Annotated in this window: 49 protein-coding genes (1 of these 49 running past the window's edge); 27 read left to right on the plus strand and 22 right to left on the minus strand. The window is 63.7% G+C overall.

The annotated features are described in order from the left end of the window. On the plus strand, positions 1-184 hold a 184-nt coding region (locus HY836_RS14385), incomplete at its 5' end, for a hypothetical protein (RefSeq protein WP_290677071.1). 118 nt (positions 185-302) lie between these two features. Beyond that, on the plus strand, positions 303-1,265 hold the full coding sequence (locus HY836_RS14390) for a hypothetical protein (RefSeq protein WP_290677074.1): 963 nt from the start codon (positions 303-305) through the stop codon (positions 1,263-1,265). Positions 1,266-1,290: 25 nt separating this feature from the next. Here HY836_RS14390 and HY836_RS14395 read toward each other — a convergent pair whose 3' ends face one another. Continuing rightward, positions 1,291-2,106: an SDR family oxidoreductase gene (locus tag HY836_RS14395; protein ID WP_290677077.1), complete on the minus strand. Its 816-nt coding sequence runs from the start codon at positions 2,104-2,106 to the stop codon at positions 1,291-1,293. A gap of 24 nt (positions 2,107-2,130) precedes the next feature. Here HY836_RS14395 and HY836_RS14400 point away from each other — a divergent pair, with 24 nt between their 5' ends. Both HY836_RS14400 and HY836_RS14405 read left to right on the plus strand, forming a co-directional pair. Next, positions 2,131-2,559: a YchJ family metal-binding protein gene (locus HY836_RS14400; RefSeq protein WP_290677080.1), complete on the plus strand. Its 429-nt coding sequence runs from the start codon at positions 2,131-2,133 to the stop codon at positions 2,557-2,559. Positions 2,560-2,706: 147 nt separating this feature from the next. Beyond that, the gene (locus HY836_RS14405; RefSeq protein ID WP_290677083.1) at positions 2,707-3,738 is read left to right on the plus strand and encodes a sterol desaturase family protein; all 1,032 of its coding nucleotides are present in this window, start codon (positions 2,707-2,709) and stop codon (positions 3,736-3,738) included. Here HY836_RS14405 and HY836_RS14410 read toward each other — a convergent pair. Beyond that, a complete protein-coding gene (locus HY836_RS14410) occupies positions 3,710-3,961 on the minus strand; it encodes a YkgJ family cysteine cluster protein (protein ID WP_290677085.1) in 252 nt (83 codons plus the stop codon). The two genes, HY836_RS14405 and HY836_RS14410, sit on opposite strands and share 29 nt — an antisense overlap. Before the next feature lie 441 nt (positions 3,962-4,402). On the opposite strand from HY836_RS14410, the gene mnmG reads away from it, so the two are divergent. The 5 genes from mnmG to HY836_RS14435 all read left to right on the plus strand — a co-directional run bounded on the left by mnmG (position 4,403) and on the right by HY836_RS14435 (position 10,727). Further along, positions 4,403-6,481, plus strand: coding sequence for a tRNA uridine-5-carboxymethylaminomethyl(34) synthesis enzyme MnmG (gene mnmG, locus HY836_RS14415; protein WP_290677087.1), 2,079 nt, complete (start codon positions 4,403-4,405; stop codon positions 6,479-6,481). Between the two features lie 132 nt (positions 6,482-6,613). Continuing rightward, positions 6,614-7,423: a 16S rRNA (guanine(527)-N(7))-methyltransferase RsmG gene (gene rsmG / locus HY836_RS14420; RefSeq protein ID WP_290677089.1), complete on the plus strand. Its 810-nt coding sequence runs from the start codon at positions 6,614-6,616 to the stop codon at positions 7,421-7,423. 642 nt (positions 7,424-8,065) lie between these two features. Then, positions 8,066-9,121, plus strand: coding sequence for a hypothetical protein (locus HY836_RS14425; protein WP_290677092.1), 1,056 nt, complete (start codon positions 8,066-8,068; stop codon positions 9,119-9,121). A gap of 120 nt (positions 9,122-9,241) precedes the next feature. Then, entirely contained in the window at positions 9,242-10,015 is a 774-nt protein-coding gene (locus HY836_RS14430; RefSeq protein ID WP_290677095.1) for a ParA family protein, read from the plus strand. 205 nt (positions 10,016-10,220) lie between these two features. Continuing rightward, positions 10,221-10,727 carry a hypothetical protein gene (locus tag HY836_RS14435; protein ID WP_290677098.1) on the plus strand — a complete coding sequence of 169 codons (507 nt, stop codon included), beginning with the start codon at positions 10,221-10,223 and terminating at the stop codon, positions 10,725-10,727. Positions 10,728-10,744: 17 nt separating this feature from the next. On the opposite strand, the gene HY836_RS14440 is transcribed toward HY836_RS14435, so the two are convergent. Continuing rightward, positions 10,745-12,409: an ATP-binding protein gene (locus HY836_RS14440; protein WP_290677129.1), complete on the minus strand. Its 1,665-nt coding sequence runs from the start codon at positions 12,407-12,409 to the stop codon at positions 10,745-10,747. A gap of 153 nt (positions 12,410-12,562) precedes the next feature. Between HY836_RS14440 and HY836_RS14445 the strand changes: the two genes are divergently transcribed. Then, positions 12,563-13,720, plus strand: a complete 1,158-nt coding sequence (locus tag HY836_RS14445) for a PEP-CTERM sorting domain-containing protein (protein WP_290677132.1) — start codon at positions 12,563-12,565, stop codon at positions 13,718-13,720. A gap of 4 nt (positions 13,721-13,724) precedes the next feature. On the opposite strand, the gene HY836_RS14450 is transcribed toward HY836_RS14445, so the two are convergent. Further along, on the minus strand, positions 13,725-14,939 hold the full coding sequence (locus HY836_RS14450; protein ID WP_290677135.1) for a nucleotide disphospho-sugar-binding domain-containing protein: 1,215 nt from the start codon (positions 14,937-14,939) through the stop codon (positions 13,725-13,727). 79 nt (positions 14,940-15,018) lie between these two features. Between HY836_RS14450 and HY836_RS14455 the strand changes: the two genes are divergently transcribed. From HY836_RS14455 to HY836_RS14465, 3 genes are read left to right on the plus strand one after another with little or no spacing between them, the layout of a single operon-like run. Continuing rightward, the gene (locus tag HY836_RS14455) at positions 15,019-15,918 is read left to right on the plus strand and encodes a ParB/RepB/Spo0J family partition protein (protein ID WP_290677138.1); all 900 of its coding nucleotides are present in this window, start codon (positions 15,019-15,021) and stop codon (positions 15,916-15,918) included. Positions 15,919-15,958: 40 nt separating this feature from the next. After that, the gene (locus tag HY836_RS14460; protein ID WP_290677141.1) at positions 15,959-16,723 is read left to right on the plus strand and encodes a trans-aconitate 2-methyltransferase; all 765 of its coding nucleotides are present in this window, start codon (positions 15,959-15,961) and stop codon (positions 16,721-16,723) included. Between the two features lie 53 nt (positions 16,724-16,776). After that, positions 16,777-17,259 carry a flavin reductase family protein gene (locus HY836_RS14465; protein ID WP_290677145.1) on the plus strand — a complete coding sequence of 161 codons (483 nt, stop codon included), beginning with the start codon at positions 16,777-16,779 and terminating at the stop codon, positions 17,257-17,259. A 24-nt stretch (positions 17,260-17,283) separates the two neighbouring features. On the opposite strand, the gene HY836_RS14470 is transcribed toward HY836_RS14465, so the two are convergent. The 3 genes from HY836_RS14470 to HY836_RS14480 all read right to left on the minus strand — a co-directional run bounded on the left by HY836_RS14470 (position 17,284) and on the right by HY836_RS14480 (position 21,335). Beyond that, entirely contained in the window at positions 17,284-18,915 is a 1,632-nt protein-coding gene (locus HY836_RS14470; RefSeq protein WP_290677148.1) for a PAS domain-containing hybrid sensor histidine kinase/response regulator, read from the minus strand. A gap of 84 nt (positions 18,916-18,999) precedes the next feature. Further along, positions 19,000-20,151: a diguanylate cyclase gene (locus tag HY836_RS14475; RefSeq protein ID WP_290677150.1), complete on the minus strand. Its 1,152-nt coding sequence runs from the start codon at positions 20,149-20,151 to the stop codon at positions 19,000-19,002. Further along, positions 20,148-21,335 carry a diguanylate cyclase gene (locus tag HY836_RS14480; protein WP_290677153.1) on the minus strand — a complete coding sequence of 396 codons (1,188 nt, stop codon included), beginning with the start codon at positions 21,333-21,335 and terminating at the stop codon, positions 20,148-20,150. The genes HY836_RS14475 and HY836_RS14480 overlap by 4 nt, the downstream gene beginning before the upstream one ends. 167 nt (positions 21,336-21,502) lie before the next feature. Between HY836_RS14480 and HY836_RS14485 the strand changes: the two genes are divergently transcribed. The 3 genes from HY836_RS14485 to HY836_RS14495 all read left to right on the plus strand — a co-directional run bounded on the left by HY836_RS14485 (position 21,503) and on the right by HY836_RS14495 (position 23,342). Continuing rightward, entirely contained in the window at positions 21,503-22,066 is a 564-nt protein-coding gene (locus HY836_RS14485; RefSeq protein WP_290677156.1) for a cytochrome b, read from the plus strand. 106 nt (positions 22,067-22,172) lie between these two features. Beyond that, entirely contained in the window at positions 22,173-22,700 is a 528-nt protein-coding gene (locus HY836_RS14490) for a YceI family protein (protein WP_290677255.1), read from the plus strand. Positions 22,701-22,763: 63 nt separating this feature from the next. Beyond that, positions 22,764-23,342, plus strand: coding sequence for a YceI family protein (locus tag HY836_RS14495; protein WP_290677159.1), 579 nt, complete (start codon positions 22,764-22,766; stop codon positions 23,340-23,342). Positions 23,343-23,352: 10 nt separating this feature from the next. On the opposite strand, the gene HY836_RS14500 is transcribed toward HY836_RS14495, so the two are convergent. From HY836_RS14500 to HY836_RS14515, 4 genes are all read right to left on the minus strand, one after another. Next, positions 23,353-25,266, minus strand: a complete 1,914-nt coding sequence (locus HY836_RS14500) for an ATP-binding protein (protein ID WP_290677162.1) — start codon at positions 25,264-25,266, stop codon at positions 23,353-23,355. A gap of 110 nt (positions 25,267-25,376) precedes the next feature. Further along, positions 25,377-26,372, minus strand: a complete 996-nt coding sequence (locus HY836_RS14505) for a PEP-CTERM sorting domain-containing protein (protein WP_290677165.1) — start codon at positions 26,370-26,372, stop codon at positions 25,377-25,379. 108 nt (positions 26,373-26,480) lie between these two features. Next, positions 26,481-27,308 carry an HDOD domain-containing protein gene (locus HY836_RS14510; RefSeq protein ID WP_290677167.1) on the minus strand — a complete coding sequence of 276 codons (828 nt, stop codon included), beginning with the start codon at positions 27,306-27,308 and terminating at the stop codon, positions 26,481-26,483. Between the two features lie 132 nt (positions 27,309-27,440). After that, positions 27,441-28,529 carry an AraC family transcriptional regulator gene (locus tag HY836_RS14515; RefSeq protein WP_290677169.1) on the minus strand — a complete coding sequence of 363 codons (1,089 nt, stop codon included), beginning with the start codon at positions 28,527-28,529 and terminating at the stop codon, positions 27,441-27,443. 296 nt (positions 28,530-28,825) lie between these two features. Between HY836_RS14515 and HY836_RS14520 the strand changes: the two genes are divergently transcribed. Beyond that, positions 28,826-30,475: a PAS domain-containing sensor histidine kinase gene (locus HY836_RS14520; protein ID WP_290677172.1), complete on the plus strand. Its 1,650-nt coding sequence runs from the start codon at positions 28,826-28,828 to the stop codon at positions 30,473-30,475. 4 nt (positions 30,476-30,479) lie between these two features. Here HY836_RS14520 and HY836_RS14525 read toward each other — a convergent pair whose 3' ends face one another. The 8 genes from HY836_RS14525 to HY836_RS14560 all read right to left on the minus strand — a co-directional run bounded on the left by HY836_RS14525 (position 30,480) and on the right by HY836_RS14560 (position 38,383). After that, the gene (locus tag HY836_RS14525) at positions 30,480-31,463 is read right to left on the minus strand and encodes a tyrosine recombinase XerC (RefSeq protein WP_290677174.1); all 984 of its coding nucleotides are present in this window, start codon (positions 31,461-31,463) and stop codon (positions 30,480-30,482) included. Positions 31,464-31,560: 97 nt separating this feature from the next. Then, positions 31,561-32,088 (minus strand): hypothetical protein, encoded by a 528-nt coding sequence (locus HY836_RS14530; RefSeq protein WP_290677177.1) that lies wholly within the window; start codon positions 32,086-32,088, stop codon positions 31,561-31,563. Positions 32,089-32,155: 67 nt separating this feature from the next. Next, positions 32,156-32,836 carry a DUF484 family protein gene (locus HY836_RS14535; RefSeq protein WP_290677180.1) on the minus strand — a complete coding sequence of 227 codons (681 nt, stop codon included), beginning with the start codon at positions 32,834-32,836 and terminating at the stop codon, positions 32,156-32,158. Positions 32,837-32,856: 20 nt separating this feature from the next. After that, positions 32,857-33,720 (minus strand): diaminopimelate epimerase, encoded by an 864-nt coding sequence (gene dapF / locus HY836_RS14540; protein WP_290677182.1) that lies wholly within the window; start codon positions 33,718-33,720, stop codon positions 32,857-32,859. A gap of 50 nt (positions 33,721-33,770) precedes the next feature. Then, entirely contained in the window at positions 33,771-35,351 is a 1,581-nt protein-coding gene (locus tag HY836_RS14545) for a methyl-accepting chemotaxis protein (RefSeq protein ID WP_290677185.1), read from the minus strand. Positions 35,352-35,466: 115 nt separating this feature from the next. Continuing rightward, positions 35,467-36,381, minus strand: a complete 915-nt coding sequence (locus HY836_RS14550; RefSeq protein WP_290677188.1) for a lipid A biosynthesis acyltransferase — start codon at positions 36,379-36,381, stop codon at positions 35,467-35,469. Further along, a complete protein-coding gene (locus HY836_RS14555; protein ID WP_290677191.1) occupies positions 36,381-37,292 on the minus strand; it encodes a lysophospholipid acyltransferase family protein in 912 nt (303 codons plus the stop codon). The genes HY836_RS14550 and HY836_RS14555 overlap by 1 nt, the downstream gene beginning before the upstream one ends. Before the next feature lie 56 nt (positions 37,293-37,348). Then, positions 37,349-38,383: a cellulose binding domain-containing protein gene (locus HY836_RS14560; RefSeq protein ID WP_290677194.1), complete on the minus strand. Its 1,035-nt coding sequence runs from the start codon at positions 38,381-38,383 to the stop codon at positions 37,349-37,351. A gap of 468 nt (positions 38,384-38,851) precedes the next feature. On the opposite strand from HY836_RS14560, the gene metK reads away from it, so the two are divergent. From metK to HY836_RS14575, 3 genes are all read left to right on the plus strand, one after another. Then, complete coding sequence (gene metK, locus HY836_RS14565) at positions 38,852-40,039, plus strand: methionine adenosyltransferase (protein WP_290677196.1); 1,188 nt, start codon at positions 38,852-38,854, stop codon at positions 40,037-40,039. An 88-nt stretch (positions 40,040-40,127) separates the two neighbouring features. Next, complete coding sequence (locus tag HY836_RS14570; RefSeq protein ID WP_290677199.1) at positions 40,128-40,760, plus strand: DUF2238 domain-containing protein; 633 nt, start codon at positions 40,128-40,130, stop codon at positions 40,758-40,760. Positions 40,761-40,867: 107 nt separating this feature from the next. Then, positions 40,868-42,106, plus strand: a complete 1,239-nt coding sequence (locus HY836_RS14575) for an HD-GYP domain-containing protein (RefSeq protein ID WP_290677201.1) — start codon at positions 40,868-40,870, stop codon at positions 42,104-42,106. Positions 42,107-42,120: 14 nt separating this feature from the next. Here the strand turns inward: HY836_RS14575 and HY836_RS14580 are convergent, their stop codons facing one another. The 3 genes from HY836_RS14580 to HY836_RS14590 form a co-directional block, all read right to left on the minus strand. Continuing rightward, positions 42,121-43,830 (minus strand): immunoglobulin domain-containing protein, encoded by a 1,710-nt coding sequence (locus HY836_RS14580; protein ID WP_290677204.1) that lies wholly within the window; start codon positions 43,828-43,830, stop codon positions 42,121-42,123. 194 nt (positions 43,831-44,024) lie between these two features. Continuing rightward, positions 44,025-44,222, minus strand: a complete 198-nt coding sequence (locus HY836_RS14585; protein WP_290677207.1) for a hypothetical protein — start codon at positions 44,220-44,222, stop codon at positions 44,025-44,027. A gap of 109 nt (positions 44,223-44,331) precedes the next feature. Next, on the minus strand, positions 44,332-45,957 hold the full coding sequence (locus HY836_RS14590) for a peptide chain release factor 3 (RefSeq protein WP_290677210.1): 1,626 nt from the start codon (positions 45,955-45,957) through the stop codon (positions 44,332-44,334). A gap of 190 nt (positions 45,958-46,147) precedes the next feature. Here HY836_RS14590 and HY836_RS14595 point away from each other — a divergent pair, with 190 nt between their 5' ends. From HY836_RS14595 to tssB, 7 genes are all read left to right on the plus strand, one after another. Beyond that, entirely contained in the window at positions 46,148-46,813 is a 666-nt protein-coding gene (locus HY836_RS14595; RefSeq protein WP_290677213.1) for a response regulator transcription factor, read from the plus strand. Positions 46,814-46,829: 16 nt separating this feature from the next. Continuing rightward, positions 46,830-48,617: a hybrid sensor histidine kinase/response regulator gene (locus HY836_RS14600; protein WP_290677216.1), complete on the plus strand. Its 1,788-nt coding sequence runs from the start codon at positions 46,830-46,832 to the stop codon at positions 48,615-48,617. A gap of 128 nt (positions 48,618-48,745) precedes the next feature. Beyond that, entirely contained in the window at positions 48,746-50,881 is a 2,136-nt protein-coding gene (locus tag HY836_RS14605) for a CHAT domain-containing protein (RefSeq protein ID WP_290677219.1), read from the plus strand. Between the two features lies 1 nt (position 50,882). Next, complete coding sequence (locus HY836_RS14610; protein WP_290677222.1) at positions 50,883-52,601, plus strand: ShlB/FhaC/HecB family hemolysin secretion/activation protein; 1,719 nt, start codon at positions 50,883-50,885, stop codon at positions 52,599-52,601. Between the two features lie 16 nt (positions 52,602-52,617). After that, on the plus strand, positions 52,618-55,929 hold the full coding sequence (locus tag HY836_RS14615; RefSeq protein ID WP_290677225.1) for a hypothetical protein: 3,312 nt from the start codon (positions 52,618-52,620) through the stop codon (positions 55,927-55,929). Positions 55,930-56,094: 165 nt separating this feature from the next. Next, complete coding sequence (gene tssA / locus HY836_RS14620) at positions 56,095-57,132, plus strand: type VI secretion system protein TssA (protein ID WP_290677228.1); 1,038 nt, start codon at positions 56,095-56,097, stop codon at positions 57,130-57,132. A gap of 56 nt (positions 57,133-57,188) precedes the next feature. Further along, positions 57,189-57,671 carry the 5' portion of a type VI secretion system contractile sheath small subunit gene (gene tssB, locus HY836_RS14625; protein ID WP_290643660.1) on the plus strand. Its footprint extends 24 nt past the window's final position, so 483 of the gene's 507 nt are visible here — the first part of the coding sequence; it begins with the start codon at positions 57,189-57,191; its stop codon lies off the right edge, out of view.

The raw sequence follows: 57,671 nt of genomic DNA on the forward strand, positions 1-57,671 counted from the left end.
CGCTGTAGGCGAGATTGCCCACGTAAAGTTTGTTGCCCACGAGAGAGCCCCTTTCAAAGTAACCATGTGGAGCTTCAACCCATCAGGACCCATTCCAACGACGGTGCCGCTTCCAGACACAGACCAGAACATTATGGGTGATGCAGCCACATTCATCCAGCTATTTCAACCCTTATTTATCTAACCCTGTCAACCATCCGCATGCGGTGTTGCACTCTTTCCTCAAATTTCCCTAGGGGCTAGCCCCTATGATCACCGGACATAACGCGCCTTATGACATCTCGTTTTGAGCCCCCGACACCATGACGGCACCCTTCGATATTTCCACTTTCGAGCCTTCCGAGCGCTCGCTTCGGCCTCGTTTTGACTGGTGGCAGGCGCTGGTGAGGGTGCTCTCCAGTATCGAGGCGGTGCGAGATGGCCGCGCCATGTATGTCCTGCTGGCCGCTTTTTCGGGCGCGGGCCTGGCGCTGGCGTCTGCCCAGTCTTCCTTTGGGCGGGGCGAGATGAAGTGGGCGATCGGGCAGGGGGCCGCCGCTTTGTTCATTGCTTTTTATGGTTCGACCGCGGCCGGGCTGCTGTCGATGGACCGCGCCCTGGGGCGTCCCAGCCGGGACGTGGGCCAGGCGATTGAAGATGCCTTGGGTATCGGGCACCGTGTGTTGGTGACGTTGATCGTGATGGGATTGCTGGGCGCGGTTGTGGCTGCAGGGCTGCTGGGTTTGTACTGGCTGAGCGGTTTGCCCAGGATCGGCCCCTGGCTGTTTGTGCTGGTGGTGCCGGTGACGGTGCTCGTGATCGGCTTGGTGTTGATGGCCGCCGCCGTGGTCGTGGCACCGCTGACCGGGCCGACCGTATGGTCTGGCGCCTCATCTGTTGAAAGTGTGCGCTTGCTTCTCCATCTGATTCGCGAGCGGCTGCTGCAGGCGGGTGTGTTGATGGGCGGTTTGAGCCTGGCCACCGGCCTGGTCGGGGCGGCGTGCAGCGTGTTCGTGATGGTGGGTGGCCGGGTCATGGCCGAGGCTTGCATCTTTGTGCTGGGCGTGGACGTCAATCCGCAGGTGCTGATGGCCGGTTTGTTTGGCTATGGGCTGCACAGCATCAATGCAGCCGGCATCCCCAAGGAAGCCTATCCCTATATCTCGTCGGCCACAGTGGGCGGGGGCGTGGTGTTCGCACTGGCCCTGGTCATGCCGACCCTGGTTTACCTGCGCGGCGTGTGCGAGGTCTATCTGGCTTTGATGGCAGCGGACAAGGCCGAGTGAGGCCGGCGCCTTCAGGGGCCCTGGCTCAGAAGTGCGACAGGTAGCCGCCGTCCACCGCCAGGGTCTGGCCAGTTATATAGCTGGCGGCCTGGCTGGCCAGGAAAACAGCGGCTCCGGCGATTTCCTCGGGGCGACCCCAGCGGCCCAGTGAGGTGCGCCTGGCCAACCAGTCGGCCACGTCCTGGTTGCTGATCATCTCGGCGTTGGCTTCGGTGGCGAAATAGCCTGGCGCGACGGCGTTGACCGTGATGCCGCCTGGACCCAGTTCGGCCGCCAGTGCGCGTGTCGCGGCGTCCAGCCCGCCTTTGGCCACGGTGTAGGCCACGTCTCCGGCGCGCGAGATGGGGCCGGCAATCGAGGTGATGTTGATGATGCGGGCCCGGCCAGCTTCGGTGGCGCCCGTGGTTTGCATCAGTTGTGCGGCCTCTCGTGCCAGCGCCAGCGGGGCCACCAGGTTGATGTCCAGCAGGCGGCGGATGTCGTCAAGCGCGAAGTCATCGAGTGCCCGTCGATCGCGTTGCCCGACGTTGTTGACCAGGATGTCGAGCTGCCCGGCTTGCTGCTGCAGGTGCGCCAGCGCCGCTGCGCGGGCTTGATCGTTGGTCACGTCAAAGGGGAGGGCATGGGCTGCTGAGCGGGCCACATCCGCCGGTTCGCCGGCCGCGCTGACCGTGGCGCCAATGCGCTCGGCCGCATCTTGCAAAGCAGCTACGTCGCGGCCGTTGAGCCAGACCTGGGCACCAGCCAGTGCCATGGCCTGGGCGATCTCGAAACCCAGGCCACGGGTGGCGCCGGTGACCAGGGCGACCCGGCCATCCAGTCTGAAAGGGTGACTGCGCATGCTCATGTCATGATTGTGCCCCTCATGAAGAAGCGCACCTCCTCGTCATCCGTTTCTCCTTCTGTTGCCGGCCTGGTGGACGCCTGTCCCTGTGGCCTGCCTGCCACCTACGCCGCATGCTGTGGCCGCTATCACGCGGGGCCTTTGGCCTTGCAGGCCCCGGATCCACAAGCCTTGATGCGCTCCCGATACAGCGCCTTTGTGAAGGATGTGAGGGCTTACTTGCTGGAGACCTGGCATCCGTCCGAGCGGCCCGTCAGCATCGAGCCACCCGAGCCGGGTCTGAGCTGGTTGGGCCTGGATGTGAAGCGAGCGCAGATGCTGGGCGAAGATCGCGGCATCGTCGAGTTCGTGGCGCGCAGCAAGCTGGGCGGGCGGGCCCACCGCCTGCACGAGATCAGCGAGTTCGTGCGCGAGGGTGGGCGCTGGTTTTACCTGAGGGCGCAGGCTTGACCTGACGCAATCGCGCCGCACACAGTGGCGCGTGGGGCCCCCTCATGCAAGGGGTTGAACGTGGGGCGAAAGGGCTTCCCCGGGCGACAAAACTCGGGTGAAGCCCTATTGTTGACCCCATCGTCAATGCATGTAACGAAGTACATCATGTTGCCCGGACTCGAAAACCTCAATCCCATCCAGATCATGATGGGGCTCATGGGTGTCTCTGCTGTTGTGGTCACTGCCCTGGAGGGCCTGGCGATCAGCAAGCGCACCGACTGCGAACCTTATGACTGGCGGGCGTTCTGGACGACCGTGCGCATCAACCTTTTGCGTGTGCTGGTGGAGGCCATCCCGATGGGGGTGGTGATGGGGGCGGCGCTGCCTTTCGGGGCCTGGATGTACGAGCACCGTTTCTGGACGGTGCCCATGGACACCTGGTGGGGCTGGGTGGCCATGTTCTTTTGCACCGAGTTCTTCTATTACTGGCTGCACCGCGCGGGGCATCGCATCCGCTGGTACTGGGCGTCGCACGCGATTCACCACACCGGCAACCAGTACAACCTGGCGGCGGCTTTCCGCCAGTCGATCACGGGCAAGATCTCGGGTGGCTTCGTGTTCTTTGCGCCGCAGTGCCTGCTTGGCTTTTCGCCCGACGCGGTGCTGATGTCTTACGGCGTGAACCTGGTCTACCAGTTCTGGATCCACACCGACCTGATCGGCAAGATCCCCTTCATCGAAGGCATCTTCAACACGCCGTCGGCGCACCGCGTGCACCACGCCGCCAACGTCGAGTACCTGGATTGCAATTACGGCGGCACGATCCTGCTGTTCGATCGCCTGTTCGGCACCTATGTGCCCGAAAAGGACGGCGTGCCGATCCGCTACGGCCTGGTCAAGACCATGACCACCTACAGCGCGCTCAAGACCTGTCTGTTCGAGTGGGGCAACATCTTCAAGGATGTGGGGCGTGCACTGAAGGGCGGCCATCCGCTGCATGCGCTGGGCTATATGTTTGGCCCACCTGGCTGGGCGCCCAATGGCCAGGGGCTGACCACGGATCAACTTCGCGCGCAGATGAAGCGCCTGACGGGCTCGGCCACGGGCGCACCGCCAGTGGAATTGCTGGACAACTGGGCGGGCGTTCCGCCGCAGGACCAGCCGGCCGTCAACGAGTCGCCTGTTCCAGTTCGCTGATCCAGCGCATCGCCTGCTCGCGGCTGTCGCCGCACATCTCCTGGCTGGGCTGGAGCGAGCCGCATACGGCGGGGCGTTCCGGCTGGCCGAACAGGCGGCAGCGCAGGGCTTGATCCAGATGCGGGCAGGGCATGCCGGCCGGTTTGCCGTGAGGCAGTCCAGGCATGGGTGATGAGATGGAAGGGGCGGTGCAGCAGGCAGCGCAAGCGGGTCTGCAGTTCATGAGGCGTTCGAGTCAGGGTGCTCGATTGTCTCGCAACGTGGCTCACATTGGGGTGGCCAGGAATGTCCGCGCGTGATGCGCGGGCTTCGGCTCATGCTGTCGCACCGGGAAGAAGAAGCCCTGTTTTAGTTTTTGGGTGACGACAGCGAACCTTTTTAGTCTAAAAAGCTGACCGCGCCGACGCCATCCCTAATATCGAAGAGAAAGGGCGTTACCAGGCGTTTGGCGGTATCAATTCGCGCCCAAAGTGGGGTCTGCATGCTCAGGCCCTGCGGGTTTTCCGCGGGTGTGCGTCGGGTGCAGGGTGTCTTGCCCCTTCATGCGGGCGTTTCTCACAAGGCGCACAGGCCCATATCGGCACAGGGATCGGGGCTTTCAGTACAATGGAAGGTTGCCCAAAAATGAGGCAATTTCCCGAACATCAGCCCACGCAGCCAGCCCATGCTTTATCCCCAAGAATTTGATGTCATCGTGGTCGGTGGTGGCCATGCTGGAACCGAGGCCGCGCTGGCGGCTGCCCGCATGGGCTGCGCCACCTTGCTGCTGAGCCACAACATCGAGACGCTGGGGCAGATGAGCTGCAACCCGTCCATCGGTGGCATTGGCAAGGGCCATCTGGTCAAGGAAGTGGATGCGCTGGGCGGGGCCATGGCTGCCGCCACCGACGAAGGCGGCATCCAGTTTCGCATCCTCAATTCGAGCAAGGGCCCGGCTGTGCGTGCAACCCGTGCGCAGGCTGATCGGATACTGTACAAGGCCGCCATCCGCCAGCGTTTGGAGAACCAGCCCAATCTGTGGCTGTTCCAGCAGGCCGTGGACGACCTGATGGTCGAGGGTGATCGCGTGGTGGGTGCGGTGACCCAGGTGGGCATCCGCTTTCGCGCCCGCACCGTGGTGTTGACCGCCGGCACCTTCCTGGACGGCAAGATCCACGTGGGCCTGAACAATTACAGCGCAGGGCGGGCAGGGGATCCGCCAGCCGTGTCGCTGTCGGCGCGCCTGAAGGAGTTGAAGCTGCCGCAAGGTCGCCTCAAGACCGGCACACCTCCCCGCATCGATGGCCGTAGCATTGATTTCAGCAAGCTGAGCGAGCAACCCGGTGACGGTGTCGGGCTGGTCGGCAGCTGGGGCGAATCCGCCCCGACGGGCCCCGAGGTGCCGGTGTTCAGCTTCCTGGGTACGCCCGATCAGCACCCGCGCCAGCTGCCTTGCTGGATCACGCACACCAACCAGCAGACGCACGACATCATCCGGTCCGGCTTTGACCGCAGCCCGATGTTCACCGGCGTGATCGAAGGGGTGGGGCCACGCTATTGCCCGTCCATCGAAGACAAGATCAACCGCTTCGCTGACAAGGACTCGCACCAGATCTTCCTGGAACCCGAAGGCCTGACGACCAACGAGTTCTACCCCAACGGCATCAGCACCTCGCTGCCGTTCGATATCCAGCTCAATGCGCTGCGCACCATGCCTGGTCTGGAGAACGCCTACATCCTGCGGCCGGGCTATGCCATCGAGTACGACTACTTCGATCCGCGTGAGTTGAAGTCCACCTTCGAGACCAAGGCGATCCAGGGCTTGTTCTTTGCCGGGCAGATCAATGGCACCACCGGCTATGAAGAGGCAGCGGCACAAGGTTTGTTTGCTGGCTTGAATGCGGCCTTGCAGGCTCAGGGCCGAGATGCCTGGATGCCGCGCCGCGATCAGGCTTACCTGGGTGTGCTGGTGGACGACCTGATCACCAAGGGCGTGACCGAGCCTTACCGCATGTTCACCAGCCGGGCCGAGTTCCGCTTGCAGTTGCGTGAAGACAATGCCGACATGCGCCTGACCGAAATCGGCCGTGAACTGGGCCTGGTGGACGAGGTGCGTTGGGCTGCCTTCAACCGCAAGCGCGATGCTGTTTCACGTGAAACAGAGCGGCTGCGCTCGACCTGGGTTCGCCCGGCGACCTTGCCTGTTGCGGATGCAGAACGCCTGTTGGGCAAGACCCTGGAGCGTGAGTACAACCTGGCCGATCTCTTGCGTCGCCCCGGTGTGGACTACGACAAGGTGTGTGAGGTGGGCATGATCGCGGCTAAACGTCAGGCCTGCCTCCGTGCCGAAGCAGGCAAGACGGCGTCAACCGAGGGTGGTGTTTCACGTGAAACAAGCGCCATTGTCGACAGGGCAGGGATGCGAGCCGAGTTCGGTGTGGCCTTGGCCGAGGCCGTGATCGAGCAGGTCGAGATCAGCATCAAGTACGCCGGCTACATCGACAAGCAGAATGACGAGGTCGAGCGCGCGGCGCACTTCGAGAACCTCAAGCTGCCGGCCGAGCTGGATTACATGCAGGTGTCGGCCTTGAGTATCGAGGTGCGTCAGAAGCTGAGCAAGCACAGGCCAGAGACCTTGGGGCAGGCATCCCGTATTTCCGGCATCACGCCAGCGGCCATTTCGCTGCTGCTGATCCACCTGAAAAAAGGGCGCTTCAAGGGCTTCGCGGCCAACGACAATGCCGGCTCTGATGCGGCTGCTTGAGCGGTGAGTCCGGGGCGCCACCCCTGAGCGGCAGCGGGCCTGCGCGGTTTGGCTGGGCAATAAACAAGATGAATTCAAGGTGCTGACGCCTGATATCCGGTGCGCAGTGCAGACAGCTTTTCTGGAGTGGGGATGTCTTCTCAACACAAACGGGGTTCTCAGCGTGGCGGTGTCTCTTCAGGCACCATGGGCGCGAAGGCCGGTTTTGGCGACGCTCAAACGGCTGCGCCCAGGCCCAAGCCGGCGCCAGCCAGGCGCGTGGAAGCCTGGTCTACCGAGCAGTGGGCGTCGGCTTTGCCGCCGGTGCTGAGCAGCTTGAACCTGGTCCTGAGTTCCGAGCAGCAGCAAAAGCTGGCGGCCTATATGGTCTTGCTGGCGCACTGGAACAGCACCTTCAACCTCACCGCACTGCGCGATCCGCAGGACATGCTGACCCATCACCTCACGGATTGCCTGACGGTGCTGGCACCGCTGGGCCGCCATCTGGATCAGGTGTGTGCGGGCAGGGCGGCCGAAGCGGGGGCCATTCGCCTGCTGGATGTGGGCAGTGGTGGCGGCTTGCCAGGTGTGGTGCTGGCCATCTGTTGCCCGGATGTGCAGGTCACTTGTGTCGATACGGTTGGCAAAAAGGCTGCCTTCATCAAGCAGGTGGCGGCCGAGTTACGCTTGCCCAATCTGCGTGGTGAGCATGCGCGCGTGGAGCAACTCAAGGGCTCGTTCGACCTGATCACCTCCCGCGCCTTTGCGTCCTTGTTGGACTTCGTCTCGCTGACCCGCGCCATCCTGGCTGATGGGGCGGTGTGGATGGCCATGAAGGGCAAACACCCTGAGGATGAACTGGCGCAGTTGCCTGCAGATGTGGACGTGTTTCACGTGGAACAACTGCAGGTGCCTGGGCTGGATGCGGAACGCTGCCTGGTCTGGATGCGGACCAAGGGCTGAGGTCTTCGCGTCTCCTTTGGACGCGTGCGCCATGGTGAGGTGACCATGCATGCCGAGGGCGGCGCAACAGGGCGACGTCGGTGAGCGCCTGCTCCGCTCCTGACGCGGGGCGATACCGAGCGTGCTCACCATTTCCGCCTGAACACGAGCCTGACCATGCAGCGAGCCAGGACGCCGCGAATGGTCGCTTCTCAGTCGCTCACCGCCGCCACCCTGCGACACAGCGAGGCTCGCGCAGACCTACACATACCGAGCCCATGGCTGTTATTCGTGGCGCGCCCCATGTGTCCGGGACCTGGTGAATTGGGTGGGCGGATGAAGCGACCATTCGCGGTGTCCTGTGCGTGGCCAGCCTGGTCGGTGTTGAAGGGGTGACCTGTGCGTTGCGCGGTGGTGCCCCGCGTCAGGAGCGGAATCCGCCCACCCGGTTCACCAGGTCTTGCTCGGGCTCCGCATGCGCTTCGGCCGGACACGACCGATCAGACAAATGTCCGAAGCAGCAACCCCGAGCAAGGCCTCAAAACCACATTCATGCTGCGGCGCGTCAATCTTTTCCGCCATGTGGGGGATCCCCCGTCAACCACATGAGATGCTCAGTTGTTGTACATGGATTCGACATCGGGCACGACAGGAGACCCCCACATGCATGCTCACGTTTGGACAAAGATGGCACTGGCCTCGGCCCTGTTGGTAGTGGGCATGAGCGCACAGGCCCAGACGTCGAGCGGTGGTGTGGGCACCGCAGGGCAGGGGGCCGTCGGGCAACACACCCGACCCGCACCCGTCTCCGGCAAGGTGAGCAATGATCCCGCTGCCGTCGCCTTGCGGCCGGCCGCTCAGGCTCCGGCGCCGGTCACCTCCAAGGCCACCCAGGTTGCGCCACCAGCCAACCCCAATGAGCCCTTGTTCTCTGCCGCTGCCGAAATACCTGGTCATGCCACTGCGGCAACACCAACTGCTGCGCCCAAACCAGCAGAGTCGGCCACACAACGCCAGCCCCATAAGGACCGCACGGAAGGGGTGAAGAAGCGCAGCAAGACCACACCTCAGCCGCACGACAAGAAGGTGAGTGGCAAGCCACGTCAGACCGCCAAGGGCCCAGGTAAAGACGCGGCCAAGGACGAGGGTGCCAAAGGCAGTAAAGGCAGTAAAGGCACTAAAGGCAGCAAAAACGCCCACCAGGGCAAGAAGACGTCAAACAAACAGCCTGCCGCTTCCTCAACGGCGAAGGCTGCCCATGCGGCCAAAGCTGACGCTGGCAGGAAGGCGGTGAAGTCGTCGGGCCATCAAGCCAGCCAGCAGAAGAAGTCAGCCAAGGCCCATGACAAGACTGGTGACAAGGCTGCTGTCGCTCATGCCGCCACCGCCGGCAAGCGGGCATCCGGCAAGGCCGGATATCAGGCGGCGCCCAAGCTGGCTTCCAGTGCCGCGGCAGGCAAGGCAGGCAGCAAGGCCACCAAAAAGACGGCCGCCAGGACCGACCAAATGGGTAATCAAAAGGGCACTCAAATGGGCGCTCAAAAGGCCAAGCCCAAAGCCGATCAGAAGGCTCACCACGCCAAGGCAGCGCACGCTGCCCGCCACAAAACCTCGCACGCTCAGCAGGCTGTGGTGGCCAAATCGGCCGCAACCAAAGCTTCTGCGCCCTCCGCCAAAAAGGCCGCCAAGCACGCCCGCACCCACAAGGCTGCAGCGTGACCCAGGCGGGGCCGCTGTTTCACGTGAATCGCCTAGAACAGCAGCCTGCGCGCGACATGAATCCACGCGCATCGCTCGCCAGGCCTCGGCAGCAACACCGACTACAGAGATAATCAAGGCATGCCGCACATCTTCTGTATCGCGAACCAAAAGGGCGGGGTGGGCAAGACCACCACCACAGTCAACCTGGCAGCGGGCCTGGCCCTGATCGGCCAGCGCGTGCTGATCGTCGATCTGGACCCACAAGGCAACGCCACCATGGGTTCGGGTGTGGACAAGCGCACCCTGACGCAAACTGTGTATGACGTGCTGCTGGAAGATGCCACCATCGCCGAAGCCCGTGCGCGCAGCCCCAAGGGCGGCTACGACGTGCTGGGCGCCAACCGCGAACTGGCCGGCGCCGAAATCGAACTGGTGACGCTGGAGCGCCGTGATCGCCGCCTGAAAACCGCGATCGAAACCGCTGCCGCGGATTACGACTTCGTGCTCATCGACTGCCCGCCATCGCTGAGCCTGCTCACGCTCAACGGCCTGACCTGCGCCCACGGCGTGATCGTGCCGATGCAGTGCGAGTACTTCGCGCTGGAAGGCCTCACCGATCTGGTCAACACCGTCAAGCAGGTGCACGCCAATCTGAACCCGGAGCTGCAGTTGATCGGCCTGTTGCGCGTCATGTTCGACCCGCGCATCACGCTGCAGCAGCAGGTGAGCGAACAGCTCAAATCGCACTTCGGCGACAAGGTGTTCGATGCCGTGATCCCGCGCAATGTGCGCCTGGCCGAGGCGCCCAGCTATGGTGTGCCGGGCGTGGTGTTCGATCCGTCCAGCAAGGGTGCGCAGGCCTTCGTGGCGTTTGCCGAAGAGCTGGTCAAGCGGGTCAGGAAGATGGGCTGAGTCCGCCGGTTATTCAAGCCATATTTCGCTCAAGTGCGCCATAAACTTTCCGAACAATCAGGAGATTTGTTGGGAGAAAGCAATGTGGGGATGGTGTGATGCACGAGTGTGCCTGGTGATGCTGGGCGCGGTGTGCACTGGTGTGACATGGGCTCAGATCGGCTGCACGCCTTCGACGCCCTCTCGTTACGATACATCGACTGGGGTGAAGTCCAGCGCGTGTGGCGTCAACAGCCGGCATCGACTCGGCGCAGACGACGGCACACGTGGCCGCAACTACCAAGGCGGTAGTTCGTATTACGGTTCGGGTAGCAGTTATCGCTCGTCGAATGGTCGGGCCTCGGAGTTGCTCCCCTATCTCAGCCCGCGCTGTGCAGAGTTGAACGATGCCATCCGGACGGCGCCTGCTCGAGGTGTGCATGGTGACCTGTTGTACCAACTGCAAAACGAATACCGCGATAGATGCAGCGATGAGGACGCCATGGCCCGCAAGCGCTTGTACGAACAGCGATCCGCCGACCGACAGGCGCAAAGCGAAGCCCGCGAGGTGGGCCTGGCGCAAAGGCAATTGAGCGAGCGAGAGCAGGCGCAATGCGCCGAGTTGCTGCGCATTCTGGCTGGCAGACGCAAACGTCTGGCTGAGTTGACCCCTGGGGAACAGGGCGATTTGCAGCGCTCAGAATCGGCCTACAACCAGCGCTGCGGTCGATGAGGGCGGGGGCGGCACCTTCAGCTGCCTGAGAGGTGCTCTTCCAGGCAACGCAGCAGGGCCATCACGTCCAGCGGTTTGGTCAGATAGGCCTTGAAGCCATGGGCGCGTGCCGCATGGATGCGGTCGGGCATCGCATCGGCTGACAAGGCCACGCGGGGGATGTCGCGGGTGCGGTCGTCGGCATCCAGCGCCTGCGCCAGATCCAGCCCGGTCATGTCTCCCAGGTGCATGTCGATCAGCATCAGATCAGGGTGGCTGCGACGCGCCACGTCCAGTGCACGGGTGCCGTTCATGGCCACCAGCAGCCGCCAGTGCGGGCGCAGCTTGATCACCTGGTGCACCAGCGCCACGTTGACCTCGTTGTCTTCGGCATAAAGGATGGTGGCAGGGCGGGCGAACAGGTCGCCATCGGACAAGGGGATCTGGTCTGTGGGCTCGGGTTCGTGATCGGCGGCGGGCAACTGGATGCGCACGCAGGTGCCTTCGCCTTCCCGGCTGTGGATCTCGATGTGGCCGGCCATCAGCGACACCAGCTTGTGCACGATCACCAGGCCTATGCCGGTGCCTTCGATGCCGCTTTGCTCGACGCCCAGGCGGTTGAAAGGTTGAAACAGCTGCGCGCATTGATCGGGGTTCATGCCGATGCCGGTGTCCTGCACCTCGATCAGCACCTCGCTGCCAGCGCGGCGTGTACGCACCTGCACCAGGCCATGGGCGCGGTTGTACTTGATGGCGTTGCTCAGCAGGTTGACCAGAATCTGGCGCAGGCGCACCCGGTCTGCCATGGCATAAACGTGGCAACCCACGCCTTGCGTGTCGATGCGGATCTGGCTGTGGCGGGCTTGTGCGGCCACCATGTTGATGGCGTCGTCGGCGATCAGGTCGATGTCCTGCGCGGCAATGGTCAAGGGCAGGTCGCCCGCTTCGATGCGAGACAAGTCCAGCACATCGCCCAGCATGGACAGCAGGTGCTGCCCGGCTTTTTCGATGAGGTTGACACGGCGGCGGTGCTCGTCGCCGAACACGCTGCTGCGGTCCATCTGCAGCAACTGCGCAAAGCCGATGATGGCGTTGAGCGGGGTGCGCAATTCATGGCTCATGCGTGAGAGGAACTCGCTCTTGGCATGGTTGGCGCGCTCGGCCGTCTGGGCCGTGATCACGGCTTCAGCGTACAGCTTCTGCTCGGTCACGTCCTGCACATAGCCGTACCATGCCGTGCTGCCATCCGGACCTTCGCGGGCTGCGATCGATTGCCCGGCCATCCAGCGCAAGCCTTTCCTGGGCAGGATGGTGCGGTACTCGAAGTGCTGCAACTGGCCTTCTTCATCCGCGACTTCCCGGCTGAGCTGCATGACCAGGGGCAGGTCATCCGGGTGGATGCGTTCGTAGTGCGCCGACCAGTTCATGCCCGTGGCGTCGGCGTCCAGCTCATACAGCTCGGCAGCGCGTTCGCTGATGTAGTGCAACTGGGCTTCGCCACCGGGCGGCACGACAACCTTGAACAGCACGCCAGGGATGTGCTGGCTCAGGCCCTTGAGCAGGCCTTCCCGAGCACGCAGGCGCTTTTCCAGCTGTGCCTGGCGTTGCGTGAGGGCGGTGATTTCCGCCCGAGCACGATCCAGCTCTGCGCACAGGTCGGCGACAGTGTCGGCGGGAGCTGAAGAGTCTGCCGGATCGTTCATTGGGGGAGATATCGGATGACCATGAAGTGACTTGATTCGATTCCTGTCCCATATTCACGTGAAGGGCCACTTGCTTGCGGGGTGGTCGTGCGGAGAGGACTTTGTTAACTTGTGCCAGCGTGAATTTCTCACATTTCTTCGAAGGACCATCTCATGTCGACCCGCGCTGGCTTGCTCGCTCTTCACCCCCTGGCGGCTGCCGTTGGCATCGGCTTGTTCATGCTGGGCCAGGCTCATGCCGCCACCGAAGTGCGCGCCACGGCGTCCTACAGCCTGGGTGGATCGGCCGCGACGGTGCTGGATTCTGGCGTGTCCACCAATGCCGTGGACGTGCTGACTTTTCCCTATGACTACAACGGCAACTCGGCAGGTATCCACACCTACGGCAGTCCCAGCGGTGATTTTGGCAGCCGGTCTTCCGGTTCTGGCACGTATGACGTGACCGGCCTGTTCACGCTGACGCAGTCCATCACCAACACCTCGGCCGTTGCACAACGCGCCACCTTCAACTTCTACATCACGCCGGGTCTGCTGCAAAACGACATCCGTTCGGATCTCAGCAGCAACGGCTACTACGTGGCGGCTGGCATCAATTTCAACATTCTGCGCAATGGCGCATCCGTGTGGAACAGCCAGGCTTCGCTGCGTACCGATGCCAGCGGCACGTCCTACAGCCACAGCGGCGCGGACATCCTGATCCAGTCTGATGCCACCACCTATACGATCGCCGGCGGCGCCTATTCGGTGGACCTGGGTGTGATCAACGCAGGTCAATCCATCAACCTGCAGTACTCGCTGAGCACTTATGCCAACGGCAATGCGCCTGGTGCCGGTTATTTCACGGTGCCCGAGCACACGGTGAACGTGCCCGAACAGACCATCTTCCATCCCGAGCACTCGTACGAGCAATGGGTGTCTGACGGCTACGGCGGGTATGGTGGTTATGGCGGCTACGGTGGCTATGGCGAGTGTGGCTATGAGTGCGGCTACGGCGGCAATGGCCACTGGGAAACCGTGACGGTCCCGGCCTACACGGAGGTGATTCCTGCCCATACGGTGACCACGCCTGCCTATACGAGCTATGGCCAGAGCAGCGGCTCGCACGCGAGCTCCGGCGATCCCTTCGACGTCGATTGGGACGGCGCGCCGAGATCGGTCTATGACGTGACCGGCAATTTCGCCAAGCCACCTGCCAGTCCTTTTGAGGTGACCATGGCCCCTGTGCCCGAGCCTGAGGCCTATGCCATGGTAGTGGGTGGCCTGGCCGTGGTGGGCGCCCTGGCGCGCCGTCGCCGCAAGCCTCAGGCCTGATCACTCAGGCCGGTATCAGTGACTCGAAGGCGTCCACCAGTTCGGTGGTTTGCCCTTCGTGCGTGAAGCCCTGATAGCGCTGAGCCAGCGCTTGCGCAGCCTGCCGGTGAGCAGGCTGTTGCAGCATCTGCTTGAGCAAGGCCTGGTAGTCGGTCGGGCGAGGGCGTGCGGCCACATTGATGCCCGCACCAGCCTGCTCGACCCGCACGGCCATCAGGAACTGCTCGGCCTGCGTGGGCAGCATCAGCACGGGCACTCCCGCCAAAATGGCCTGCGCCAGCGTGGCTTCGCCCGCATGGCAGATGGCCAGTTGCGACTGCGGCAAAGCCTGCCCCAGATGCACGGGGCCCTTGGCATATCGAATGCGCGGCGAGCGCAAGGGCTCGGGCATGCCGGCTGCCACTTCCGGCAAATAGCACAGTGTGCGGCAGCCCATTTGATCCAGCGCCTGCAGCAAGGCCAGGTGATCCGGGTGGGTGCTGCGGATGTAGGCGAACACGGCCGGGCCATTACCCTCAGGCCATTGCGGCGCCAGACCACCTGATGGCAGGAAGGTGGGCCCCATATAGCGTTGGCCTGCGGGCAGGGCGCCACGGCCATAGTGGTCCAGCTCGGGCCAGGTGCAAAGCAGGGGCCGGTTGCCACGGAAGATGTCGGCCAGCTTGTTCAAGGCCGGCGCCTGATAGCTGTGCAGCACCTCGTTGACCGTGCCCAGTACCTGTTGATCGTAGTGTTCGACGCGGCCCGCGGCGATGGGCTCCCAGGTGCGAAACGGGGGCAGGGGGCTGGCATCAGGTGGCACGTAGAAACCGATGCCCACCGAGGCCACGGGGATGCCCAGCGTGCGTGCTGCGATGGTGGCCGTGGGGGCGTAATCGGCCACGATCACATCAGGCTGGCACATGTTCATCACGCCGCGCCAGCCTTCCACCAGCCCGGTCAGGGAGCTGGCCTTGAGGTAGCCGTTGGCCATCACGATTTCGCTCAGGCTGATCACCGGGTTGGGCACGCCCACGGTTTGATGCAGCCAGATGGGGGCTTGCAGGATGCGGGCACCTTGCGCATTCAGATCGCCCAACAAGGCGCGTGTGTGCACGATGTCGCGCAGCATCAGATCGACCTGATGGCCACGGCGCATCAATTCCTGCGCCAAGGGTTTGAAGCGCCCGGCGTGGCCCAGGCCACCGCCGAATTCCCAGCACAACAGAAAGCGGGCCATGTCTGCTTCGATCCCTTGTGAATCAGTCAATGTGAGCCTGCATTGTAGAAACACGCGCAAACAGCGGACAATCGCGCCCATGGTCACGAAAAAATCCAAAGGCCTGGGCATGGGCCTGGAGGCCTTGCTCGGCCCCAAAGTCAGCGATCAACCCAAGGCCTCGCCTGATGGCGCGCCCTCCGTATTGCGCCTCGATCTGATGCAGGCAGGCAAGTACCAGCCGCGCACGCGCATGGATGAAGGCTCGCTCTACGAGCTGGCCGAAAGCATCAAGGCGCAGGGCATCATGCAGCCCATCCTGGTGCGCCCCATCGGTGGTGGCCGCTACGAAATCATCGCCGGTGAACGCCGCTCGCGTGCCGCCAAGCTGGCTGGCCTGACGGAAGTGCCGGTGCTGGTCAAGGACGTGCCGGACGAAGCCGCGGCCGCGATGGCCCTGATCGAGAACATCCAGCGCGAAGACCTCAACCCGCTGGAAGAAGCACAAGGCCTGCAGCGCCTGACCAGCGAGTTCGGCCTCACGCACGAACAGGCAGCCCAGGCCGTGGGCCGCTCGCGCAGCGCCGCCTCCAACCTGCTGCGCCTGCTGAACCTGGCCGAGCCCGTGCAGGGCATGCTGATGGCCGGTGACATCGACATGGGGCATGCCCGTGCGTTGCTGCCGCTGGACAAGGCCGTGCAGATCACCACGGCCCACGAGATCGCCGCCAGGAAGCTCAACGTGCGCGAAGCCGAAAAGCTCGTGGCCAAGGTGCAGGGCGCCGGCCGCCAGACGCCGCTGCTGCGCGTGAAGTCCGAGAAGTCGCGCGATGTGGTGCGCCTGGAAGAGGAGCTGTCCGACATCCTGACCGCGCAGGTCGAGATCGTCGTCAAGCGCAAGACCAAGCGTGGCGAGCAAGGCGAGATCACCATCCAGTTCGGCAGCCTCGACGAGCTCAATGGCCTGATCGACAAATTGCGCGGCGGCGCGGCCGAATAAGCCCCTCGCAACCCAACGCACACACGGAGCGCCCACAGGCATGCGTACATGGCCTCTGCCGGCCTTGCTGACCTGGGCCCTGGCCTGGGCCCTGGCGCTGGCCTTGCGGGCCGCACAGGCCCCGCTATGGGCCTCGTTGATGCTGCCCACGGCCTTGGGTGTGTGTGCCACCTGGTTGCCCTTTGTGGCGTCCACCACCTGGCGGCGTGTGTTCGTGGCTGCGGGCTTTCCCATGAGCGTGATGGCGCTGGGGCAGGGCGCAGGCTTGCCGGGCTGGCTCTGGCTGGCGCCGCTGGCCTTGCTGCTGCTGGCCTACCCGGTGCACGCCTGGCGTGATGCGCCGGTGTTCCCTACGCCGCGTGGTGCCCTGGAGGACCTGCCTGCGCATGCGCCCCTGGCTGCCAGCGCTGCGGCTGACCACGCCGCGCCCAGGATCCTGGACGCCGGCTGCGGCATGGGCGATGCCCTGGTCGAACTGCACAAAGCCTATCCGCAAGCCCGCATCGAAGGCATCGAGTGGAGCTGGTTGTGGCGCATCGTGGCCGCGCTGCGTTGCCCCTGGGCCACCGTGCGCCAGGGCGACATGTGGGCCCAAAGCTGGGCTGATTTTGAGCTGGTTTACCTGTTCCAGCGGCCCGAGACCATGCCCCGCGCCATGGCCAAGGCCCGTGCCGAGATGCGCCCCGGGTGCTGGTTGGTGAGCCTGGAGTTCGAGGCCGTGGACGAGCGCGGCATCGCCTGGAAGCCGCATGCGCGCTTGAGTTTGCAGGGCTCACGCCCGATATGGGTGTATCGCATCGGCTGACGCGATCGGGTTTACCCGTCTACACTGTCCACCATTGAGTGAAAGCCCCTGTAATGACGTTTACGCCTGACGATTTCCGCGCCGCCTTGGGGCAATTTGCCACGGGGGTCACGATCGTCACCGCACGCGATGTCGAGGGCAACCTGGTTGGCCTGACGGCGAACTCCTTCAACTCGGTGTCGCTGTCCCCCCCCTTGGTGCTGTGGAGCCTGTCGCGGCATTCCACGTCCATGCCGGGCTTTCTGTCAGCCGGGCACTACGCCATCAACGTGCTGGCCGCCGATCAGCGCCTGCTGGCCGAACGTTTTGCCAAGAAAGGCATTGACCGTTTTGAAGGCACGCCCTGGCGGCCAGGCCTGACCGGCGCCCCCGTGATCGACGGTGCCGTGGCCGTCTTCGAGTGCACGCACCGCAGCCAGTACGACGAAGGTGATCACGTCATCTTTGTGGGCGAGGTCCAGCATTGCCGCCGCCGCGTGGGGGCAGGGCCGCTGGTGTTCCACGGGGGGCGCTTCTTCACCGACCTGCCGATCTGATGGTGCGCCTGGCGCAAGCCGGGCTCAATCGAGCGACGGTCCTTCGCACTGGTCCAGCAATTTGAGAAAGCGCGCCACATCCAGCGGCTTGGTCAGGTAGGCCACGAACCCGCGCTCTTTGGCTTCGCTGATCTGATCGGGCATGGCGTCGGCGGACAGGGCCACGCGTGGGATGCTGGCCGTGGCGGGCTGCGTGGCCAGCGCATCGGACACATCCAGGCCGCTCATGTCGCCCAGGTGCATGTCCAGCAGCAACAGATCAGGTGGGCAGGCTTGTGCCATGGTGATGGCCTGTTGGCCGCTGTAGGCCACGTCCAGGTGCCAGTGGGGGCGCATCCGCATGACCTGGCGCAGCAGCTCCACGTTGATCACGTTGTCCTCGGCATAGAGCACCGTGCGGTTGCGCAGCCCCAGTTCATCGAGACCGCCAAAACCGCTTCGGGGCGCTGCTTCCGCGCAGCGGGCATCCAGCGCCGGAGGCCGAGCCAGTGGCAGCCAGACCCGAAAGCTGGTGCCGGTACCCGGCGTGCTGCTCACCTCGATGTGCCCATCCATCAGGTCCAGCAGGCGCTTGACGATCACCAGTCCGATGCCGGTACCTTCGATTCCAGTGCGCTCGGCGCCCAGCCGATTGAAGGGTTCGAACAGGTGCGAGACCTGCTCCGGCGTCATGCCATGGCCGGTGTCGCTGACCGTGATGAGCACGCGGCCCTGCAGGGCCATGGCTTCGATCAGGGCCTGGCCGCCCGCACGGTTGTACTTGATCGCGTTGGACAGCAGGTTGACCAGCACCTGGCGCAGGCGCACCCGATCGGCCTTGACGAACACGCCGATATCCGGCGAGTTGTGATTCAGCGTCAAGCCCGCGTCGCGAGCCTGGTTGCTGATCAGCGCCAGTGCCTCCTCCAGCACGCTGCTGACGGACAAGGTCTCGATGGACATGGGCAGGCTGCCCGCTTCGATGCGCGACAGGTCGAGCACGTCGGTCATCATGGCCAGCAGATGCGCGCCTGCCTTCTCGATGTGTTCCACCTTCTGGCGCTGGGCCTCGTTGATCGGATTGCGCGGGTCCACGCGCAGCAGCTGTGCAAAACCCAGCATGGCATTGAGCGGGGTGCGCAGCTCGTGGCTCATGCGCGAGAGGAACTCGGTCTTGGCCTTGCTGGCGCGCTCGGCGGTGCGGGCTGCACCCAGCGCTTCCTGCATGCGCAGGCGTTCGCTGATGTCTTCGACCACCGAGACCATCTGTACCGGCCGCCCCTGTTCGTCCTTGAGCAGCACCACACTGAGCATGACGTGCACGACTTCGCCATCAGGTCGCACGTAGCGCTTTTCACGGGTCAGGCGATCTTGCTGACCGTTGAGCAAGGCTTCGGTCGTGGCCAGGTTGGCGGGGGCCTCATCGGGGTGCGAAATGTCCAGGAAGTGCAGCCCGATCAGGTTGTCCCGCTCGCGCCCGGTGATGTCGGCAAAGCGCTGGTTGACTTCGACGAAGCGGCCGTCCAGCGTCAAGCGGGCGATGCCGACCCCGGCGGCCTCGAAGATGGCGCGGTAATGTTGATCCCCGGAAGGTATCTCCGGGCTTGCGCCAGAGTGAGATGAGGCGGTGTGATCACGTGGCGAAGTGGGGCGGGAACCGGGGGCGAGGCTGGACATGGCAACAGCGGATATCGGACACCACCTGGGTTCCACTGCATTGAACCGGCGGTGGTGTGATGGCGGCTCAATGACCGCACTGTCTCACACTTGGTCGTCCTGAGCCAGCGATGCGCCTTTCGGATGACTTTGGTCCTTGTGGGGCCACACCAGCTCGACCCGGTCGCGCCCATTGGCCTTGGCGGCATACAGCCCATGATCGGCGCGCTCCAGGGTTTCGTGCAGGGGCTCACCAATGGGGTGTTCGGTCAAGCCTGCCGAGAAGGTGACGCGGATGCCGTTTCCGACCACCAGCTGACGCAAGGCCGTCTGAAAGCGCGCCAGTGACGCCTGCGCGCCCTGCAGACCCGGATCGGGTGCCGTCAGCATCAGCAGAAACTCTTCGCCACCCCAGCGTGCCAGTACGTCGGTCTGGCGCAACTCCTTGCCCACCGCGTCGGCGAAGGCCTTGAGCACCATGTCGCCGGTCTGGTGGCCGAAGTGGTCATTGACCTGCTTGAAATGATCCAGGTCGATCAGGGCCAGACAGAAGCCCTCGCCACTGCGGTGCTGGCGCTTTACCTGCTGCTCCATCAACTGCATCATGTGGCGGCGGTTGTACAGGCCGGTCAATTCATCCCGCGTGGCAACTTCATGCAGCATCGACAAGGCGTGCTGCAGTTCCTGCTTTTGTTCAACGAGCCTGGTGCGCAGTTTGGCCACGTGGGTGGCCACCGCAGACAGGACAGGCAGCGTGCTGCCCGCCAGGACGAACTTGATGATTTCGATGCGAGCGTCAATGCGCTCGGGCTCGCGCATGATCAGCCAGGCCATGGCCAGACCGAGGCATGACAGGGTGCTCACACCCAGGATACGTACCTGCCTGGGCGACAGCGTGATCATGCTGAACACCATCACCAGGGCAATCAACACCAACACGGCGTTGCGCATGGGGCCCACGATCACGTAGGCCATCAGGATGGAGGCCATGGCAAACATGCACTGCGGCAGGTCCATGCCAGGGCTGCCCAGGCGATTGGACATGCCGGTGCGCACGAGCAGATAAAAGATGGGGACGCCTGTCCACATGAAGATCACCAAGGGAATGGCAGCATGCGCTGCAACCAGGTTGGTGTTGACCAGATAAAGGAGCACGGCGGTGCTGGCCGCGTAACCATAAACGGCCAGCAGCGTCATCGTGACGCGCGCGCGAACCTTGGGATCCTGACCGAAGATGAGGTCGCCGAGTTTGCTCATCTTTGTAGCGCGCTCGGTTCTGGAGAACTGGGTGACGCTTTTTTGTCCGTGACTTCGCCAGACATCGCGCTCATTCGAATGACCGTGCAATTTCTCCCTCCATCCTTGGCCTTATACAGCGCTCGGTCCGCACGTTCAATGCAGACATCCAGGGCTTCCGACATGTTGTAGGCGGTCAGACCGGCAGAGAAAGTGGGCCTCAGATCGGGCAAGGAAGGCACCAAGGTGGCTTCGGCCAGCAGCATGCGGGCGCGTTCCAGACCCACGTTGGCCATTTCGGGCGAGGTGTCATTGAGCAGCACCAGAAACTCTTCGCCACCCCAGCGTGCCAGGACGTCGGTGTCGCGCAGGCCGCTTTGAACCACCTTGGCGAAGTTGCGCAGCACCTCGTCGCCGACGGCGTGGCCATAGGTGTCGTTGATGCGCTTGAAGTGGTCGATGTCCAGCAGGGCCAGGCAGAAGCGGTGGTAGCCCGAGCGTTCCAGGCGTTTGCGATGCTGCCCGAGCACGTCCATCATGTGGCGGCGGTTGAACAAGCCGGTGAGCTCGTCGCGCGTGGCCAGCACCTGGATGCGCACCAGGGCATTGGCCAGTTCGTCCTTCTGGGCCTGCAGTTTGGAGCGCAGGCTGGACAGTTGCGCGGCCAGGCCGGAGATCGTCGGCACGATGGCGGCAGTCAGCACGAAATGCGCAATTTCCAGCTTGAACGGGTAGTTGATCGGGTCTGTGCGTATCTTGATCAGAATGGCAATGCCCATCAGCACCACCGTGTAGCCGCCGGCGATGATGGCGCCGCGTTGCTTCATGTTGAAGATGCCGAACACCAGCACCAGGGCCAGCAGCATCATGGTCGAGCCATGGACCGGCCCGGTGACCGAGTATGCGCCCACGATGATGGTCAACGCCGACAGGATCTGTGGCAGGGTCATGGCCGGGTCATCGAAGCGCATGTTCAGGCCCGTGCGCAGCACCAGGTACCAGACCACGATGTTGACCAGGATGACGCCGCTCAGGCGTTTGACGTCTTCCGCCTCCATGTAACCCACCCACCACGCATAGACCTGCAGGAAGCAGCATGCGATGAACACATTGGCCGCCATCAGCGAGCGCGTGATGCGCAGGCGCTGTTTGCGGTCTGTGGTCAACAGCAGGTCGTTGAGGCGGGAAATCAGGGGTGCGTACATGTTCGTGTCACGGCATCAATGGGGCTTTCGGCGTGATGCCCTCAGACCTTGAGGGTTTTATTGTTCATTCGAAATTTTTGAACTGATGCATCAAGCGGCTTCAGCCACCTTGATGCACAGTTCAGCCACCATCTCACTATTGCGCCATGTGACAGGAGCCAATCCTCATGAAAACCGGACAAAACACCCCCATCCAGCGATATGGTGCCGTGGCCATGCTCTTTCACTGGGTGCTGGCGCTGGCCATCGTCATCGCCTTCGTGGTGGGGTTGACTGTGGAAGACATGCCCCTGAGCCCCAGCAAGGTCAAGCTCATCAACTGGCACAAGTGGGCCGGGGTGGGCATCCTGGCCTTGTCGGCCTTGCGCCTGGTGTGGCGCATCACGCATCGTCCTCCCGCCTTGCCCGGCGCCATCGAGCAGGCCATGCCTGGCTGGCAACGCATTGCCCACCACGGCACCCACCACCTGATGTACCTGCTGTTCTTCGTGGTGCCGCTGCTGGGCTGGGCCTACAGCTCGGCCAAGGGCTATCCCATCGTGTGGTTCGGGGTGTTGCCTCTGCCTGATCTGGTCACCCCCAACAAGGAGCTGGCCGAGGTGCTGGAAGAAGCGCACGGTGCGGCTGCTTTCGCGCTGATGGGGCTGGTTGGCCTGCACGTGGCCGCCGCGCTCAAGCATCAGTTCATCGACAAAGATGGCCTGCTGGACCGCATGCGTCCCGGCCGTTGATCACACCGCCACCTCCATTCAGACCGGACAGAAAGGTCCCACCATGTTTGCACTGTTGAATCGCCCAGCCTCGCCGGGCCTGCTGAGTGCCCTCGCATTCACCGGCATGGCGCTCGTCCAGCCCGCGTTGGCGGCTGATCAGGCTTTGGTGCCCGCCCAAAGTGAGGTCAGCTTCGTGGCCAGGCAGTTGGGCGTGCCGCTGGACGGCAAGTTCAAGTCCTTCTCGGCACAGTCCGCGTTTGACCCCAGATCGCCGCAGACCAGCAAGATTGCTTTCACGGTGGACCTGGGCAGCGTGGCGGTCAACGCTGACGCCAACGCCGAGCTGGTCAAGCCGGACTGGTTCAATACCGTCAAGTTCCCGAAGGCCACCTTCCAGTCCTCGGCCATCAAGGCGCTGGGCGCAGGGCGTTTCGAGGTGGTTGGCAAGCTGACCATCAAGGGCAATGCCCGCGATCTGGTCGTGCCCCTGCAGTTGAGCCAGGCCGCCGGCCTGAGCACCGCCACGGGTGGTTTCACCCTCAAGCGCCTGGACTTCAAGGTGGGGGACGGCGAATGGGCCGATACCTCCATCGTGGCCAACGACGTGCAAGTCAAGTTCAAGCTCGTGCTGCAGGGCGTGCCTGCGCTGTGAGCGATCTCCCCTTTCTTTTTCCCCACCCGACCCACTGAACCCGAACCCCCAAGGAATCGCACCATGAAGCAACTGACCCAACTTTTTGCCGCCACCTCGCTGGCCTTCGCTTTCGCTACCTCGGCCTTGGCCGCACCCGAGACCTATGGTGTCGAGCCCAATCACACCTACGCCAACTTCTCGTACAACCACATGGGCCTGTCGACGCAGATCAGCAAGTTCAGCAAGACCAGCGGCACCGTGGTGTACGACAAGGCGGCCAAGACCGGTTCGGTGGACGTCACCATCGACATGAAGTCCGTGGACACTGGCTCCAGCCTGTTCAATGGCCACATCCAGGGCGCCGACTTCCTGGACACAGAGAAGTTCCCCACGGCCACCTTCAAGTCGACCAAGGTCGTGTTCGAGGGTGACAAGCCCGCCACCATCGAAGGCCAGCTGACCATCAAGGGCATCACCAAGCCCGTGACCCTGAAGGTCAGCCACTTCAGCAATATGGAGCACCCCATGGCCAAGCGTGACGCCATCGGCGCCAACGCCAGCACTCAGATCAAGCGCACGGAGTTCAATGCCGGCAAGTACGCCCCGCTGGTGGGCGACGACGTGACCATCACGATCTCGCTGGAAGCGATCAAGCAGTAAGCAAGCGGGATCAGGCCGGGTCGCGGGCCTGGCTGGATGCCTGTGGCTGAGGGCGCTGTGGTGCCCCACGCAGGTGTCGCAACAGCACCGTGCGCAACTCGTCCTGCCTGAAGGGCTTGGCCAGGTGTTCGTTCATGCCGGCGGCCAGGCAGCGTTCGCGGTCACTGTTCATGGCGTTGGCTGTCAGGGCGACCACGGGCACGGGCTGGCGTCCGTGGTTGTGCTCCCAGGTGCGCAAGCGGCGCGTGGCCTCGATGCCATCTAGTTCGGGCATCTGGCAATCCATCAGCACCACGTCGTAGGGGTGGTCGGCGCGTTCCAGCTCGGCCAATGCCTCCAGGCCGTTTTCAACCCGGGTGACCTGTACGCCCAGGTTGGCCAGGGTGGCTTCGGCCACGATGGCGTTGACCGGGTTGTCTTCGGCCAGCAGCACATGGCCACCCTTGTTGGCCGCCGTGGTGATGACCTGGGGGGCCTGCGGGCCGATTTCGGCCGCCTGCTGGTCGCTGAGATCGAGGTCGACCTTTTCCACCTGCGTGGCGGACAGGGGCACCGTCATCGTGAAGATCGAGCCTTTGTCGAGTGCGCTCGTGCACACGATGTCGCCCCCCATGGCCCGCGCGATCTCGCGTGAGATGGTCAGCCCCAGGCCCGTGCCTTTGTGCTTGCGCCCAAAGCTGCCGTCCACCTGGTGGAAGGCTTCGAAAATCAGCGGCAGGTGCTGGGGCGAGATGCCCACGCCGGTGTCTTCGATCTTGAATTGGATGAGGCCATCGTCCTGGCGCGAGACGTGCACACGCACCTCGCCGCTGTCGGTGAACTTGATGGCGTTGCCCACCAGGTTGTGCAGCACCTGGCGCAGCCTGGCGGCATCCCCCTTGACCCAGCAGGGCGCGGGCAGGTCCAGCGTCGTGCGCAGCTTCAGGCCCTTTTCCGTGGCGGTGATCTTCAGCACCGACAGCACGTCGTGGATGACGCCCAGCAGCTCGAAGGACGAGGTGCTGATCTGCAGCTTGCCGGCTTCAATGCGTGAGAAATCCAGCACGTCGTTGATGATGCCCAGCAGGTGCTCGCCCGTGCGTTCGATCAGCTCGATCTGCTGGCGGGAGTCGGCCAGTACACCCGGCTTGGCAGGCAGGCGGTTGTGAACCAGGCGTGCCAGGCCCAGGATGCCGTGCAGCGGCGTGCGCATTTCGTGGCTCATGGTGGCCAGGAACTGGTCCTTGACGGCACTGTGGCGCTGCGCGAGCTTGAGTGCCTCCGCCCTTTCTCGGGCGATGCGGTCCGTGGTGAAGCGCAGCCACAGCAGTTCGGTGATGCGGCGCTCGCTGCGCCGGCTCTCGAACATCATGAGCCCGAGCAGCGCCAGCAGCCCGAAGCCGCCAAACGTGCCGTAGGCATCCTGACGGGTGAACAACATCAGTGCTGCCGGCAGCAGGATGGGGATGTTCATCAGCGCATTGGGCTTGATGTCGGCCTGCAGCGTGAAGGAGCACACGCAGCAGGCCCCCACCAGCGTGGCCACCACGACCACCGTGGTGATCAGGTCCTGCACGGGCATGAACACGCCTGCCAGCCCCCAGATCAGCCCATGTATGCCGCAGGCCACGTTGAGGCTCTTGAGCCAGTAAGCGCTGGCCCGGTTGCGTGAGCCGACATAACTGCTCAGGTGGATCACCCGCAGCACGGCGATCAGCACGCTCAGGCCTGCCCAGATCATGGCCTTGTCTCGGCCAACCTGTTGGGCAACGACAAAACTCAAGGCAGTGGCAAACAAGGCGCTGAACACGGCCACTGGCAGCGTGGCCGCAAACAACATGCGGATTCGCTCTGCCCGGATCAAGCGGTTGAGTTCCGGATCGTCGGGCGAGACGCGCGCCTGATCGGGATCGGGCAGCATCAAGGCTTGGCAGTTGAAACGCATTCGGCTTTTATCGTCGCCTGTTGCACGGGACTTGAGAGATTGTGAGACAACAAAAGAAAAACCCCGGCTAAAGCCGGGGCGGGAACATCAAGCCTCTGCCGCCAGTGGGCTTAGACGCTTGTGCGTCGCCGAGCAAGACCGATACCTGCCAGCCCCAGGCCCATCAGAAGGTAAGTGCCTGGCTCTGGGATAGATGGTGGCGTAACGGGTGGATTAGGGTCGATGTTGACATCACGAAAATCCAGGCTGCCCTCGAGACGCGCATAGGCGGATGTGTGAACACCCAGAACGACCGATACATCAGAGCCCGTCAGGTTGGCAAACTGTACGTTGAGCGACTTGGTCCGTTCAAAGTTTGTTTCTCCGTAGGCGTGTGTCAATTGCGATGACGAAGAATTGATCGTCGTTGCAAAGACATTGCCGTATTCATCGGTTTCAAAGGACTGCGTGCCCAGGTCAAGCCCGGCACTGGCTCCCATCATGTCGTAGTCCCACACGTACGCATCATTCAAACCTGGCATGGCGGCTGCCTGAGCCACAAAAGCGTCCTTGTCAAACTGCCCCTTTACAGTGGCCACACCGGAAATGAACAGTGCCGTGTTGGCACTCAATGTGATCGATATCGGGTTGCCCAGGTCGTCGTACAGGCCTGGATTGACGCTCAAACTTGATTCAGAGCGCACCGAGAAGTTCTCGTAACGGCGGTTAGCTGGATCGATGTTGGCAAATGCCTCGTTGGTCGATGCTGAAGCCGAGGCCAAGAAGCCCTGAGAAGTCGCCGTGGCTGACTCGGATATGAGTGAGGTGTTGAGGGCGGTATCGGGAAGCAAGCCGGTATAGGGGGCGCTTGCGTCATAAGCACTGGCGTAGCCGTCGGGCAAGTAGTAATTCGTATGATTTAAAAACGTGTTGATCTGGTTGTTGAACGTGATGGTGGGCGCAATGCCATCGTTGGTGTCCAGGTCAACAAGACGGTATGTGAGGCCGGTGATCTGGGCGTTGGCCGTGGCTGCCACATTCGCCTGGGCGCAAACAGGCAACGCAACTGAGAGGGCGATCAAGAATGGCTTGAGCGCCATGCGCGGAGCGAAATAGACAGTCGACATGCTGGTTCCCCTTGAAGTTTGTATTGGGCTTGACGATTAACGCTTCATCCTGATGATGCAGGGGGCTTCGTGTCAACCCGATATCAAGGGGTTAATGCAACAGAATGTTCAGGCGTCGCCCTGCGGGATGTTCAGCCGTTCGCACACGCGCATGGTGGCCAGTTGGAAAGCCTGGAAGTGCAGGCCGACCTGGTGAGCGACAGGCTCCAGTTCGTGCCAGACCTCGTCAGGGTTGTCTCCGCTGGTCGGGTTGAGCAGCAGGGCATCCACGGCGGCACCGATGGTCAGCAGCTTTTGCACGGCAGGGCGCTCCTGTGGCCATTGCTCTGGCGAGTTGGGGCGTGCGCGCACACTGTCGGACACGTCGCGGTGCAGGCCCCACGACTGGCACAGGGCGGCGCCCAGGGCCGAATGGCTCACGCCAAAGGCTTCGATTTCAGCGGCGCACAGCAGGGACTCGTCGCTCTGGTCGTTGAGCTCCTGGTAGCGCTGGCGATCGTAGGCATACAGCACAGCGCGGCCGGTTTCGGCGAACAGGCCAGCGGTGTGGGCCTGCCAGGGGTCCACATCCAGCTGGCGGGCGATGCGGCCCATGGCCAGGCCACGGATACCGGCGCGGTCCCAGATCTTTTGCAGCAGCGGGCTGGGCGGGAAGGCGCCACGCAGGCCGATTTCATACGTGAGGCCGGCCACCTGGGCCATGCCCAGATAGCGGATGCCCTCGTGCACGGTCTCGACCCGTTTGAGCAGGCCGAACAAGGCCGAGTTCACGGTGCGGACCACGGCCGAGGACAAGGCCATGTCGGTTTCGATCAACGCAGCGAGCTGGTCGATCGAGCTGTCCTCTTCTGCCATCAGCAAGGACAGTTTGACCAGCGTGCTGGGGCAGGCCGGCAGGTCGATGTTGAGGTTGCGAAGCTGGGGGGCGATGCTCATGACTGACTCTCATCCTATGGTGCGAGATCAGTCTAGGCTTTTGCGCCCCGTGGGAAAAGCGGAAGTGCCTTGTTTAGGCGAGGCTTTCCGGCCTTTTCCCGTGAAAAATCACCGCAGGCGTCACTGCAGGATTCAGCGCGTCACGAAACGCCGACGTGGGATCCGGGCCGCCTGCGAGGTCAGGCCATTGGTGCGGCGGAACTCGCTGGGCGGCATGCCCTTCCAGCGGCGGAAGGCTTCGATGAAGGTGGTCACATCCGCGTAGCCCAGGCGCTCGGCGATTTCCCCGTGCGTCAGGCTGGCCGAGGCCATGAGCTCTTCTGCCAGGGTGGAGCGCACTTCTTCCAGCAAGGCGCGGAAGGTGGCACCTTCGGCCGTGAGGTGGCGACGCAGCGTGCGTGAGGTGATCTTCATCTCCGCCGCGATCTCTTCCATGTCGGGAATGTGGCCGGGTGTGCGCATCAGGCGGTCGCGCACGGCAGCCGCCACGCCGGTGCGTGTCTTGCGGGCGTCCACGAGCTTGCGGCACATCTGTTCGCACAAGGCGGCCGTGTGCGGGTCAGCCTGGGGCAGGCGCTCGTGCATCAGCGAGGTGTCGAACAGGGCGCAGTCGCGTGCCTGGCTGAACAGTGGGCGGATGCCAAACAGATTGGTGTAGGCCTCCACCATCTCGGGCGAAGGCTCGGGGCGGCGCATGTGGATGGCGCGGAAGGGCAGGGGATGGCCCAGGATTTCGCGCTGCAGGGTGATCACGGCGGCGCGGTCGCGGTCCAGGATGAACTGGCGCACATCCGGGGGCAGGTGGTCGCTGTGGAAGGAGGACTGGATCAGCTCGCCAATCTGCTCGACCTCGTTGATCGTCAGCGAAAAGGTCAGGTTCAGCATGCGCGAGGCCATGCTGATGCCCGATCCGAGCGTCGGGCTGCTCATCACCGCATAGCCCCACAGGCCATAGGTGGTGACGTGGTAGCGCGAGCCTGCTTGCAAGCCCAGGGTCGGGATGTGCGGCAGGGCATTGATCAGGTTGCGACACAGTTGCACTTCCTGATGGGCTTCGATCTCGCCCTTGGGATCGTCCAGCAGAGCTCGTGTGATGCCGGTGTGGCGCAGCATGTTGTCCACGCTCACGCCATGATCAGAACCGAGTTGGGACAGGACCCGGGCTGTGGCAATGCCTCGCCTGAAGTCCCAGATGGATTTGGCTGATGCTTTGACGCTCATGATGTGTTCCACGCTCCCCGCGCGATTTGACAAAGCATTATGTCGGTCTGGGTTACATGTGTGTCCTCAAATCTGTCATCTACCGTGACATTATTTCAAACTAGGGATATGAAATTCGGACGAGCACGACTCCCTGGCGATATCTGCCGTCCCCCCGCAAGCTGTGGGGCAGGATTTCACTGAGCAGGCAGGCACGCGCGAAGCCTCCGGTGTATCTTGCAGTTGTGACGAAATGTGTGTGATGCTGGCCATTCGCGTGCCAGTCAACCTTGAGGAGTGTGATGTCGCAGGGGGCCTTGTCCGCGTTGAAACTTGATCCGGCTTTGGCTGTCGAGGCGCGTGCCCCGGCGCCTGCGGTGGATCAGGTGGCCCTGATTGCGGAGGTGCTGGCACTGCGTGCCGCGCTGCGCGACCAGCAGGCCGAGAACGCGCGCCTGACAAAGTTGCTCCAGACCCGTCCCGCCGAGCAGCGTTTCGAGACCATCCTGGACAGCATGCCTGGCGCCGTGGCCTATTGGGACGACCAACTCATCCTGCGGTATTGCAACCGCCGCTTGCAGACCCACTGGGGGCACAAGGCACATCAGCTCATCGGCCGTCACATGAGTGACCTGCTTTCTGTAGAGGGTTATCAACGCACTTTGCCTTTCGTGGAAGCAGCCCTGAGTGGCCGTGAGATGTCCGGCGAGCATCACGAGCGTCAGGGCCTGATCGCCCAGGTCAGTTACACGCCCGATGTGGTGGACGGCCATGTGCGCGGTTTTGTCGTGTTGGCCATGGACATCACCGAGTTGAAGGAGGCCAAGGCCGCGGCCGAGCTGGCCAGCAAGGCCAAGAGCGAGTTCCTGGCCAGCATGAGTCACGAGATCCGCACGCCGCTCAACGCCGTGCTGGGCTTCGCGCAGATCGGCGCCTTGCGCTTTGACGCACACGAGTCGGCCGGGCATTTCAAGCACATCCTGCAAGCCGGGCAGCACCTGCTGGGCTTGATCAATGACATTCTGGATTTCTCCAAGATCGAGGCCGGCAAGCTGGAGTTGCAGGTCGGCGAGATGCGTCTGAGCCACTGCATCGAGCAGGCACTGGATCTGGTTCGTGAACAGGCTCGCCACAAGGGCCTGCGGCTGGACGTGGCGCGCATGGTCGATGTGCCCGAGCTCTGGCGCGCCGATGCCTTGCGGGTGGGGCAGATCCTCATCAACTTGCTGACGAATGCGGTGAAGTTCACCGAGCGGGGTGACGTGCGCCTGACGGTGGAGGCTGATCGCGACGGCTTGCACCTGGCGGTGCAGGACACCGGTGTGGGCATGGACGCGGCCTTGATGGCGCGCCTGTTCGACCCCTTTGTGCAAGGCGATGGCAGTTCGACGCGCCGTGTGGGTGGTACCGGCCTGGGCCTGTCGATCTGCAGGCGGCTGGTGGATTTGATGGGGGGCCGCATCAACGTGCACAGCGCGCCAGGGCAGGGCGCGCGCTTTGAGGTGTGCCTGCCTTTGCTTGCCGTGGGCGGCGCCGTTGACCTCGACACAGACGGCGAACCGGGTCCGTGGGACGCCTACGGCCTGCGTGGCATGCGGGTGCTGGTGGCCGAGGACCATCAGGTCAACCAATTGTTGATGGAGCAGTTGTTGCTCAACGCGGGTGTGCACCTGACCATGGTCGATAACGGGCAGGAGGCGGTGGATGCCGTGAAGCAGGCGGGCCCGGGCGCCTTCGATCTGCTGTTGTGCGACATCGAGATGCCGGTGATGGACGGCTACCAGGCCACGGCCACGGTGCGGGATCTGGACCCTGGCCTGCCCGTGCTGGGCCTGACAGCCCACGCCTTCGACGAGGCCAAGGAGCGTGGTCTGAGCGTGGGCATGCGTGACTACATCACCAAGCCCTATGTGTACGAAGAGCTGATGGGCTTGATGGCCAGGCACGCACGGCGCACAGCAGCCTGATCGCTCACGGTTTGTCGCGCTGGCGTTTGGCGCGCGGGTGCGCCGCGTCATACACCTTGGCCAGATGCTGGAAGTCCAGCTTGGTATAGACCTGCGTGGTGCTGATGTGGGCGTGGCCCAGCAGCTCCTGCACGGCACGCAGATCGCTGCTCGATTGCAGCAGGTGGCTGGCAAAGCTGTGGCGCAGCATGTGGGGGTGCACATGCGTGGGCAGGCCGGCCTGTTGGGCCAGTTGCTTGAGCCGGTTGCGCAACTGCATGGGCGTGAGGCGCCCGCCCAGGCGGCTGATGAACAGGGCCTCGCACTGCGGTGGCGTGAGCGCGGCGCGCATGTCCAGCCACGCGGCCAGCGCCTTCATGGCGGCTTGCCCCACGGGCACGATGCGCCACTTGCTGCCTTTGCCCAAAACATGGGCTTCGCCCGCCTGCAGGTCGATCCAGCCCTTGGCTTCGTTGCTCGCGGCCACATCCAGGCCCAGCAGCTCGGCACTGCGCAAGCCGCTGCTGTAGAGCAGTTCGATCATGGCGTGGTCACGTGCGTGCAGCCAAGGGGCCTCGTGCTCCCGGCGCGTCTGGGCGGCGGGTGAGGCGGCGGTGTCATCGGCTTCGGGCTGGTGATTGGCCAGCGCCACGGCCTGGTCCACCGACAGCGCCTTGGGCAAGGGCTTGACGGCCTTGGGCGGTTTGATGCCGTCAACGGGGTTGACCTGCACCACGCCTTCGCGGCCCAACCACTTGAACAGACCGCGCCAGGCGGCCAGCGTGATGGCGATGCTGCGCGGTCCCAGTCCTTGCGCATGCAAGCGGGCCGTCCACCCGCGCACATGGTGGGGGCGCACATCAGGCAGGGCCAGCTTGTGTTGATCGCACATGGCGTGCAGGCGCTTGAAGGCATCGCCATACATGGCCAGCGTGCGCTCGGCCAGGCGGCGCTGCACGCGCAGATGATCGACATGGCGTGCAACCAGGCCGTCGATCAACCCATCCATGACGAGGCTATCGGTTGGTGAGCTTGGGGCTGATGCGTTCACGATCTGATGGGCTGTGCAGGCCCACCATTGTTGATCGAAACGCCCGCAGACGGGATCAGCGTGAACGCGATCGGGCCAGGCGGCCCAGGCCGAACAGTGCCACGGCCGCCAGGCTCAGCAGGGCGGTGTTGGGCTCAGGCACGGGAGACGGGCTGCCGATGCCCAGGTTGCCGCCGCCACTGAGGGAGACCGAACCAACTCCGCCAATTCCCGCGCCAATTTCTCGCACATCACCGCCGCCTTGAATGGTGACGCTGCCACCATTGAGCAGCGTCGCGCTGTCAATCGATACCCGGGTGTCCGATGTGAGCGTGATGAGCGGCGCGTTCAGTGACACATCTTCAAAGACCAGGCTGCCCGCAGCCCAGATGGACAGCGATTCATCCGCCGAGATGGTGCCGTGCGTGCCTTGCCCGGACAGCGTGAAGTTGCCCGCGCAACGCAGGCTCAGGGCGCTGACGCCCTCGATGTTCAAGGTGTCCGAGCAGTTCAGCGCGACCTGATCGATCTGGCTGGCAGCCTGGGCGGAGACGGACGTGAGCGCAGCAAGCAGCAGCGCAGCCAGGGTCGAGCGACTGGACATGGTTTCCCTGAAAAGTTGATTCTGATTCGTCATGTTAACCGACTCCCGTGTCAACTTGTGGCGGGATTCAGTCCACCAGGCGGGTGAGCGCGGCACTCGCGATGTCCCCCACCTGCAGCAGGAAGTCCACGCCCATGTCGGCGCTGTAGCGCGTCGGGTCGGGCGAACCCAGCACGAGCAGGCCGAAGCACTCGCCGTGGTGGTGCAGGGGGATCAGGGCCAGTGAGGTGATGCTGGCGCTGTCTTCCAGCCATTTGCTGGCTTCGAAGCCCGAGTTCAGGCCGCAATAGGGCATGTTCAGGCTGCCGGCAAAGCTGCGGGCGTCATCGCTGATGGCCTGGGTGACGGCCAACTCGCTCAGGCCTTCGTGCAGCGTCAGGTTGGGCGTGGCCCAGATGCGCACGGCGGCTTGCGGGATCATGAACTCGTGGCGCAGGCGGTCGAGCATGACGTCGGCCAGGGTGGTGTCGTCATGCGCCAGCAGCACGGCGCGCACCCAGCGGTGCAGGCGCTCGGCGATGGCCTCGTTTTCCTGGCCGTTGCGGATCATGTCCATGATCCGGCGCTCCAGGCCACGGATCTTGTCGCGCAGCATCTCCATCTGGCGCTCCTGCAGCGAGACGGCGCGCTGGCCGTGCGGGCTGGTGAGCTGGATGGAGGCCAGCACCTGGGCGTTGCGTTCGAAGAAACCGGGTGTGTGCACCAGGTAGTTGACGATCTCGTCTTCGGTGATGCCTTGCAAGGTCATGTTCTCGTGTGGGTGTTCGTTCAGAGTGCGGGCACGTCGATTTCGCCGTCGAAAACCTTGACGGCCGGGCCGGTCATCATCACGTGCGTGCCGGGGCCTTCCCAGCTGATGGTCAGGCGGCCGCCGGGCATGTCCACATCCACGGTCTGGTCCAGCCAGCCCAGGCGGATGCCGGCCACCACATTGGCGCAGGCGCCCGAGCCACAGGCCAGCGTTTCGCCCGAGCCGCGCTCGAACACCCGCAGGCGCACATGCTTGCGACTGACCACTTCCATGAAGCCGGCGTTCACGCGGCGCGGGAAGCGCTCATGGCCTTCGATCTGGGGGCCGAGCTCTTCAACCGGGGCGTGTTCGACGCTGTCGACCCGCATCATGGCGTGGGGGTTGCCCATGGACACCACGGCCACTTCCACCGGGTGGTTGGCCAGCTCGATGGGCCACAGCTCGCAGCCATTGACCATGCGCGGTGTCAGGCCGTTGGGGTTGAAGGGGACCTCTTCGGGGATCAGGAAGGGCTCGCCCATGTCCACCGTCACGCGGCCATCAGCTTGCAGATGCGGCTCGATGACGGCCTTCATGGTCTGCACGCGGATGGTTTCCTTGTCGGTCAGGCCCGTGTCGTACACGAAGCGGGCGAAGCAGCGCGCGCCATTGCCGCACTGTTCCACCTCGCCGCCGTCGGCGTTCATGATCCGGTAGGTGAAGTCCGTCCCGTTGGCGGGGTCGCCCTTTTCGACGATCAGGATCTGGTCGGCCCCGATGCCAAAGCGTCGGTCGGCCAGAAAGCGGTATTGGGCCTCGCTCAGTGGCAGCGGGCCGTGGGTGGCGTCGAGCACGACAAAGTCGTTGCCCGCGCCATGCATCTTGGTAAAGCGCAGCTTCATAAAGGCGGATTATCCGCCGCTTGCGCCCGCCTTGTCAGGCCAATGTGCGATCAGGCGACGGCGTGGCCATCCAGATGGAAGCGCTGGACCGATTTGGACAGGTCCATGGCTTGCTGGCGCAGGCTGTCGGCCGCCGCGGCGGACTGTTCCACCAGCGCGGCGTTTTGCTGCGTCATGTGATCCAGTTGCGTCACCGACTGGCTGACCTGGCCAATGCCCTGGGATTGCTGGCGGGTGGCATCCGCAATCTCGCCCATGGCCTGGGTCACGCGGCGGATCGAATCCACGATCTCGTTCATGACCTCGCCGGCCTCGCGCACCTTCTGCGAGCCCACTTCCACGCGTTCGGTGGACTGGCCGATCAGGCCCTTGATCTCTTTGGCGGCGTCGGCGCTGCGCTTGGCCAGCGAACGCACTTCGCCCGCCACCACGGCAAAACCGCGGCCTTGCTCACCGGCTCGGGCGGCTTCCACGGCGGCGTTGAGCGCGAGTATGTTGGTCTGGAAGGCGATGCCGTCGATCACGCCGATGATGTCGGAAATCTGGCGGGCGGCGGCGCTGATGTCCTGCATCTGCGAGACCACGCTTTCGACCACCTGGCCACCTTGCTCGGCGCGCTGGCTGGCGGTGTCGGCCAGCGAGTTGGCCACGTGGGCCGATTCGGCCGAGTGCTCCACCGTCTTGCTGAGCTGGTCCATGGACGAGGCCGTGTCCTGCAGGTTGGCGGCGGTCTGTTCGGTGCGTTGGGAGAGGTCCTGGTTGCCCGCCGCGATCTCGGTGGAGGCCGTCAGCATGCTTTCGGACGATTCGCGCACCGAGGCCACCATCTCGCGCAGGCCGTTCTGCATGTGGGCCATCGAGCTCATCAGGCGTCCGATTTCATCCTTGCCGTTCACATCGATGTGCTGGGTCAGGTCACCGTGCGAGATGGACTGGGTGATGGCCTCGGCACGACGCAAGGGCGCGGTGATCGACAGGATGGTCAGCCCCATGAGCGGCAGGAACACGAAGCCGGGCGACATGAGCAGGCCCCACAGCCACATGATGGCGTGGGTGGCGGCTGTGCCGGCCTTGGCGCGGCGTGCCTCGGCCACTTGCGTGATGGCAGCGTTGAGCTTGCCGGTGATGGCTTCCACGGCATCGGCTTCGGCGCGTGCCGGTTCGCTGGACTGGTAGGCCTCGGCTGCTGATGTGATGGCCGCCGAGGTGATCAGGTCCAGCGTGGGCTCCAGGCCCTTGCCATAGCTGTTGAGCTTGCCTTCCAGGGCGGTGGCCTGTTGCTTGATCTCGGCCGTGGGCGCGGCTTCGGCCAGGGCTTTGGTGGTCTGGATGGTGGTGGCCAGGGCGGCCTTCCACGCCTTGAACTGTTCGGCTGCGGTCACCGAGTCGCCCGTGGCGATGATGGTGGTTTTCTCGCGGCCGCGCAGTTCATTGAGGTTCAGCGCGAGCGTGGTCATGCGCTGCGTGGCGGTGAATTCCTGACTGGCAAACGAGTCCAGTTCGCCCTTGAGCGAGAGCAGCTGCCAGCTCATGGCGCCGCCCACACTGCAACCAATGCCCACGACCAGGGCCATGCAGGCCAGCAAGCGCGACCGGATCGAAAAACCGCGCAACCAAGTGATCCACGCCATGTACTGCCACTCCTTAACCCAGATGAAGCGAGGCACAGGCCCTCGCCACAGACAACCTGGGTGGAATATCGGTCAGCCGTGTACCGACTTGAGGCGCCAGCGTGATCCGAATGGCTCAGTAAAACCCTGCCTCGCCCTCGGGCCGGGTCTTGAAACGCTTGTGCACCCACAGGTATTGGGCAGGTTGCTTGAGGATCTCACCCTCGATGAACTGGTTCATGCGGGCCGTGTCGGATTCGGCATTCTTGGTGGGGAAATTCTCCAGCGGGGCCATGAAGCGCACGCGCCAGCCACGACCGCCGGGCAGCAGTTCAGCGATCACCGGCTGCACCACCATGTTCATCATCCGGGCCATGCGCGAAGGCGCCAGCAAGGTGGCGGCCGGCACGCCGAAGAAAGGCACGAACGCGGCATCTTTAGCCCCGAAATCCATGTCGGGCAGGTTGAAGAAGCCGCGCCCGTCCTTGATGGCGCGCAGCAGCGGCTTGACCGAATCGCTGCGCGGGAAGATCTCGGCGTTGCCAAAGCGCAGGCGGCCGCGCTTCATCAGCTTGTCCATCAGCGGGTTGCTCTGCGTCTGGTAGATCGAGGCACCGGGGCGCTTCTGGCACAGCAGGATGGCGGCACCCGCCACATCCAGCCCGACGAAGTGCGGGCACAACCACATGGTGGGGCGGCCGCTGGTTTGCATTTCACGCTCGGCCAGGTCGATGTCGCCTTCCACCTGGATCAGGCGTTTGATGCGCTCGTGCGAGGCCCACCAGAGCACCGCACGGTCCAGCAGGCTTTGCGTCAGCCAGCCGAAGTGCGCGCGCAGCAGGGCTTCGCGTTCGGCAGCCGGCATCTGCGGGAAGCACAGTTCCAGATTGCGCAGGCCCACGCGGCGGCGGGATCTGGCCAGCTTGAAGAGCAGGGTGCCCATGCCGCGGGCGATGGCCGCCAGCACCGGCAAGGGCAGGAAGTGCAGCAGCCACAGGATGCCCAGCGCCAGCCGGATGCCGCCTTCTTTCAACGCGTTCTGCATCGTCATCAGGTCCGGGCCTCGCTGCTGCTGGAGGCCGAGGTCAGGATCTCGGAGCGAGGCTGCTTGTAGCGGTTGTAGCCCCACAGGTACTGCTCGGGTGCTTGCATGATCAGGTCTTCCATCAGCCGGTTCACGGCGGCGGCGGATTGTGCCGCATCGCCCGCAGCCAGGATTTGTTCGACATCAGGCGCCACACGGGTGGCGTGCACGATGTAGTCGCAGCCTTTTTGCAGCCGGGCGACCGGGCCCAGGCGCTCGCCACGCAGCAGCACCACCGCGCAGCCCGTTTGCGCGACCAGCTTGGCGGCCATGGTCATGGTGTAGGCGGGGCGGCCAAAGAAGTGGGTCCACACGCCCATGCCTTCGGGCGGCACCTGATCGGGCAGCAGGCCCACCGTTTCGCCCTTCTTGAGCGCGCGCAGCATCTGGCGCACGCCGCTGAGCGTGGCGGGGCTGGTGTTCATGCCCGGGCGGTTGCGGGATTCGCGCATCATCTCCGCCAGCCAGGCCTGCTTGGCCGGGCGGTACAGCGCCGTGATGGGCTTGAGGCTGCCGAAATGTTCGGCATAAGCCTGCGCCGTGATCTCGAAGCAACCCAGGTGCGGTGTGAGCAGCAGCAGGCCACGGCCTTCTGCCAGGGCCTGGGATACGGCTTGCGCGTTGGCCCATTGCACCGTCTTGCCCAGGGCCTGTTCGCGCGGGCGGCCCCACAGGCGAGGCAACTCGCCCACCATCTTGCCGGCGTGCGCCACGGCTGACCAACGCCGCCACACGCCCATGCCCACGGCCTGCGTGTGCGCCTTCAATCGCTTGCGGTACGAAGGCGACAGCAGGTAGGCGAGCCAGCCCAGCAGGCTGCCGATCGGGTGCAGCACGGCCAAGGGCCAGCGAGACAGCATGGAAAACAAACGAGGCATGAGGCGAATTCTGCCCCATGCCTCGATTCAGCCGTCGACGCTTGGAACGTGACGGATTACGGTGTCACCACAACCGGGCAGGTCTGACCACCCAAGGTTGCCGACAGATCGCTGATGGCGGGGATCACGCTGTTGGCGTAGCCACGGAAGCTGAACGTCGTCGAGCCCCCAGCCGGAATCATCGTATTGGTCGACAGGGGCTGCGCGGTGTAGTTCTGCAGGTACTTGTTGGTCAGCTTCGCATTCTTGATATTGGTCAGAAGCGTGGGCTTGCCATAGCGCCAGTTCACGTTCCAGCCGGTTGCCGGATTGCTGCTGTTGTTGGCCACCGTCACTTCGGTGTTGAACAGCGGAGTGGACGTGGGGATCACCGTGTTCTTGAACGTCACCGAGCAGGTCGCGGCAGGGGTGGCCGTCACGGTCGTCGAGATGGCCCCGAAATCGAGAATGGACCGCAAGGCGCTTTGGCCAAGGTTGCTCAGTGCCAGCGCAGTGCTGATCTTGGTGATGCCGTCTGTGGTCAATTGCAGGCCCGACACCTTGAAGGTCGTGATGGCTGTTGCGTTGGGCGTCGAAGGGATCACGACTGTGCTGCTTTCAACGGTGTTGAAGTTCCACAGCGCGTAGTTGAGCAATGTGCCGACGCCATTGGCGCCCGTCACGGAGGCCAGCACCCGTTTGGTGGCCAGATCGACTTGCAGATCGGAGATGGTGATCGAGCCACCGGTAGTCAGCCCTCGTTTGAAGGGCACGGTCCAGGTCATGCCGCCAACAGATGAGGCGGACAGGGTTTCCTGAGTGGTGTCATCCAGTGCGAGGGACGTCAGAGGGGCCGTGGCGCTCACGTTCACGTGGGTGAAGTTGTCCTGCTTGTCGACCGTCACGACGGCCGGGCCCGTGTTTGTGATTGTGGGTTGCAGAATGTCCAGGAAGCCCAGGGCATCGACGCTGATTGACAGCGTCTCGTTGCCGGACAGCTTGACGCCCTTGTAGATGGTGGTGCCAGCCGTGATGTTGACCGTGGCGGCGAAAGCGGAACCGGCTGCGATGAATGCGGCGGCCGCGACGAGGCTCTTGAAAGCAACTTTCATGTGTTCTCCCTGAAAAAACGATCCTTTTTATGAAGAGGCAGGCGGACCGGGGCGATCGCGTGTTCCCCTGTGCAACTGCCATGTCCCTCTTTGCAGAGCCGTTCGAGCGGCCTGTCGCAGAAGGTATTTCGTTATACATCTCGGCGCGATGTGTGACTTTTGCAAGCTGTAAGCGTTGCACTAGTGCTAGCCGGGATTGACAGCCATCTCAAGGCTGTTGTCGTGCATGCGCCGGATCGATGCGGTTCGTGGCCAACACCCGGGAATATCCGGTTCTTTTCGGAGGACTCTCGGTCGCTTTCACATCGTTGAATCCACTACACTGCATGCATCGCCGAGTTAACAGGACAACTTGCGGGGCGATTCACAAATGCCGCTAAAGCGTTCGCCGCTGCGAAGAGACTCCAAAAGAATCCCTCAACAGCCCCGGCGACGCCGAGGTCTTTGGTTTTTTATGGAGCACACATCGTGGCAAACGATTTCCTTTTCACTTCTGAATCCGTATCGGAAGGTCACCCCGACAAGGTGGCTGACCAGATCTCCGATGCCATCCTCGACGCCATCCTGGCGCAGGATCCCGTCTCTCGCGTCGCCGCTGAAACCCTGACCAACACCGGTCTGGTCGTTCTCGCGGGCGAAATCACGACGCAAGCCAACGTGGATTACATCCAGGTGGCGCGCGACACCATCAAGCGCATCGGCTACGACAACACCGAGTACGGCATCGACTACAAGGGTTGCGCCGTGCTGGTGGCGTACGACAAGCAGTCCAACGACATCGCCCAGGGTGTGGACCGCGCTTCGGATGACTACCTCAACATCGGCGCTGGCGACCAGGGCCTGATGTTCGGTTACGCCTGCGACGAAACGCCCGAGCTGATGCCCGCGCCGATCTACTACGCCCACCGTCTGGTGGAGCGTCAGGCTCAGCTGCGCAAGGACGGCCGCCTGCCTTTCCTGCGCCCTGACGCCAAGAGCCAGGTCACGATGCGCTATGTGGACGGCAAGCCCCACAGCATCGACACCGTGGTGCTGTCCACCCAGCACAGCCCCGACCAGTCGGAAAACGCCACGACCATGAAGGCCTCGTTCACCGAAGCCATCATCGAAGAGATCATCAAGCCCGTGCTGCCCAAGGAATGGCTGCAGAACACGCGCTACCTGATCAACCCGACCGGTCGTTTCGTGATCGGTGGCCCGCAAGGCGACTGTGGCCTGACCGGCCGCAAGATCATCGTGGACACCTACGGTGGTGCCTGCCCTCACGGCGGTGGCGCCTTCTCGGGCAAGGATCCTACAAAGGTTGACCGCTCTGCCGCCTACGCTGCCCGCTACGTTGCCAAGAACGTGGTGGCAGCCGGTCTGGCCAAGCAGTGCCAGGTGCAGGTGGCCTATGCCATCGGCGTGGCCAAGCCCATGAACATCACGGTCTACACCGAAGGCACGGGCGTCATCTCCGACGAGAAGCTGTCCGCCCTGGTGGCCGAGCACTTCGACCTGCGTCCCAAGGGCATCATCCAGATGCTGGACCTGCTGCGCCCGATCTATCAAAAGACGGCCGCTTATGGTCACTTCGGCCGCGAAGAGCCGGAGTTCACCTGGGAACGCACGGACAAGGCTGCGATCCTGCGCGAAGCCGCTGGCCTCAAGGGCTGATCCTCACAGCCGTGCACCGTCCTGGACGGTCGGCTGAACCAAGGGCGTATCCTCAACGGGTACGCCTTTTTTTCTGGCCTGAAAGAACATGAGCAACACCACCTCCAAGGGCGCGCTGGCCTGGCTGGCCGCCATCGCCATCGGCTTGATCTGGTCCTACATCGGGGCGTTCGACCCCGCCGTCTGGTTGATGGAGGTGTTCCCGGTCTTCGTCGCCGTGCCCCTGCTGGCCTGGACCCGCCCGACCTTTCGCCTGACCACACTGGTCTACGTCCTCATCCTCGTGCACGCCATCATCCTGATGGTCGGCGGGCACTACACGTATGCGCGTGTGCCGCTGGGCTTCTGGATGCAGGAGGTCTTTCACTTCACCCGCAATCACTACGATCGCATCGGGCATCTGGCGCAGGGCTTCATCCCGGCCATGGTGGCGCGTGAAATCCTGCTGCGCAAGACGCCGCTGCAGCGTGGCGGCTGGCTGTTTTTCCTCGTGACTTGCGTGTGCCTGGCCATCAGCGCCATGTACGAGTTCATCGAATGGGGCGCGGCCGTGAGCCTGGGGCAGGGTGCCGACGAGTTCCTGGCCACCCAGGGTGACCCGTTTGACACCCAGTCCGACATGCTGATGGCCTGGATCGGCTCGATGCTGGCCCAGGTGCTGCTCGCGCGCTGGCATGACCGGCAGCTTGCCGGGCTGGGCGTGGCCGACCGTCGTTCATGACAACAAAGTCGCAACACCCGCCTATTTGATGGACTGCCCCAGGCGCAGTCGCCCTAGGATCCTGCTGTGTCCGTGTCACGTCCGAATTGACGCACCCACCCACGATCATGCTCAGGAAGATTCCGATCCAGCAACTGCGAACAGGCATGTTCGTCCACGAGGTCTGCGGCTCGTGGCTGGATCACCCTTTCTGGCGCGCTTCCTTCAAAGTTCAGGACGCCCGCCAGCTCAAGCAGCTGGCGGTGGTCAAGGAAGTGGTCATCGATACCGCCAAGGGGCTGGACGTGGATTCGCCCAGCGCACCCATGGAGCTGATGGACGACATCGAGGTGAGTGCGGCTGCGCCCGTCGTGGCGGTCATGGACCTGCCCGAGGACGAAGCCCCTCTGGCCTTGAGCGTGAGCTTCCAGCAGGAGCTGGTGCGGGCCTCGCGCATCGTGGAGCAATCACGCGGTGCGATGAAGTCCATGTTCAACGACGCCCGCCTGGGCAAGGCCGTGGATACCGAACATTGCCTGCCCCTGGTGGACGACATCACCCAGTCGGTGTCGCGCAACCCGGGCGCCATCGTCAGCCTGGCGCGCCTCAAGACCAGCGACGACTACACCTACATGCATTCCGTGGCCGTGTGCGCCCTGATGGTGTCACTGGCCAAGCACCTGCATCTCAACGAAGCCGATACGCGTGAAGCAGGCCTGGCCGGGCTGGTGCACGACCTCGGCAAGGCCTTGATGCCGCTGGAAGTGCTCAACAAGCCAGGCGCCCTGACGCCCGCCGAGTTCGCCATCATGAAGGGGCACCCCGAAGCCGGGCACCGCATGCTGGTGGAGGGCAATGGCGTGGGGCCGATTCCGCTGGATGTCTGCCTGCACCATCACGAGAAGGTCAATGGCAAAGGCTATCCGCATGGCCTGCAGGGCGACGAGATCAGCCTGTATTCGAAAATGGGGGCCGTGTGTGATGTGTATGACGCCATCACCTCCAACCGGCCTTACAAGGCGGGCTGGGATCCGGCCGAGTCCATCCAGAAGATGGCACAGTGGGCCAAGGAAGGCCACTTTGACGAACGCATTTTTCAGGCCTTCGTCAAGAGCATCGGCATCTACCCGACGGGTTCGCTCGTCAAGCTGAAATCTGGCCGGCTGGGTGTGGTGGCGGAGCAGGGCAGCAAATCCCTGCTGAGCCCGATGGTGCGGGTCTTTTTCTCCACCAAGTCCAATGAGCCGATCACGCCTCAGTTGATCGATCTGGGCGATGGCAGCACCACCGACCAGATCATCTCGCGCGAATCACCCGCGACCTGGGGCTTCAAGAACATCGATCAGTTCTGGATGCCGCAGGCCTGAGGCTCGGGCGGTCGTCAGAACGCCGGTAAGGTGCCGGTGATGTCCACCCGTGGCAGACGGGTGCTGGGGTCAAAGTACATGCGGGCGATGGTCTTGCCGCCTGATTGCAGCTTGATGTCGTCCGAGGTGGCCATGGGCAGGGACATCTGGCCGTTGAACGTGTAGCTCACCTTGTTGATGGTGAAGCTCAGGTCCCGGAATTGGACGGTCGAGGGCGCCTTGTCAGCGCCCAAGCTCGACTCCATGCTGCCGCCGGTGTAGGTCAGTGTGTTGGTGCCGCTGTTGGTGATGTGGTTCAGTGTGGCGCCTTTCTGTGGCGTCCATGAGCTGCCAGTGCTGCTCAGGGATGTCCAGAACTCGCCGTTGGCCACCAAGGTCGTGTCGTCATCGTGCATGGCCGTCAGAACCGATTGAGCGGTGATCGACCCTGTGGTGTCGTACTTGACTCTCGAGGCGATGGTGCCCGTGAACCGCTTGTTGGTCTGCGTGCTGTTGATCGGTGCGCAGTTGTCGAACGTCACATTCAACTGATGCACGACACCGGGGGCGAGGGGCTCTCCGCCGAGGACATCCTTGGTGTCCAGCGTCAAAGCGCTGACCTGGCCGCTGCTGCAAATCTGCGTGGGCGCCAGCATGTTGCCGGTGTCGTCATCCACGGTGTCGCGCGCGGCGGCACTCAGATTCAAGGGCTGCATGATCGCCCCATACAGCGCGTAGAACGCGGCTTGCTGCGCCAGGGCCTCGGCCGAGGTCAGTGTGATCACCAATTCATTGCTGGTCACGCTGCCACCCTGGTTGGTGGCCACCACGGTGTACTTGGCGCCAGCATCGGCTGCGGTCAACTTGTCAAGGGACAGCATGGGCCAGGTTTGGCCGGCCAGTGCCACGCCGTTGCGGAACCATTGATAACGCAATTGACCCGCCCCCAGCGCGCCCGCCATCAGCACACCTGGTTGCCCCTCCACCAGCGGCGTTGTCGCCATCGGTTGCAGCAGGAAAACAGGCTTGACGGGCAGGGCATTCAGCACCAGGCAGGTGTCAAGCTTGATGTCTGTGGCCGAGGCTTCCAGTGTGAGTTGCGACGAGCTGGTCTCGCTGCTGTTGGCCGTCAAGGTGGCGCGCCCGTTGCGCTTGAGAGTGACGTCGAACTGACCGTTGGCATCCACGGATGCAAAAGCCGCCCCGCTGTAATCCAGGCCATCGGTGAGCACGCTGATGGCTTGCGTGGGGATGGATTTATCCGCGTTGCGCACACAGCCAGTGACGTGAACCGTCTCCTCGATGGGCTTGTCGGCGTTCCAGGTGCTGAAGTGGCTGACGCTGCCTTCGTAGTAGTCGCCCAGCGTGGCGTCATGCTGGAGTGTGGCGCTGCCCTCTTGCACCCACAGGCCGGTGCTTTCCTTGAAGTAGTACAGCGGGATGGTGGCCGGGATGGTTTGTGAGCGAGTCTTGACCGGGATGCGGATGGTGGCCGTCTTGCCGGCGCCCAGTTGCAGTGGCTTGCCCGTGGCGGCATCCGTCAGGTGCACCTGTATGGCACCGAAGCTTTCGATGGATTGGCCGTTGTCGGCCTTGTAGCTGCCGGGCATGGCGCTGGTCTGGCTGGCAGGGTCGATGGGGGTGATGGCGACCTTGACTTGCCCTGTGGCAGCGGCGCCGGTGGCGGCATCCACCAGGCTGGCGGCAGCCAGGGTGACCTGTGCCGTGGAGTTGGGCGCCGTCACACTGCCGCCCGTGCTGACGTTCAGCGATTGGATGACGGCTACTTTGCTCAGGCTGATGACCAGGTGCGCGTGGCGGCTGCCCGATTGGAACTCGGCGTGTGCCTGACCATCGCCGTAGCCCGACAGCGAGGCCTTGATGTCGAGGCTGCTGCCGGTCTTCTGGCTCAGCTCAAAGCGGCCTTGCGCATCGGATGTCAGGACCGTGTCGCCTGCCGTGAGCCGGTACTGGCGTCATACACCACGCCTTGTGCATGCGCGACGCTGGCGGGCTGTGCGAGCGGGTCATTGGCGGCGGTATCCGGATTGCCTCCACCACCGCCACCGCAGGCTTGCAGTACCAATGTGGCGGCCAAGGCCAGGCCCCAGCCAAAAGGGGCTTTTTTGAATGTCATGACAGATCCCTGATGAATTTTTATGCACAAGCGGTGATGACCGCGGTCGGCAGTCTAACGTCACGTCGACCTCGCCTTGTAAGCAATCCTGTCAGGGCGCGCGTCAGGCTTACTGCGTCGACAAGCTCAAACCCGCATGCTCGCGCAGCGGATGGAAGTGCACCAGCGGGTGGCGCTCGGCCGTCAGGCGCAGGTCATAGGCCGAGGTCATCATGTAGGCCAGGGTGTCGGCGGCGTCCAGCGCCAGCTTGCTGGCGTTTTCGTCGCAGAACTTCTTCATCGCCTCGGGCGTGTCGGCCGTGATCCAGCGTGCGCCCACAAAGCGGCAGGGCATCAGGCGGATGTCCACGCTGTACTCTGCCTTCAGGCGGTGCTGCACCACTTCGAACTGCAGTTGGCCCACGGCGCCCAGCAGCATCGAGCCACCGGATTCGGGGCGGAACACCTGAATGGCGCCTTCTTCACCCAGTTGCAGCAGGCCGGCTTGCAGCTGCTTGCTCTTCATGGGGTTGGCCAGCTCGACCGTCTGGAACAGTTCGGGCGCGAAGAAGGGCAGGCCGGTGTACTGCAGGTTGATGCCATCGGTGATGGTGTCGCCCAGTTGCACGCCGCCGTGTGTGGTGAAGCCAATGATGTCGCCCGCATAGGCTTCATCGACCGCTTCACGGCGCTGCGACAGGAAGGTCACCACCGAGGTGGGGCGCAGCTCCTTGGCAGAGCGTTGCACCTTGAGCTTCATGCCGGGCTCGTACTTGCCGGAGCACACGCGCACGAAGGCGATGCGGTCGCGGTGGGACGGGTCCATATTGGCTTGCACCTTGAACACCACGCCGGAGAAGTTTTCCATCTCGGGCAGGATCTCCTTGTGCGAGCCGTCTTTTTCGGTCGACAGGCGAGGGCGGGGCGAGGGGGCCAGGTCCACCAGGGCGTCCAGCACCTCCTGCACACCGAAGTTGTTCACGGCCGAGCCGAAGAACACCGGGGTCTGCTTGGCGGCCAGGAACTGTTCCAGATCGAAAGCCGGGGCGGCTTCGGCCATCAGCTCCATATTGGCTTCGGCCAGCTCCCAGTCGTGGCCGAAACGGGCGTGCAGCTTGTCGCGATCTTCGAGCGACACAACCTCGTCTTCATCGCTGCGCTTGTCGGCGCCGGCGTCAAACAGGCGCATGCTCTTGGTGCGCAGGTTGACGATGCCGCCGAACTGCTTGCCCTGGCCCACGGGCCAGGTCATGGGCACGCAGGGCATGCCGAGTTCCTGTTCGACTTCATCGAGCAATTCCAGCGGGTCGCGGCCTTCGCGGTCCATTTTGTTCACAAACGTGATGATGGGTGTGTCGCGCTGGCGGCAGACCTCGATCAGGCGCTTGGTCTGGGCTTCCACACCGTTGGCCGCGTCGATCACCATCAGGGCCGAGTCCACCGCGGTCAGCACGCGGTAGGTGTCTTCCGAGAAGTCCTTGTGGCCCGGGGTGTCCAGCAGGTTGACCACGTGGTCGCGGTACAGCATCTGCATCACCGAAGACGCCACCGAGATGCCGCGCTGCTTTTCGATTTCCATCCAGTCTGAAGTGGCGTGGCGCGAGGCCTTGCGGGCCTTGACCGAACCGGCGATGTGAATGGCGCCCGAGAACAGCAACAGCTTTTCCGTCAGCGTGGTTTTGCCCGCGTCAGGGTGGGAAATGATCGCAAAGGTGCGACGGCGGCTGGTTTCAGGGGCGTAGGGAGAGGTAGACACGACAAAAGCTCCGGGCGAACCCGACATGCTAGCTGATTAGGCCCGCCAAGGCTGCCCCGAAGCAGGTCAGTATCAGATTCGCCGCTTTTGCGATGCAAAATGGCCGTGACAAGTTAGGGATTGTTCACCGGGGGGCGTTCCTCGAAACTCAAAGGCTGCCATGCAAGATCAGCGTAGTCACGACCACATCATGGGATCTGTTCCACCGCCACCCCTTGGCACCTTCAAAGTCCTGCTCGTGGACGACCACGACCTGGTGCGGGTTGGTCTGCGGACCGTCCTCAACGAGGTCGAGGACATGAAAATCCACTGGCTGGAAGCGGACAACCTGCATGACGCCATGCGCCTGTACGGCGCCGAGCCGGATGTCTCTCTGGTCCTGCTCGACCTGAACATGGCCGATTGCAAGGGTTTGCAGGGCCTGCGTCAGTTCATCGAGGCCTATCCGCAGGCCCGTGTGGCTGTCATGAGCGGCACGCAGGACGAATTCGTGATCGGCCAGGCCAAGGGCCTGGGTGCCGTGGGCTACCTGCCCAAAGCCTACTCGCCGTCGCTCACGCGCTCCAGCATCGTGGGCATGTTGACGGAATATTCCTACGCTGCGGCGGTAGCGGCACCTTCCGGTGCGTCTGCAGCGCGTTTCCCACGCGCGCCCTCGGCATCCAGCTATGACCGCGTGGCCGAACTGGGCCCCCGTCACCTGGAAATCCTGGAGCTGGTGCTCTCGGGTTGCTCCAACCAGGAAATCAGCAACTCCACCAAGCTGTCGCTGGGTACGGTCAAGAACTATGTCTCGACCATCCTGCTGGCGCTGGACGTGAAGTCGCGATCGCACCTCATCAGCCTGTTCCGCTGAAGCGCACAGGCCTGCTGTGAGCTACCGCATTGCCCAGGACGCGGGGCTGAGCGCGCCCGAGTTCATCTCCGAAACCTCCAGCCAGCAGCGCAATGACCTGCTGCTGGCCCAGGTGCACGCGCTCTACAGCACCAGCTGGTTCACCTCGGCGGGCGCCATCGTCACGGCGATGACCTTCTGGGTGGCTTATCTGGTCTACACCGGCGATCGCCGCGTGCTGATCTGGGCGGTCATGGTGCACGGCACGCAGGCGCTGCGCCTGCTCAATGGCTGGGCGTATCAGAAGGACGAGCGCGCCTGGCAGCGCATGCCCGTGTGGCGTTTGCGTTTCATGGGCGGCTTGCTGGTGTCGGCGCTGGTGTGGGGCTCGGTGCCCTGGTTCGTGCTGCCCACGCAGGACCTGGCCATGGTCTGCCTGATGATGCTGGTGATGCTGGGCATGGGCTCGGCCGCCATCGGCGCCATCGTGGCCTACCGGCCCGCCATCTGGACGTGGATGATCCCCTTGCTGGCGCCCCTGCCTGCCTTGCTCTTGTGGCACCAGGGGCCGCTGCACAACGCGCTCGCCATTTTTTCGGTGGCCTACCTGGGCGTGAACCTGGTGTTCGCCTTCGGGCAGAACGAGCTGCTGCTCAAGGCGCTCAAGGCCCAGTTCGACAACGCCGAGCTGGTGTCCCAGTTGCGCCATCAGATGACGCTGGCGGCTCAGGCGGACAAGGAAAAGAGCCGTTTCGTGGCCTCCGCCAGCCATGACCTGCGCCAGCCCATGCACGCGCTCGGCCTGTTTGCCAGCGCCTTGGAAAAGCGCCTGGCGGGCACTTCCGAGGCGCCACTGGTCGGCAACCTGAACCGCTGCATCGAGTCGCTGGACCGCTCCTTCAACGCCATGCTGGACATCTCCAAGCTGGACGCCGGGGTGGTGGAGCCGCAATTGCAGTCCTTCCCGATCCGCGACGTGTTCCGCCGCCTGCACATGCACTTTGCCGGTCAGGCCGAAGGGGCCGGGCTGCACCTGCGCTTCAAGCCGGGCGGCAAGCACGTGACCAGCGACCCGCAACTGCTGGAGCGCATCCTCAGCAACCTGATCCAGAACGCCATCAAGTACACCCGCGATGGTGGCATCGTGGTGGTGGCGCGCACGCATGGCACCGACGTCCACATCGAGGTCTGGGACACCGGCATCGGCATCCCCGAGGCCGAACTGCCCCGCGTGTTCGACGAGTTCTACCAGTTGCACAACCCCGAGCGCGACCGCAACCGCGGTCTGGGCATGGGCCTGGCCATCGTCAAACGCCTGGCCTTGCTGCTCAACCACCCGCTGACCGTGGCCTCGACCGTCGGCAAGGGCACCATGATCCGTCTGGCGGTGCCGCAGACCGATCTGAACGCGCTGCACGGCATGAACCTGGAAGCCGAGACGGTGCCCTCACCCATCGGCAACGCCCGCACGCTGCTGTTCATCGACGACGAAGAAAACATCCGCGAAAGCATGGCCTTGCTGCTGCGCGAGTGGGATTACGAGGTCCTGGTGGCCGGCAACATCAACGAAGCCTGCATGCTGGCGGCCAACCACCCCGAGCCCATCCATGCGGTTTTGTCGGATTTGAGGTTGCGCAATGGCGAGGATGGCTTGCAGGCCATCAATGCCGTGCGCCATGTCCTGGGCTACCAGATCCCTGCCGTGCTGGTCACGGGCGACACGTCGCCAGAGCAGGTGAAACGGGTGCATGACAGCGGCCACAGGGTGCTGTTCAAGCCCGTGTTGCCCAAGGAGCTGTTTTCCATGTTGCGGCAATTGTCCTGAGCTGACGCCACTGGTCCGGGGGGTAACCCACCCCTAGGGCTTGGGGGATCGTCACCTAGGTCACTTGCCGAGGTGTGCACTATTTCATAGTCTGCACGTTTGTGTCTGCGTAATTCGAGGGAGCCGGGATGCCGCGGCGATCACAGTTTCATCACGCTGGAAGGCCTGCTGGCCTCCTGTCCACCCTGACCCTGACCCTGGCCGTGCTCATGCTCGCCGGTGGTTCAGCCTCGGCTCAGTCCGACAAACCAGGGGATCAGGATGGCGCCGCCACTGCGCAGGCGCTCACCCGCTTGCGCGAGGCCACCCAGCCGCGCACCCTCAGCGCCGAGGGCCAGACCCTGCTGGACCGCGATGTCATCAAGCTCGATGGCTATGCGTATTGCGGACAGGCCACCAGCCTGGCCGAGCAAGGCGAGTTCCGCCAGAGCATCCGGGCCGCCAGCAAGGCGCTGTTCCTGGGCGAGCGCGACAAGAAGCCCGATCTGCAAGCCCTGGCGCACCGCGACCTGGCGCTGGCCTACCTGTACGCCGGCAAGATCGATGAGGCCGACCAGTACGCCCGCAGCGCGCTGCAGTTCCCAGGTGCCAGCCCGGAACAGGTGCTCGCGCCCGCCCACAAGATCCTGGGTGACGTGGCTGCCCGCCGTGGCAATCAGGCCGGTGCCATCAGCGAATACAACGAAGCCCTGAAGACGGCCAGCGAGCGCTACCGCCCGCAGATCCTCGTCTCCCTGGCCAACGCGCTGAACGCATCGGGCCAGCCCAAGCAGGCGCTGGAACAACTCAACGCCATTCCCGCCGAGGCCCGTGACGCTCTCGGCAGCTTCTACCTGCGCAGCCGCGCCGCCGCCTTGCTGGCCGACGACCAGCCGGAAGCGGCCCTGGCCGTGTACGACCAGATTGCCACCGGCGACCGCACGGCCGATTCAGAATACCAGCGCCTGTGGGCCCTGGTGGGCGTGGGCCGGGTGCACCTCAAGCGTGGTGACAAGCCCCAGGCGCTGGCCGCCTTCCTGAAAGCCACCACCCTGGCCAATGGCTTGCGCGCCAAGTTCCACAGCGAAGAGATCCGCACCGGCCTGTTTGGCGACATGCAGGCCGTGTACGACCAGGCTCTGGCCCTGGCGGTCGAGCAAAAGGACTTCCAGACCGCCTGGAACCTGTCCGAAGACTCGCGTTCACGCCAGTTGCTGGATTCGGTGCGTGGTCGCACGGACGATGCCCTGGGTGGCCGTGTCAACCTGGCGCAGTTGCAAGGCATGCTGCGCCCTGGCGAGAGCGTGCTGGAGTACCACGCCGTGGGCGATCAGCTCGTGGTCTGGGTGATCCGCAAGGACAGCTTTGAAGGCCAGGCCTTGCCCTTGCCTCAAGCCGGGCTGGCCAAGGATGTGGACGACTTCCGCCGCAGCATCATCGAGCGCAAGCGCGATGTCGACACGCTGGGCCAGGGCCTGTACGCCAAGCTGATCGCCCCGGCGAAGCTGGGCGACACCAGGCGCCTGTTCATCGTGCCACACGGCCCGCTGCATTACCTGCCCTTCCAGGCCTTGCACGATGGCCAGGGCTACCTGATTGCCCGCTCGGCCATCACCGTGTGGCCTTCCGCTTCGGTGGGCGGCCGCCTCTGGGCGCGGCCTGATCGTGCCGTGAGCGCCCTGCTGGCCTTCGGCAACCCCGCCACGCCAGAGAACGTGCCGCTGCCCGGTGCCGAACGCGAGGTCAAGGAAGTCTCCGACCTGTTCAAGCAAAAGCAGATCTTCGTGCAGCGTGATGCCACCAAGGGCACGTTCAAGCTGCGCGCCAACCAGTCCGCCGTGCTGCACGTGGCAGCACACGCGGAGGTGGACGATGTCGATCCGCTGTTCTCGCGCATCCTGCTGGCCAACGATGGCCAGGACCGTGGCTTGCTCGAAGCCCGCGAGGTCTATGGCCTGGACATGCGCAGCGTGAGCCTGGTCACCCTGTCGGCCTGCGAAAGCGGCCTGGGCAAGGTCCTCAAGGGTGACGAGATCGTGGGCTTCACCCGCTCCTTCCTGTCGGCCGGTGCCAGCAGCATGGTGGCCTCCCTGTGGCCTGTGGCGGACGAATCCACCGAAGCCCTGATGACCCGCATGTACCAGTCCATGACCGAAGGCGCCGACCTGATGGACGCCATGCGCAACGCGCAGATGGACGTGCAGAAGAAGCGCCGCTTTGCCCACCCCTTCTTCTGGGCCCCCTTCAACGTGATCGGCAATGGCCGCATGCAACTAGGAAGCTGAGATGTCACGCGCAGCCCATTCCCTTCCCCTGGCGGCCATTCCGCTGACCTTGCTGTTTGCACTGGCCCCCTTGAGCCAGGCGGTGGCCCAGGTGGCCTCCGCTGCACCAACGCCCCGTGCGGGCGACATCCTGCATGAGGTGCGCACACCCTCCACGATGCCAGCCCTGCCGGAGGCCTCGCCCTTGAATGCGGCGGCACCAGTGGCCAAGGCCCCGGCCGTCAACTTCGTGCTCCAGCGCTTTGACGTGCGCGGCGCCACGGTGCTGACACCCCAGCAGATTCAGGCCCTGGCCGAGCCCTATGTCGGCCAGACCATGGGTGAGCCCGAACTCGCCGCCTTGATCGGTGCCCTGCGCAAGCGCTATGAAGACAAGGGTTATGGCCTGGCCTCCATCGGCTTCCCGTCGCAGGACGTGAGCCAGGGTGTGCTCAAGGTCGATGTGGTCGAGCCCAAGCTGGCGCGTGTCCAGATCCCGCTGGGCGCGGACGCGCCGGTCTCCGCAGACCGCATCAACGGCCTGATGGACTTCTTCGATCTGCACGCAGGCAGCCTGCTCAACACGGCCTCGCTGGAGCGCGTGATGTTCGCGCTCAATGACACACCCGGGGTGCAGGCCAAGGCCGCGCTGTCGCCCTCGGGTGATGAAGGTATCTACAACCTGTCCATTCAGGTGACGCCACGTCGCAGTTGGGATGCGTCCCTGGCGGTGGACAACCATGGCGTGGGGTATGCGGGCCGCTGGCGTGGTACGGGCCTGCTGCGCCTGAACAATCCCTTGGGCGTGGGCGACAACCTGGACTTGCAGACCATGCTCAGCAACGGCGGTGGCGTGAAGGTGGGCCGGGTGGCCTATGAGCTGCCGGTGGGCTATACGCCGGCGCGTGTTTCGGTGGCCTATGCCAAGGTGGATTACACCCTGGGTGGACAGTACGCCGATCAGGATGCGTACGGCTCGGCGGATGTGGCTGAAGCCAACCTGAGCTACCCCTTGATGCGTTCGCGCAGCCGCACGCTGATGGCGCGCGTCGGGTATGAATCGAAAGGCTTGACCGATTACCTGCGAGGCGATGAGATCTTCACGTCGAAGAAGCACATCAACGCCATGCTGGCTGGCCTGAACTACGAATCGCGTGACGCCTGGATGGGCGGCGGCTTCAACGGCTTGTCTGCGCAGTTCCATTGGGGGCGTCTGCGTCTGGATTCGGAGCTCGATCAGCTCATTGAAGCCATCCAGGGTGACCAAGGCAAGGCCGGCAGCTTCGGCAAGGTCGAGCTGCAATGGTCTCGTCTGCAGGCGATCTCCCGCAAGGTGTCGCTCTACGGCAGTCTCAGTCAGCAGTTGTCCAGCCGCAACCTGGACCCTGCCGAGAAGATGACCTTGGGTGGCCCGCGTGGCGTGCGCGCCTATCCGACCGCCGAAGGTGCATCGGATGAGGCCACCTTGTTCAACGGCGAACTGCGCTACTGGATCGATCGCAACTGGACCGTGTTTGCCTTGTACGACTGGGCCAAGGGTAGTCGCGTTCGCGATTTCTCTGCAGACGTGGGTGGCGCCAATGACGTGCAATTGCGCGCTGCCGGCCTGGGCGTGGCGGCGAACTTCCCCGATGTGGTGACCGTCAAGGCCACCGTGGCCTGGCGTGGCACCCGTCTGCCCGAAACGTCACCTGGCAACGACAAGGCTCGCGTGTTCGTTCAGGCCCAGCACTCATTCTGATTCAAGAGGCATCGTGATGCAGACGAATTCCGTTTCCCAATCCCGCCGCCTGGCTCGCTTGAAGCCTCTGGCCGTGGCCTTGCTGTCTGCTGGCTTTGTGAGCCACGCTGTGGCAGCCGCTGGCGTGCCCAACTTGAGCTGTGTGGCCGGCACCTGCAATGCCATCACCACCGATGGCACCACCACGACCATGGGGCAGACCTCGAAGATCGCCGTTTACGAGACCTTCGATTTCAGCCTGGCCAGGGGCAACACGCTCATCAACAGGGGCACCAAGGGTGACGTCACGCTGATTCGCGTGACGCAGAACCCCGACAGCTTTGGTTTCGGCTCGCGCAGCTTCGTGGACGGCTCCGTGTACTCCGAGCCTACCTTCGTGCTGGTCAACCCCTGGGGCATCTCGGTCAGCGGTCAGATCGTGTCACCGTTCGGCAGCATCGTGTTGTCTGGCAAGGACCTCGATGTCAGCCTGACTGAAGATGGTTACGCCGGCCTGATGAAGGACGGCGCCCACCTCATCTTCAACACCAATACAGGTGGCGGCTACGGTGATCCGACGGTGACCATCAACTCGGGTGCCACCCTGCAGGCCTCCGCAGACGGCGGCAGCATCTTCCTGATTGGTGACCGGGTGAGTAACGCCGGCCTGATATCGGCTGGTGCTGGTGGCCAGATCCATTTGCTGGCTGCTGGCTCGACCGAGGTGCAAGTGGGCGACAGCGGGTTCATCTCATTGTTGGCTTCATCGAACGGTGACGGCGGGGGCGAGCGTTCCGTCGACAACGAAGGCACGATCCTGACGGCGGGTGGCACGGTCAGCATGGTCGCCCACGGCCCAGGCTCGTCGGTCGACCATGTCGGCGTGGTCGATGTGAGCAATGCATCGGGTACGGGTGGCACCATCACTTTGTCCGCCCAAAATGTGACGTTGAAAGCCGCAGAGGGCAGCGACACCGGGCCCCAGTTGCGGGCAGAAGGCAGTGAGGGTGGCGGGCTCATTGACATCAACACCAAGACGCTTCTGGCGGGCGACAACTTCAGCAGCTCGATCACCATTGACGGTTCGGCGAACCTGACCGCCAATGCCACGACAAGCGGCAAGGGTGGCACCATCCAGTTGCAGGCCGTGTCAGACGTGCCTGAAACCCAGCCAGATCAGCCTGCAACACCCCCCAGCTTCGGGCAGCTGACGGTCTATGGCAACCTGAGCGCGCACGGTGGCGCCAGTGGCGGTGATGGTGGCACGGTCCAGATGGTGGGCCAGAACGTGTTGACGCGCTATGACGGCATCGGCCGTGTCCGCATCGACGTGAGCGCCGGCGGGCCAGGCGGGGCGGGTGGGGTGTGGTCTTTGTACTCCCCCCAACTCACCATTGGTCGTGACCTGGTGGGGCCCAATACCGACATCAGTGGCACCTATGTGCATCAGGACGAGATCAACGCGGTGCTCAATGGCGGTGCGAGCGTGAGCATGTCGACGGCGTATCAGAACCAATCATCGGGCTTTGGTAATAACCTCGTGATCGAAGCAGACACGCAACTGGTGCGCAGTTCAGGCCTGGGCGACAACGCCTTGTTCCTTCAGTCCAGCCAGGACATCGTCGTGGGACAAGGGACGACCATTGCTTCCACCTCTGGCAAGATGAATGTGCGCATGTTGGCCGATGCCGATGGTGACGGCGTGGGCAGCGTTCGCCTTGAAGGCTTACGCTCTCAAATCCGCAATCTCGTCATCCAGGGCTCAGGTCGGGTTCGTGCCCTGGCGGGCGAGGGTGATGCCCCGGTCACGATCAACACCAATGGTGGCGATGTGACCATCACGGGTGCGCAAGGCTCGGCGGACACGCTTTCGTCCAGTCCGGTGACCGATTACGCCGGCGTCCAGATGACTGGTACTGTGATTAACACCCAGGGCAGCGATGGCACGCGTGGCAATGTGCTGATCAAGGGCGCTGGTGGTGGTACCGACGGCGAAGCCATGGGGAACAACGGCGTCTACATCGATACTTCCGACATCAAGGGTGGTTTCATCAGCATCATCGGCTATAGCGCTGGCACCAACGGTGTCAGCCTGAGCGATACGGTCATCTCGACGGCCAACCAGATGATCACCGTCAATGGTTGGTCGACCTCTGGTGATTTCGGCACGCCAACCGGTGTTGACATCGGTTCGGGCGTGGTGATCAACATGGGCCAAGGCAGCGCCAAGATCCTGGGCCTGGCCGAGGGGGACGGCGCTACCGGGGTGCACATTGTCGATCTGCTGCTGACCACGGCACCGCCTTCTGCGGGGGGCACCCCCACCTTCACCCTGGTGGGTGAGTCGCGCGGCTCGGCCAATCCTGGCATCAAGGTAGAGCCAGACGCGCCTGGCATCCGTATGCGGTCGCAAGATGGTCCTGCTGCGGCGTCTGCTGACGTCATCATCGGCGCCAAGGCAGATCAATCCCTCGCGACCAAAGCCTTGGACCTGGGGTTGCCAAATTGGAACACCATTGGTCGTATCAATATCCGGCCAGCAAGCGTGTCCCTGATCAGCAATCAGTTTGGTGTCGACGAGGACTTTGCGACGTCCATTCGTGTGGGTGCAGATGCCGGCTCGGCTGGTGCCAACTTCGCGGTGAACCCGGCCTGGTTCGTCACACCTGGCGCCACGGCCGAGAACCCGGATGTCACCCGCGTGGTGATCGGCTCCAGTGGCCACACGGGCCAGATCTCGGTGGATGCCAATGCGCTGAGCGCTGCCGGCCCCGTCACGCTGCAGAACCAGGGCGAAGGCTCTCAGGGTATTGTCCTGGGTGCCCAGTCCATGGCCAAGCAGACGCTCAATCTGGTGACGTCTGGCCCGATCTCCCAGACCGGGCCGCTCGCTGTCAGCGTGCTCAACATCATCCCCGGTCAACAGACCATCGTGCAACTGAACAATGCGGGCAATCGCATCGGCAAACAGAACGTGGGTGGTGGTGTCGGCTCTGTCGTGTCTTCGCAGGCGCAGCCCTCTGCGTTGAACCCGACGGGAATCACCGGCTACAGCAGTAGTGTCACAGAGCTATATTTCCAGCAGATGGACATCAGCGCCACCGTGCCTGATATCCCCCGCCCGTTTGAAGGCCCGGATGCCTTGAGCGAGTTGCGCACTGATGTGTACGTCAAGGGCCAGTTCGGCAAGCCCCAGATCTGCACCCCGGCCAATACGAGCGGTGCGGCCACGGGTGGCGCGTCCAGCGACATCGAGCCGCTGTCACAGGAGTGGACCAAGGTCCGCCGTGGCGCCCAGCTGACAAACTGCTCGGGCGTGCAGGCTGACAGCAACTGCTCGGCCTTCTGATCCAGGCGCAGGAGCCAGGGGAATGTGGTGCCACCCGCAACACGCCCCCCTAGTTTCTGCGCTGCGTCAGGATCACATGACTTTTGGCAGGTGTGAGGCCTGTCCGGCGAACCTACAGTGCGTACCATCGTCTGATGAAGCATTGAAAACGAGTCGGAACACACCATGGCCCTGATTGATGTCGATACCCTCCTGACCCCGGTTGGCGAAAGCGAGCCCTGTGGTCCGGACCTGGAATACGACAGCGCCTTTCTGGCTCTGGAGGACGCCGCGCGCGGCAAGCCCGAGCAACAGTTCGGTGACACCATCATCCCGGCTGAGGATCCCGACTGGCGCAAGGTCCAGACCCTGTCCGGCGAATTGATGACCCGCACCAAGGACGTGCGCGTGGCGGTTCACCTGCTGCGCTCGTCCACCCGCCTGCAAGGCCTGGCCGCCGCCGCCGACGGTCTGCGCCTGATCCACGGCCTGCTGACGCAGTACTGGGATCACGTGCACCCCATGCTGGATGCCGACGACGACAACGACCCCACCATGCGCCTCAACGCGCTGGCCCCCCTGGTCGATGGCGCCAGCTTCCTGGCCGACATCCGCAAGTCGGGCCTGGGCGCAGGCCGCAGCGGCATCACCGGGCGTGATTTCGAGCTGGCTGCGGGCAAGGCCCAGCCCAATGAAGGTGAAAGCGTTACCCCGCCGGCCGGCATCAACCAGGCCTTGCTGGAAGCCGAAGGTCAACAGGCCGGCTTGCTGGCAGCGCTGTCCGGCATGGTTGATACCGTGACCGCCATCGACACCGTGGTGACCGAAAAGGCCACGATTTCCGGCCCCGAATTCCGCCCCTTGCGCGTGCTGCTGCAAACCATCAGCGACGCGGCCAAGGTGGCATCCGGTGCGCGCACCGGTGCAGACAATGCGGCGACAGCAGATGTGGGCGGCGATGCCGCCATGGCGACAGGCGGCGCCGCCCACATGGCTGTGGCCACCACGGCAGGCGTGCTGCGCACCCGCGACGACGCCGTGCAGGCCCTCGAAAAAGTCTGCGAATGGATCGAGCTCAATGAGCCCTCCAACCCCGCACCCCTGCTCATTCGCCGCGCCCAGCGCTTGATGAGCAAGAACTTCATGGACATCATCCGGGATCTCGTGCCCGATGGTGTCGACACGATCTCCAAGCTGGCCGGCGTTCCCAACGACCAGTATTGACAGAGCGTGTGATCCGTTTTCAATGCCAGTGAAACCCAAGGAACCAGGAGCGAAGCATGGCCACCAGTAGTCAAAAATTCATTGCCCGTAACCGCGCTCCGCGCGTGCAGATCGAGTACGACGTCGAGCTCTACGGCGCCGAGAAGAAGGTGCAACTGCCCTTCGTGATGGGCGTGCTCTCCGACCTGTCGGGCAAGCCCACCGAACCGCTGGCACCCGTGGCCGATCGCAAGTTCCTGGACTTCGACGTCGATAACTTCGACGCCCGCATGAAGTCGATGAAGCCCCGCGTGGCCTTCCAGGTGCCCAACACCCTGACCGGTGAAGGCAATCTGGCCATCGACCTGACCTTTGAAAGCATGGACGACTTCTCGCCTGCCGCCGTGGCCGCCAAGGTCGATGGCTTGAAGCAGCTGCTCGAAGCCCGTCAGCAACTGGCCAACCTGGTCACCTACATGGACGGCAAGACCGGCGCTGAAGAGCTGCTGGCCAAGGTCCTGAACGACGAAGCCCTGCTGAAGTCGCTGGCAGCCGCCAAG

Origin of the sequence: Aquabacterium sp. (genome assembly GCF_016234775.1) — a bacterium.
In the GTDB taxonomy this organism is placed as follows: domain Bacteria; phylum Pseudomonadota; class Gammaproteobacteria; order Burkholderiales; family Burkholderiaceae_C; genus Aquabacterium.

What these genes read in the sequence shown, in the direction of transcription:
- HY836_RS14390 (WP_290677074.1), top strand. Translation starts at nt 303, where the DNA reads ATGACGGCACCCTTCGATATTTCCACTTTCGAGCCTTCCGAGCGCTCG.
- HY836_RS14395 (WP_290677077.1), bottom strand. Translation starts at nt 2,106, where the DNA reads ATGCGCAGTCACCCTTTCAGACTGGATGGCCGGGTCGCCCTGGTCACC.
- HY836_RS14400 (WP_290677080.1), top strand. Translation starts at nt 2,131, where the DNA reads ATGAAGAAGCGCACCTCCTCGTCATCCGTTTCTCCTTCTGTTGCCGGC.
- HY836_RS14405 (WP_290677083.1), top strand. Translation starts at nt 2,707, where the DNA reads ATGTTGCCCGGACTCGAAAACCTCAATCCCATCCAGATCATGATGGGG.
- HY836_RS14410 (WP_290677085.1), bottom strand. Translation starts at nt 3,961, where the DNA reads ATGAACTGCAGACCCGCTTGCGCTGCCTGCTGCACCGCCCCTTCCATC.
- mnmG (WP_290677087.1), top strand. Translation starts at nt 4,403, where the DNA reads ATGCTTTATCCCCAAGAATTTGATGTCATCGTGGTCGGTGGTGGCCAT.
- rsmG (WP_290677089.1), top strand. Translation starts at nt 6,614, where the DNA reads ATGTCTTCTCAACACAAACGGGGTTCTCAGCGTGGCGGTGTCTCTTCA.
- HY836_RS14425 (WP_290677092.1), top strand. Translation starts at nt 8,066, where the DNA reads ATGCATGCTCACGTTTGGACAAAGATGGCACTGGCCTCGGCCCTGTTG.
- HY836_RS14430 (WP_290677095.1), top strand. Translation starts at nt 9,242, where the DNA reads ATGCCGCACATCTTCTGTATCGCGAACCAAAAGGGCGGGGTGGGCAAG.
- HY836_RS14440 (WP_290677129.1), bottom strand. Translation starts at nt 12,409, where the DNA reads ATGAACGATCCGGCAGACTCTTCAGCTCCCGCCGACACTGTCGCCGAC.
- HY836_RS14445 (WP_290677132.1), top strand. Translation starts at nt 12,563, where the DNA reads ATGTCGACCCGCGCTGGCTTGCTCGCTCTTCACCCCCTGGCGGCTGCC.
- HY836_RS14450 (WP_290677135.1), bottom strand. Translation starts at nt 14,939, where the DNA reads ATGGCCCGCTTTCTGTTGTGCTGGGAATTCGGCGGTGGCCTGGGCCAC.
- HY836_RS14455 (WP_290677138.1), top strand. Translation starts at nt 15,019, where the DNA reads ATGGTCACGAAAAAATCCAAAGGCCTGGGCATGGGCCTGGAGGCCTTG.
- HY836_RS14460 (WP_290677141.1), top strand. Translation starts at nt 15,959, where the DNA reads ATGCGTACATGGCCTCTGCCGGCCTTGCTGACCTGGGCCCTGGCCTGG.
- HY836_RS14465 (WP_290677145.1), top strand. Translation starts at nt 16,777, where the DNA reads ATGACGTTTACGCCTGACGATTTCCGCGCCGCCTTGGGGCAATTTGCC.
- HY836_RS14470 (WP_290677148.1), bottom strand. Translation starts at nt 18,915, where the DNA reads ATGTCCAGCCTCGCCCCCGGTTCCCGCCCCACTTCGCCACGTGATCAC.
- HY836_RS14475 (WP_290677150.1), bottom strand. Translation starts at nt 20,151, where the DNA reads ATGAGCAAACTCGGCGACCTCATCTTCGGTCAGGATCCCAAGGTTCGC.
- HY836_RS14480 (WP_290677153.1), bottom strand. Translation starts at nt 21,335, where the DNA reads ATGTACGCACCCCTGATTTCCCGCCTCAACGACCTGCTGTTGACCACA.
- HY836_RS14485 (WP_290677156.1), top strand. Translation starts at nt 21,503, where the DNA reads ATGAAAACCGGACAAAACACCCCCATCCAGCGATATGGTGCCGTGGCC.
- HY836_RS14490 (WP_290677255.1), top strand. Translation starts at nt 22,173, where the DNA reads ATGGCGCTCGTCCAGCCCGCGTTGGCGGCTGATCAGGCTTTGGTGCCC.
- HY836_RS14495 (WP_290677159.1), top strand. Translation starts at nt 22,764, where the DNA reads ATGAAGCAACTGACCCAACTTTTTGCCGCCACCTCGCTGGCCTTCGCT.
- HY836_RS14500 (WP_290677162.1), bottom strand. Translation starts at nt 25,266, where the DNA reads ATGCGTTTCAACTGCCAAGCCTTGATGCTGCCCGATCCCGATCAGGCG.
- HY836_RS14505 (WP_290677165.1), bottom strand. Translation starts at nt 26,372, where the DNA reads ATGTCGACTGTCTATTTCGCTCCGCGCATGGCGCTCAAGCCATTCTTG.
- HY836_RS14510 (WP_290677167.1), bottom strand. Translation starts at nt 27,308, where the DNA reads ATGAGCATCGCCCCCCAGCTTCGCAACCTCAACATCGACCTGCCGGCC.
- HY836_RS14515 (WP_290677169.1), bottom strand. Translation starts at nt 28,529, where the DNA reads ATGAGCGTCAAAGCATCAGCCAAATCCATCTGGGACTTCAGGCGAGGC.
- HY836_RS14525 (WP_290677174.1), bottom strand. Translation starts at nt 31,463, where the DNA reads ATGGATGGGTTGATCGACGGCCTGGTTGCACGCCATGTCGATCATCTG.
- HY836_RS14530 (WP_290677177.1), bottom strand. Translation starts at nt 32,088, where the DNA reads ATGTCCAGTCGCTCGACCCTGGCTGCGCTGCTGCTTGCTGCGCTCACG.
- HY836_RS14535 (WP_290677180.1), bottom strand. Translation starts at nt 32,836, where the DNA reads ATGACCTTGCAAGGCATCACCGAAGACGAGATCGTCAACTACCTGGTG.
- dapF (WP_290677182.1), bottom strand. Translation starts at nt 33,720, where the DNA reads ATGAAGCTGCGCTTTACCAAGATGCATGGCGCGGGCAACGACTTTGTC.
- HY836_RS14545 (WP_290677185.1), bottom strand. Translation starts at nt 35,351, where the DNA reads ATGGCGTGGATCACTTGGTTGCGCGGTTTTTCGATCCGGTCGCGCTTG.
- HY836_RS14550 (WP_290677188.1), bottom strand. Translation starts at nt 36,381, where the DNA reads ATGACGATGCAGAACGCGTTGAAAGAAGGCGGCATCCGGCTGGCGCTG.
- HY836_RS14555 (WP_290677191.1), bottom strand. Translation starts at nt 37,292, where the DNA reads ATGCCTCGTTTGTTTTCCATGCTGTCTCGCTGGCCCTTGGCCGTGCTG.
- HY836_RS14560 (WP_290677194.1), bottom strand. Translation starts at nt 38,383, where the DNA reads ATGAAAGTTGCTTTCAAGAGCCTCGTCGCGGCCGCCGCATTCATCGCA.
- HY836_RS14570 (WP_290677199.1), top strand. Translation starts at nt 40,128, where the DNA reads ATGAGCAACACCACCTCCAAGGGCGCGCTGGCCTGGCTGGCCGCCATC.
- HY836_RS14575 (WP_290677201.1), top strand. Translation starts at nt 40,868, where the DNA reads ATGCTCAGGAAGATTCCGATCCAGCAACTGCGAACAGGCATGTTCGTC.
- HY836_RS14585 (WP_290677207.1), bottom strand. Translation starts at nt 44,222, where the DNA reads ATGACATTCAAAAAAGCCCCTTTTGGCTGGGGCCTGGCCTTGGCCGCC.
- HY836_RS14595 (WP_290677213.1), top strand. Translation starts at nt 46,148, where the DNA reads ATGGGATCTGTTCCACCGCCACCCCTTGGCACCTTCAAAGTCCTGCTC.
- HY836_RS14605 (WP_290677219.1), top strand. Translation starts at nt 48,746, where the DNA reads ATGCCGCGGCGATCACAGTTTCATCACGCTGGAAGGCCTGCTGGCCTC.
- HY836_RS14610 (WP_290677222.1), top strand. Translation starts at nt 50,883, where the DNA reads ATGTCACGCGCAGCCCATTCCCTTCCCCTGGCGGCCATTCCGCTGACC.
- HY836_RS14615 (WP_290677225.1), top strand. Translation starts at nt 52,618, where the DNA reads ATGCAGACGAATTCCGTTTCCCAATCCCGCCGCCTGGCTCGCTTGAAG.
- tssA (WP_290677228.1), top strand. Translation starts at nt 56,095, where the DNA reads ATGGCCCTGATTGATGTCGATACCCTCCTGACCCCGGTTGGCGAAAGC.